The sequence below is a fragment of the Mesorhizobium sp. IMUNJ 23232 genome (assembly GCF_044326205.1).
In the GTDB taxonomy this organism is placed as follows: Bacteria; Pseudomonadota; Alphaproteobacteria; order Rhizobiales; family Rhizobiaceae; genus Kumtagia.
Map to the genome: position 1 here is coordinate 1 of NZ_JBIRCY010000034.1, position 56,811 is coordinate 56,811.

Genomic DNA, 56,811 nt, shown 5'->3' on the forward strand with positions numbered 1-56,811 from the left:
GCCCGGGGGAGAGGATATGCGGCGGCGGCGATTGGCGCTCACCTTGCGGCCGGCTATCCTCTCCCCCGGGCAGGGGGAGAGGTGGCCCGAAGGGCCGGTGAGGGGGTGCTTTGTCGACAAAGAGATCAAGACCGCCGGTCTTCACCATCACGCGACCTCCTCGCCGAGATAGGCGGTGCGCACCTTTGGGTCGGAGCGGATTTTGGCAGGGCTGCCGATCGCCAGCGTGCTGCCGAGCCGCAAGACCTGGATGCGATGGCAGAGTTCGAAGACCAACGACATGCGGTGCTCGATGAACAGTACGCCGCAGGCGAGTTTTGAGGTGGTGCCGTTGATGATGTCGCGCAGGTCCCGGCATTCCGCATCGTTCAATCCGGCCGCCGGCTCGTCCATCAGCAGGAAGCGCGGGCGCATGGCGATGGCGCGTGCGATGCCGACGCGGCGCTCCTCGCCGAACGGCAAGGTGCCGACCTGCCGGTGCATTTTTGCGGTCAACGCCATCTCACCAAGAATCCGTTCCGCCTCGCCGCGAGCCTCGGTGCGGCTGAGGCCGATCGCCACGCCCCCCGCCTCGACATTTTCCAGCGCGGACAGGCCGGCAAAAGGCAGCACACTCTGGAAGGTGCGCACCAGCCCGCGACGGCTGCGGATATGCGGCTTCCAGCCCTGCATGTCCTCGCCGTTCAGGTGGACGCTGCCCCGCGTCGGTTCCTGGAAGCCGGTCAGAACGTTGATCAGCGTGGTCTTGCCGGCGCCGTTCGGGCCGATCAGGCCGAGAATCTCGCCGGGCTTCAGCACCAAGCTTACGTCGTCGATCGCCCGCAGACCCTGGAAGTCGACGGTGACGTTGCGGACTTCGAGCGTCGGGCCGGCCCGATCGGGGCCGGCCGGCGGAACCACCGACATGGCGATGCCTGCCGAAGTTACTTCGGCATCTGCTCGGCGCGGATGACGCCGATGACATTGCCCGGCTTGCCGCCCTTCACCTCCAGCAGGATCAGGTCGCGCTGCATGTTGATGTGGGTTTCTTTGGTAAAACTCGTCGGGCCGGTGATCAGCGGCTCGTTGACGAAGGTCTCCAGCGTCTCGCGCACCTTGTCGGTGTCGAAGGTGCCGGCCTTGTCGACGGCCTTCGACCAGCCCTGGATGACGCTGTAGCCGGTCAGCGCATGCGAGGTGACGGGTGCTGCGCCGTATTTGGCCTTGAACTTGTCCATGAAGGCGGCGACTTCCGGGCGCGGGTCATTGCCGAAGACCGAGCCGTAGGTCACGAGATAGGCGTCGCTGAGGTTGGGCACGGCCTCCAGCCAGTAGTCGCCGTCCCAGGATTCCGAGAGCAGCAGCGGCTGGTTGACGCCGGCGGCGCGCAACTGGCGCATGGCGCTGGAGCCGCCGGGCGGGAAGGAGGCAAGCACCATGACGTCGGGCTGCTTCGGCAGCGCCTTGATGCGGGTGATCTGGCTGGCGATCTGCGGGTCCTCGCCGCCGAACGTGTCCTTGCCGAGCAGCCCATCGGCGCCGGCCAGTTCCTTCCACCGCCGCTCGAAGGCGTCGGCGAACGAGGCGTCGAAGGCGATGGTGGTGTCGAGCAGGATGTAGGCCGTCTTCCAGCCCTGCTTGTTGTAGGCCCACTCGGCGAGCGCCACGGCCTGGCCCGGCGAGCCGGTCGCCATGGTGAAGGCGTTGGGGCCGATGCCGGAAGGACCGAATTTGGGGTCGCCGGCGCAGGTGGAGAACGCGATCAGGTTGGCGCCGTCGGCGACCGAGGCGGCCGCGCCGCCGTAGTCGTAGTCGCAGGTCACCACAACCATGCCGGCGCCCTGGTCGATGACGTTCTGCGCGGCGGTGGCGCCGTAGGCGATGTCCGACTTCGTGTCCGAATAGATGATCTTCAGCGGCCGGCCGAGCAGGCCGCCCTTGGCGTTGATTTCCTCGATGGCGATCTCCATCGCCTTCGCCGGGCCTTCGTCATAGGGCGCGATCGCGCCGCTCTGGGCGATCGCCGCGCCGATCACGAAAGGCTCCTCGGCCTGCGCAGACGTTGCCATGCCGGCGGCAAGAAGCAGGCCACTCAATCCCAAAGTCCGATAGTTGATCATGCCGTTCCCCTTTGTCGCTTTTTATGATCCTGGCAGTGATTGCGTCTGGCCGCGCAGGTTTTGGGTGGCGGCCAGATCCACTTCGTAGTCGACGCCATTGTCCTTGAGCCGGACCGCCACGCCGAACATTTCGGAGGCGGCGGCGATGCTCAGCCACTTGCGGTTGATGTCCTCGACAACACGTTCGAGATCGCGGCGCCGCGGATCGCCGTAACCGCCGCCAGCTGCCGAACGGTATCCGACCGACTCGCCGTCGGCGATCGAGCCGCTGAAGAAATCGGCCAGCCGCTCGACTGAGCCGTCGGCCTTGTGCCTCCATGTGCCGCAATGCGCGCCGGGCTGGCCGCCGAGCACGCCCTTGGCCGGAAAAGTGCCGCCGTCGCCGCAGACGTAAAGCGTCATGCCGCCGGTGAGCGAGCGGTAGCTGCCCTGGACGGCGGGAGCGCCGTTCCATTGGCCGAAGCCCATCGAATCCTCGCGGATGCGGCGTTCCTCGACGAGGATCGGGTAGGTCGCCTCGTCGACCTCGACGGAATCGGTGACCATGATGCCGTTGCCGACCGAGCATTCGTAGGTCAGCCAGCCGTCATGGCCGTGATTGGCCGGCCCGCCGGACAGCGCCATCATCAATTGCGTGATGTATTCGACCGGCTGTTCGCGCCTTTTGTCGATGCCCGACACGACGCCGAGCGCCGCCGAAAAATTGCCGCCTCCCTCCGCCATGCCATAAGGCGCGCCCATCTCGGAGAAGGCGCACTGCACGGCGTTCGCCAGCCGCTCGTTGACGTTGCTTGTGGCGCAGGACGTGCCGATCGGATGGCTCGGCCGCCCGACCACGCAATTGTTGCGCAGCAGCGGCACGATACGGCTGGAACTGCCCTCATTGTGTGGCACGCCGGCGTCCAGATTGTAATAGACGCCGATGCGGCAGGAGGCGACCGCGCAGGCCTCGGTCAGATTAAGGCCGCCCGGTACGCAGTCCGGGTTGTCGCGCACGTCGACGGTTATCAGGCCCTTCTTCGGATCGACGGTCACCTTGGCCTTGATCGGAATGCCCTCGTCGGCGACGCCCGCTACTGGGTCATGCCGGACCTCGTAGGTGTAGGTGCCGGCCGGCAGCATTTTTATCGCGGCGATGGCGCGGCGCTCGCCATAGTCCATCCACGCTTCGACGAAGGCGCGGATGGTTTCGATGCCGTATTGCCCGACTAGTTCTTTCAGGCGCCGCTCGCCGGTGCGGCAGGCGCCGACCTGGGCGCGGTAGTCGCCGTACCAGATGTTGCTGACCCGGATCTTTTGCAGGCCGATGCGGATGATATCCGGCTTGTCCCGAAAATTCTCCTGGATGCGCACACAGGGAAAATGCACGCCTTCCTGGTAGATCGTCGCGGCGAAGGGAAGGTAGGTCGACGGCTCCGGCGCGCCGATGTCGGCATGGTGGGAGCGGGAGAGGGTCCAGAACAGCGGCACGCCGTCGAAGAAGACGGGCACGCTCAGCGTCAGGTCGGCATGGTGAGTGACGCCGTAGAACGGGCTGTTGTTCAGGAAGGCGTCGCCCTCCTTCACGTCGTCGAACAGTTCGGTGATCGGTTTTGTGGTCAGTTCAAGCGCGTTGACGTGGATCGGCAGCGCCTCCTCGACCGAGACCAACCGGTGGTCGTAGGTGAGGATGCCGCAGGACATGTCGCGCGCGTTCTTGATGACCGACGAACGGCTGGCCTTCATGACCGTGTTGGTCATCTCGCGGATGATGGATTCGAAGCGGCTCGACAGGACCGCGAGCAGGACCGGATCGAAGCCCGCGACGTCCTTGCCTTTGCCCGACCGCTTCATCGCCCCATCCGAAAAAGGAGTTTTGGCGACCGCCGCTTTCGGCCTTCGCCTATTCGGTCAGCACACCGTAAAATGAATATGAAGTCAATATCATTTTTCTGAGCAACTGAGGCGACAGTTGACGTCACCGAGCCAATCATCCACGGAGGACCTCGACGCCCGCCATAGGCGGACGCAGAACATTTCGGGGAGATGCTTGTGAAAGCACTTGTTGTGATTTCTCATCCGGCTGCCGACAGTTTCAATCACGCTCTGGCGGAGGCGGTGCGAACGGCGTGGGTGTCCGCCGGGTGCGACGTCGTCTTTCGTGACCTTTATGCGGAAGGCTTTGATCCACTCCTGTCGGAGTCCGAGGCCCGCGGCATGCAGACTTCGGACGAAACGATTGCGGCGCATATCGCCGATCTTCGCGCTTGCGATTTGCTTGCCGTCATTCATCCAAATTGCTGGGGAGCGCCACCGGCGATGATGAAGGGCTGGATCGATCGCGTATTCGCCGAGGAGGCCGCCTTCACATTCGCAAAGGGCGCGGACCAGGGAGACCAGCCAATCGGTCTGTTGAGAACGCGTGCAGCCTTGATTCTGAACACGGGCAACACGCCCCTTGAGCGGGAGAAAAATCACTTCGGCGATCCGCTGGATCAAATGTGGCGACGGTGCATTCTCGAGTTTTGCGGCGTGAAGCATGTGAGCCGTGCGCTCTTTGGCGTCGTCGCTACAAGTTCCCACGACGAACGACGAGCCTGGCTAGAGGAGGCCGGAAGGATGGCGCGGGATACAGCGAGATTGGCCTCGTAGCGGCAAGGCTCACCGAAGCAAGCAATGTCCGCAATCCGGTCGACACCGGAAACTCAAACCTCGATACGAGCAAGAATCGGGTTGAATTCCCGTCCCCGTTCTATGACATCCATGACAGAGCGAAACTGGAGGCCATGTCATGGGCCACACGACACACAGGTACACCGTGTTCGAAACCGCCAACGGTTTCTGCGGCATCGCATGGACGGGCGAGGGCATCACCCGGTTCCAGTTGCCGACCCGGACGCCCGACGCAGCCGAGCGCATGATGCTGCGCCGCCTGCCGGACGCCGAGAAGGCCGTGCCGACTCCGGAAATCGCCGAGGCAATCGATGCGGCCAAACGCTACTTCGCCGGCGAGGCGGTCGATTTCTCCGGTATAAGGCTCGATCTCGGCGATCAGGAAGCGTTCTTCAAAAAAATCTACGATGCGCTCCGGCAGGTGGGCTGGGGGCATACGACGACCTACGGCACGCTGGCCAAGCAACTCGGCGCCGGGCCGGAAGCGGCGCGCGACGTCGGGCAGGCGATGGCGAAGAACCCGATACCCCTGATCATCCCCTGCCATAGGGTGCTCGCAGCCGGTGGCAAGGTGGGTGGTTTTTCCGCCCCGGGTGGCGCGACATCCAAGGTGCGGATGCTGGAACTGGAAGGTGTCCACATCGAGCAGGCGCAGCCGGCCAAATCCACGCCGAAGGCGCAGCAGTCGTTCGGGTTTTGATATCGCGAGTCCCTGACAGCGGTGCCGTCGCGTGACGGGTTATGCGGCGGCGTATCGCGCCTCGTGGTCGAGCAGCCAGCGCTTGCGCTCGATGCCGCCGGCATAGCCGGTGAGGTCGCCATTGGCGCCGACAAGGCGATGGCAAGGAACGATGATGCTGAAGGGATTGGCGCCGTTGGCGTGGCCGACAGCGCGTGGCGCGGATGGCCTGCCAATAGTCATGGCAAGGCCGGAATAGGCGAGCGCCCGGCCTGGCGCGATCTTGCGCAGGGCCGTCCAGACCGATTGCTGGAACGGCGTGCCGCCGTAGTCGACTGGAATACCGTCGATCGCGCCGACGTCGCCGACAAAATAGGCCTTCAGGGCAGCTACCGTGGCGCCAGATATCCGGCCGTTCTCCAGTTGGTAGCTGCCTGCTCCCAGCCGCCGGTCGAGCAGGCGGCTCAGCCGTTCCTCGCAGTCGGCGAATTCCGCTGCCCGCAACGCGCCGTCGGGATCGGCTACGAGCAGCATGTCGCCGAGGGGCGTTGCCATGCGTTCGACGGTCAATTGCAGTGTCATCGCGGTCACCTCGCGTCATGAAAGATGATGCCCAGCGTGTGGCGTCGGCCGGAACGCAGCCGGCTTACTCCATGCCGCAGATTGACGCGATAGTTGCCCTTGGTGCCCTGGACGGGCCGGTTATGGACGGCAAACGCCACCGCATCACCCTGCCTCAGCGGAACGACTTCCGCCCGGCTCTGCATGCGCGGCCGCTGCTCGGTCAGCACGAACTCGCCGCCGGTGAAGTCGCGGCCGGGTTCCGACAGCAGGATCGCAACCTGGATCGGGAAGGCCAGGTCGCCATAAAGGTCCTGATGCAAGGCGTTGAAGTCGCCGGGACCATATTGCAGCAGCAGCGGCGTCGGCCGCGTCTGGCCGGCAGCGTGGCAGATGCCCAGATAGTCCTGGTGTTCGGCGGGATAGCGGGTCTTGTCGCCCATGCGTTCGTTCCATTCATTGGCGGCGGGAGCGAGCCGCTGATAAAGCGCCGTCCTCAGCCCGTCCAGTAGGCCAGGGAGGGGATAGCGGAAGTAGCGGTACTCGCCCTTGCCGAAGCCGTGCCGGGCCATGACGACATGGCTGCGGAAATGCTCCTCATCCGGATAGAGCGCTGCGAATGTCTCGCATTCCTGGGGGCTCAGCAGTTTTTCGATCACGGCGCAGCCATGGGCGTCGAGGTCGCTTGCGAGCGCCTGCCAGTCATAGCGGGCGACGCGTTGCATGGTATCCGCGGGGGTGGGATTCGACATTCTTGTTTCGGCATTCATGAGAAATCTCCGTCCAGCGCAACCGTTCCCGGACATTGCCGCAGTGGGTGCTTCCGCCCAGAGGTAGTCACGACAGGCGGCACAGCGCCACCCGATTCCGGAATTCCGAAACGCAAGCACCGGTGGCGCTGCCGGCCGGTCTTTGCCGACCTATATGATGCTCGAAATGGAAGGCCGACGCGCCTGACGGCGTTGATTTGCTGCTACGACCAAACGGAGATCGTCATGATCCGGTGCATGTTCGTTGCCATCGCCGTCCTCCTGACCACGGAGGCGCAAGCGATCTCCCGGTTCTCGTCCGACCGTATGAGTTGTGCGCAGGTGCAGCAGAGGATCGTCAGCAACGGTGCGGCCATCGTGAGCTACACCTCGGCGCGGGGCAATCCGCTCTACGACCGCTTCGTTCGCAATGCCCAGTTCTGCCAGGGCGGCGAAGTCACGGAAAGCGTTTCCATCAGGGCCGCCGATACGAAATCCTGTCCGGTCCTCCGCTGTCAGGAATATGAGTCGCAGTTCGATTTCCGGTAGGCGGCATCGCCGTCAGGTCCGTCGACTTCAATCCTCCGGGATATTCTCCCGGAAGATGATCTGGAGGCGGAACGGATGCGTCTGGCAGGCTGAGCCGGTGACTGCGCTGTACAATATGTTGAGCGCCTCGCGCGCCTGGACGCGTGGGTTCTGGTCGATCACCGCGTCGATCGTGCCGTCCAGCAGCAGCGCCTTGTTGCCCTCGGTGGCGTCGTGGCCGATGAAGGTGACTTTTCCCGCCTTGCCGTGCTCGCGCAGCGCGCGGGCGATGCCCTGGTTGCCGGCGCCGATGTTGTAGATGCCCGCCAGATCTTCATACTGATCGAGCAGCATGGTCGCCTCGCGATAGGCGCGCTCCCGGTCGTCGCCCATTTCGCGCAGCTCGACGATCTTGAGGTTGGGGAAATCCTCGGCCAGCACGTGGCGGAAACCCATCTCGCGCTCCTCGTGACCGCGATAGGAGAGCGAGCCGGCGAACAGCGCGACCTTCCTGTTGCCGCCCGTCCCCATGAACCGGCCCATCACGTAGCCGGCAAGCCGTCCGGCCGCCCGGTTGTCGATGCCGACATAGGCGGTGCGGGCAACGACGTGGATGTCGGAGGCCAGCGTGACGATCTTCACGCCCCGCGCCTCAATCGATTGAATCGCGGCGCGAACGGAAGGGTGGTCGAGCGCGATGATGCCGACCCCGCGGATACTCGGGTCGAGGTCGCGCAAGGTCTTGGCGAGCGTGTCGGGGTTAAAACCCTCGATCGCCTGGATGGCGACGTCGAGTTCCGGGCGATGCGACGCCTGCAGTTCGATCTGGTTCTGCAGATTGGCGATGTAGGCGTTGGTTCCCTTGGGAAGCACGAAGAGCAGGCGGACACGTTCGATTATTGCGGACGGCTCCGGCTTGTGGTCCTCGATGTAGCCGAGCCGCTGCGCGGTCTCCAGTACGACCTCGCGCGTCCTGCCCTTCACGCCGGGGCGGTTGTTGAGCACGCGGTCCACCGTGGCGTTTGAAACGCCGGCTTCCCGGGCGATATCGGCGAGGGTCGAACGCATTGGCGAGATTCCGAAGGCCACGAATCGATACAGATAGCTACATAGTGTTCAGACACCCCGCAACGATGTCCTCGATCAGCTGGTCCGCGGGGCGCGCCCAGTGTCTTTCCGAAAATATCTCGACCTCCACCCAGCCGCCAAATCCGGCCTTTGACATGGCCTCGCCAATGGCCTTCAGGTCGATCACGCCCTCGCCCGGTATGCCGCGATCCATCAAAAGGCTTTCGGTCTGCATCTTCCAGTCCGAAATGTGGAATGCCGCCAGCCTGTTCCGCTTTCCCGCCTCTTCTATCCCTTGCCACAGGTCGCTATCCCACCAGACGTGATAGGCGTCCACGGCGACGCCGATGCCGTCGCCCAGCCTGTCGCACCAGGCATTGGCGTCGGAAAGCCGGCTGATCACCGACCAGTCGGGCGCATACATCGGATGCAATGGCTCCAGCGCCATGACGACGCCGGCTTTGCGCGCATGCTCCAGCGTCTCGGCGAGGCAATCGAAGGCGAAGGATCGCGCCTCCGCGAGCGACTTCGAGCCGGGCAGCAGACCGCCGACCACGGTGACGATCGACGGCGAGCCCAACTCGGCGGCGATATCGATGGCGCGCCGGGCATCGTCGATGCGCCCGGCACGGGCACCCTTGCCGTCTCGGCTGAACAGGCCGGCCAAGCAGAAGCCAGTGACGGATAGCCCGTTGTCGGCGATGACCTGCCGGGCGGCGGCGACGCCAACCGCCTCCACCTTGTCGCGCCATGGCGTGATGCCCTTGATGCCTGCGGCGGCATAGGCTTCGGCGGCTTGCGGCAAGGTAAGGGCATTCGTAGTGATCTGGTTGATCGTTATGCGGTAGCGATCGAGCATGTGGCGGCACTCCCTCCGGCGGTCACGGCATGGCAACGGACCCGGCCCGACGGGTCGGTCCCTTGTTCGCAATCCTGGCAGTGAAACCTATTTCGACAGGCGACCGAGATTGGACGCGTCGAGATAGTCGGCGATGATCTTGGGTTCGCCATGCAGGGCGGAATCGCGGAGCGCGAAGGTCAGCGCGATGCTCTTCAGATTGTCGTCGCCGCTGCTCGGCGGCTCACGGCCCTCGATCAGGCAGCGGCCGAACTCTTCCAGCGCGTAGGTGCGGTCTTCCGGCGTGTCCATCGGGATCTCGGCTTCCATCCAGCCGTTGCGTTCGAGAAAACCGTCCATCTGGATGGTCAGCCAGGTCTCTTCCGGATGCACCATGACGCGGTTGGAGCGGAAATCGATCTGGCCGCGCTCGCATTCGACATACCAGTCGCCGTCGAAGGTGGTCTGGTGGCCGCGCGCCGCCCAGCTGCCGAAATATTCGACCACGCCGCCGCCTTCGAGTTCGATGATGGCGTTGAGCATCGGCGGTTCCTTGAACCAGCTCCAGTTCGGGTTGTAGGCGTGGCCGTAGACCTTCTTCGGCTCGCAATGCAGCAGGCCGCGGATCTGGTCGAGATGATGGATGGCGCAGTCGCGGATGAAACCGTAGACCGCGAACTCATGCGTCTGCGGCGGCTTGGTAAAATACATCTCCTTGCGGAAGGTGATGTTGGCGAAGCCCATCGGGCCGAGCCAGCCGTCCTTCATGATCTTGGTCACCACCTGCGCGGCGCGGCGGTAGCGGTAGTTCTGGCTGACCATCAGCGTCTTGCCGGCGGCGTGGCCGGCTTGCACGAGCTTGTGGGCGTTTTCCATCGTGTCGGCGATCGGTTTTTCTACCAGCACATGCAGCCCGGCCTCGAACGCCTCGGCCGATACCGCCAGATGCGCGGCAGCCGGAACTACCACCAGCGCGGCATCGGCGCCGACGGCCTTTGCGCCTTCCTTGACGGAGGCAAAGGCGATCTTCGGATCGAGATTGTGGGCGGCAATTGCGGCGTCGAGCGCCTTGCGGTCGCGGTCGACGATCGCCGCCAGTTCCCATGTCGGCGACACGACGGCGCGTTGCAGCCATGTCTCGCCCCAGCCGCTCACGCCCACCTGGATCAGGCGCAGTTTCTTCTCCGGCATTCCCTATCTCCCTTATGTGAAACGGTCAGGCGGCGCGCACGCGCTCGCCATTGGATGGATCGAACCAGAAGGTTCCGGCCGGCGCGATGCGCAGCCCAACACGCTGACCGGGCTCAAGGCTGCGGAACCCGCGCGCCGAGGCGCACAGCTTCGTGCCGGCGCCGGTCGTGATGTCGACCAGGGTGTAGCCGCCCAGGACTTCCGACCGCAGCACCTCGGCCGGCATCGCATCGCCGCCGGCAGCCTCGATGCTGATGGCCTCTGGCCTGATGCCGAGATCGAACTCGGCGCTGGCTTGACGGCGCTGCGGCAGAGCGAGTTTCAGCCGGGTGCCGCCGGAAGCGAACTCGGCATCGTCGATCGTACCGCGCAGGATGTTGATCGCCGGGCTGCCCAGCATGTTGGCGACGTAGCGCGAATTGGGATCGGCATAGATCTCGGCCGGCGTGCCGATCTGCCTCGCCCTGCCGTTTTCCAGGATCGCCATGCGGTCGGCAACCGACATGGCTTCTTCCTGATCGTGGGTGACGTAGACCAGCGTATGGCCGACCTCGCGCTGGATGCGCTTCAGCTCGACGCGCATCTCCTCACGCAGCCGGGCGTCGAGTGCCGAGATCGGATCGTCCATCAGGTATGCGGCCGGGTCGCGCACCAAGGCGCGCGCTATCGCAACGCGCTGGCGTTCGCCGCCGGAAAGGTGGCTCGGCAGCTTGTCGAGAAGGCGGGTGATGTGGAGCTTTTCAGCAACCTGCTCGACGCGGCGAGGAATCTCGGCCGCCGGTACTTTTCGCTCCTCCAGCGGGAAGCGGATGTTTCTGCGGGCCGTCAGATGCGGGAACAGGGCCAGGTTCTGGAACACCATGGCGACGTTGCGGTCGCCAGGCGACACGCCTGCCATGGCGCGGCCGCCGATGCGCACCTCGCCGGAATCCGGCGTCTCCAGTCCGAGGATCAGCCTGAGCGCCGTGGTCTTGCCGCTGGTCGGCGGGCCAAAGATGCAGAAGAACTCGTTGTTCTGGATCGACAGCGACAGGTCGTCGAGCGCCTGAACGTCGCCGTAGCGCTTGCTCAGCCCGATGAGGTCAATGGAGGCCATGGCTTGCCCCTCCCCTGATTGCCAGCGTCGTCTGGGGATCGAAGGCGATCAGCCGGGCGGTGTCCGGCTCGAGGCCGAGGATATCGCCCTGCGAGACCGGGAAGCCGGCGCTCTCGACGATCTTGAACGGTTGGCCGCGATCCTGGAAATGGATGATGACGCGCGCGCCGATGCGCTCCACGAAGTCGGCTCTGGCGCGCAATGGTGCGATTGCAGGATCGGTGAGGCGCACATCCTCGGGCCGGAAGCCGGCAATGACGCTGCTGCCCTCCTTCAGCGCCAGTCTGTCATCGGCAAACGGCAGGCTGCCCATCTCGCCGAAGCTCAGAGCTCCGTCGCTGACGCCGGCGGTGAGCAGGTTCATACTCGGGCTGCCCATGAAACGGGCGACGAAGGTGTTGGCAGGAGCGCGGTAGACATCGGCCGGCGTGCCGACCTGCTGCAGCACGCCGCGATCCATGATGGCGATGCGGTCGGCCATGGACATGGCTTCGAGCTGGTCGTGGGTGACGTACACCATGGTCTGGCCGAGGCGGCGCTGGAGTTCGCGCAGCTCGGCCCGCATCACCGCGCGGAACGCCGCGTCGACGTTGGAAAGCGGTTCGTCCAGCAGGAAGATGGCTGGATTGACCGCCGCCGAGCGGCCGATCGCCAAGCGCTGCAGGATGTTCACCGACAGGCCCGAGGCGCGCCGGTCGAGGAAGGCGACGAGGTCGAGAAGGCCGGCGATCTCGCGAACCCTCGCATCGACCTTTGCCGCCGGCTCGCCCCTGGCGCGCAGGCCGTAGGCGAGGTTCTCGTACACGGTCATATGCGTGAAGATGGCGTAGTTCTGGAAGACGAAGCCGACGCCGCGCTTGCCGATCGGCACGTGCGTAACGTCGCGCTCGCCGAACAGCACGCGGCCATGCGTCGGCTCGACGAGGCCGGCGATCATGTTCATCGTCGTGGTCTTGCCGCAGCCGGACGGACCCAGCAGTGCTACGAATTCGCCATTGCCGATGTCGAGGTCCATGTCGGCCACGGCGACGGAGCCTGCGAACGACTTTCCCAATCTGTCGAGACGGATGGAAGACATGTCAGCGTTTCCGCATGCGGCTGAGCGCGAAGATCGCGACGGCCGACAGGATGATGAGGATGAAGAGCGCGATCGAGGCGACGTAGGACCATTCCAGCCGGAACAGCGCCACCTTGGAAATGTAGACCGACAGCGTCTCGGTCGAGGTTCCCGGCCCGCCCGCCGTCATGATGTACAGCGTGTCGAATATCTTGATGATCTCGACCACCCTGATCGCCAGCGCGATGACCATCACGGTGACCATGCGCGGCAGCACGATGGTGCGGAAGCGGTAGAACCAGCTCGCGCCGAGGATCGTCGCCGCCTTGACCTGGTCCTCCGGCACGCCGACCAGGCCGGCGAGCAGGATGAGGAACATCAGCGGCGTCCATTGCCAGATGTCGGCGATCATGACGCTGACCAGCGCCAACGTCGGGTCACCCAGCCAGGCGATACGTACGTCCGTGCCGATGAGCGTGCCCAGCAGGCCGTTGATCGGCCCGGCGCTCTGGAAGAGCATGAAGAACATGTAGCCTGCGATGGCGGGCACCACCATCATCGGGGTGATCAGGATCGGGTAGAACACCCGCTTGCCCGGGAATTCGTCGACGAACAGCAGCGCCAGGCCGAGGCCGAGCAGGAATTCCACCGGCACGCAGACGGCCGTCACCAGCAGGGTGCGCCAGATCGATTGCCACAGATTTCGGTCCGACCAGAGGTCGATGAAATTCGCGAAATCGTTCCATGAACGGTAGGCGAAAACCCAGTTCTCGCCGTCCAGCGGCGACCAGTCGGTCATGCTGATGTAGAGCTGCATCAGCAGCGGGAAGACCGTGATGAAGAGCAGCAGCAACTGGGTGGGCATGGCCATCCAGACGCCGAGGCGCTTGCCTTCGGTCTCGGGCTTCTCGGCCTGCGCGGTAACGCCGAGCGACGCTGCGTTGCTGGCGGTGAGGTCGGTCATTGCTTCAGCGCTCCGAAGGTGAGGCCGCGCACCAGGTATTTTTGGATGGCGATGCCGAAGACGATCGGGGGAATGATGGCGAGCAGGCCGAGCGCGGCCTTTGCGCCGTAGAGCTGGCCGGTGACGCTGGCGGCGAGGCTCGACATGTAGACTGGCAGCGTCTGCCATTCCTTGGTGGTCAACAGCAGGGCGACCAGGAAGTCGCTCCAGTTGAGGATGAAGACGAACAGCGCGGAGCTGGCGAGCGGCGCCTTCATCATCGGCAGTGTCACGCGCATGAACACACGGAAGCGCGTGCTGCCTTCCACGAGTGCGGCCTCCTCGATCTCGCGCGGCATCTCGTCGAAGAACGTCTTCATCAGCCAGAACGCGAAGGGCAGGGTGACGATGCCATAGATCAGCGACAGGCCCCACCAGGTGTCGACGAGGCCGAGGAAGGCCCACATGACCATGACCGGGATCATCACCGCGATCGGCGGAAAAAGGCGCAACTGGATCAGCGCCAGTGGCAGGTTCGAGGCGACCTTGAAGCGCGACACGGCATAGGCGGCGAGCGTGCCGCAGGTCATGGCGATGATCGTGCCGAAGGTCGATGCGATCAGCGACGACAGGATCGGATGGACGGCAGTGCGCTCCGGCGTGCCGAGGATGCCGGAGGTCGGCTGGCCGAAGATATAGCGGAAATTGTCGAGTGTCGGCTGCTGCGGCAGCCAGGTGATGTCCTTGCCGCTCAGCGTCCATTCGCCGAGAGGCTTGAACGCCATTGTCGCCATCCAGAAGATCGGCAGCAGCGTCACGAACAGCGCGACGAGGATGCCGAGATAGCGAAGCGCGAGCAGAGGGGTGCTGTTCTTCATCGATATGAACCCTATGCCCGGCAGCCGAGGGCTGCCGGGCGCGCCTATGCTTGGGGAGGATGCTCAGGCGATCGGATCGGAGAGCGTCGGCCACGCCGCCTTGTTGGCCTTCACGGCCTCGACGAACCGGTCCTCGCCGAGCTTGCGGATGATGCGTTTCCATTCGCGCTCGGTATCGGCCATGGCCTCTTCGGGCGTCTTGGACTTGGTGAGCGCACCAAGCAGGTTCTCGTCCAGCGCGTTGTGCAAGGCTGTGGCGCCGGCGAAGTTGATGGTCGGCACCGAGCGCTTGATCGTCTCGCGGATCGTCTTCAGGTGGTAGTCGTGATACATCTCGGCGACCAGCGGATCGGTCATATTGGCAAGCTGGAACGGATCGAAGCCGTAGCCAGCCGGATTGGCGATCATCCAGGTGAAGATACGGCTCGATCCCAGCCATTGCAGGAAGAGATAGGCGAGTTCGGTGTTCTTCGACTGGTTGGAGACCGTCGCGGTGATCGAGAACCACAGCACCGAGCGGCGGATCAGCGAGCCGTCGATCTCGCGGCCGGGCGAGAACGAGGTGTTCATCTTGCCCTGCACCACGGAGTCCGTGTTGGCGGGGTTGTCGATGAATTTCGGCATGTTGGAGAAGGCGCAGGTCATCGCCGCGCCGCCCTTGGTCATGTTGCCGTACTGCTCCGGCCAGCCCCAGCTTATGGCGTCGGGCGAGTGATAGGCCAGCGTGTCGACATATTCCTTGGCGGCGTTGATGCCCTGCTCGGAATTGATCAGCGGCGTGCCATCGTCATCGAACAGGAACTGGTTGGGCGCGGCGCTTGAAACGTAGCGCTGATACCAGTTTGGATAGCCCCAGGCCTGGTTGCGCAGGTCGGTGCAGCCGAGCAGGCCCTGGTCAGGGCGGTGAAAGAACGCGGCCGCCTCGTCCAACTGCTTCCACGTCTTCGGGTAGTCGAGATCGTAGCCGTATTTGGCCTTGAACGCCTGGCGTTCCTTGTCGTCCTCGAACAGGTCCTTGCGGTAGACCCAGCACTGGAAGTCGCCGTCGAGCGAAACGCCGAAGGCCGATCCGCGATACTCGTTGAGCAGCGACACGCCCTGCGCGCCGCCGACATAACCGCGCTCCGGGTCGTCCCATTCGGGTTTGTACTTGCTGCGGAACTCGTCGAGATTCTGGATGCCCTGGGACTCGGCGAGGTCGCCGAGGCGGTTCCATTCGGTGACGTAGATGTCGAAGGCAGCGCCCTTGGTGGCGATGTCCTGCATGGCCTTAGTGAATTCGGTATTCGGCGGTACGCTGACCAGTTCGAGCGTGATGCCGGTTTCCTTCTCCCACAGGTCCTTGACCGTGGGTGCGCCGGCCGGGAAGGGTTTTGTGAGCTGGCCGATCGCCACGTCCGACATCATGGCGATGATCTTGGTGGCCTTGCCGGCGGCCCTCATGACCTTGACCGCCTCGATGGCGCGGCCCTCAGGCGTGTCGGCGGTGTACTGGTAGCGCTCGGCTCCGTCGAAGCCAGTGGGGCCGCCGATCATGCCCGGCGCCAGCGCGTCGGCGGCAAGAGCGGTGCGGATGTTGAGAAACCGCGGCCCGATTCCAATCGGCGCGGTCAAGGCAAAAGCAGCGGTCCCGCCACGCAGAACGGCGCGGCGCGAGAAGCGCGTATCCAATTTCATCAATCCCTCCCAATCAACTCCTCACGTTGATGAGGGCATGTGAACCCCAAAATCAATCATTTATCAATCAGAATTTTTGATGCAGTGCAGCAAAACCGATCAAACTTTGAAGCTTATCTATTGGAATCAGTGCTTTGAAAGCTTCAAAAAAATCTGACGCCATCCTCATAAATGCTCATCGGTGGGTCTTTGCGTTGGCGCAATCGGCCTGGCATCAGAAATAATTCTGATGCCATCGCCTCATATGCATCAAAAATGTGATTGCAAATGATGCTTTCCGGTTGACAAGTCCGATCCGGCGTCGGTTATATCGGCGGCCTGCTCACGGAGTGCGCGGGTGGGAGAGAGACGCCGCGGCCGCCATGGCCGCGCCGGGAGGAAGCATGACAAACGAGTTCGAGCCGGACGTCGCCGTCCGGGTGCGGGAATTCAGGATCGGCTGCATCGGCGCCGGCATGATCATGGCCGAATGCCATCTCGCCGCCTATAAGGAAGCCGATTTCCCGGTGGTCGCCATAGCGTCGCGAACGCAGGCGAACGCCGCCAAAGTAGCGAAACGGTGGGGTATCCCGACCGTCCACGACACGCCCGAGGCGCTGATCGAGGACAAGAATGTCGAGATCATCGATCTCGCCTTCCCGCCTGACCAGCAGCCGGGGCTGATCCGGCATGCTTTGAAGCAGGATCACATCAAGGCGATCCTGGCGCAGAAGCCGCTGGCCTTGTCGCTGGAAGAGGCGATCAAGCTGCGCGACGAAGCCAAGGCCGCCGGCAAGATCCTCTCCGTCAACCAGAACATGCGCTACGACCAGTCGATGCGGGTACTCAAGCAGATCATCGACGGCGGCGCGCTGGGCGACATCGTGTTCGCGCAGATCGACATGCACGCCATTCCGCACTGGCAGACGTTCCTCGAGGATTACGACCGGCTGACGTTGTCCAATATGAGCGTCCACCACCTCGACGTGCTGCGTTTCCTGTTCGGTGACCCGGACGAGATCACGACGCTGACGCGAAAGGACCCGCGCACCAAGTTCGACCACAAGGACGGCATCACGGTTTCGACGCTGCGATTCCCGTCCGGCGTTCTCGCCTTGTCGCTGGAGGATGTCTGGTCCGGTCCGCGCCAGGACGGCTACAAGGACGACCAACACATTGACTGGCGGGTCGAGGGCACCGAAGGCGTCGCCAAGGGCACGATCGGCTGGCCGACCGGTGCGGCTTCGACGCTCTCCTACGCCTCAGCCAAGACCACGGGTGGCGAATGGGTGTCGCCGAGCTGGGAGACGATGTGGTTTCCGCACGCCTTCATCGGCGTCATGGAACAGCTCCAGCACGCGCTGAAGTCAGGCACACCGCCTGCGCTATCCGTCGCCGACAATGTCAGGACCATGGCGCTCGTCGAGGCGGGCTACCGCTCCATTGACGAGGGCCGCACGATCCGCCTGTCCGAAATCTCCGTCCAGTAACATCAATCGAAATCGCATCCCAGGAGGACCCACATCATGATGCAATCCGGCATTTTCACCGCTTACTTCCCCTATGGTCTCGAGGAGACCGCGAAAAAGATACGGTCGCACGGCTTCAACACCGTGCAGCTCGACCTGCATTTCAAGGATATCGACCTCTCCGCCGGCAAGCTCGACAAGCAGAACACCAAGAAGGTGCGCGACACGTTCCGGGCGCATGACCTGCCGATCTGCGCGGTGTCTGGCTATACCAACATCATCCATCCCGACCTTGCGCATCGCAAGGCCAATGTCGAGCGGCTCAAGGAGATCATCCGCAACGCCCGCAATTTCGGCACCGCCTACGTGATCTCGGAAACCGGCACCTACAACACCGAATCCGAATGGATGAGCGATCCGAAGAACAAGTCCGAGGAAGGTTTCGAGACGTGCCGCAAGGTGATTTCGGAACTGGCGCAGGAAGCCTATGACCATGGCGCGATGTTCCTGCTGGAAACCTACGTCAACAACGTCGTCGGTTCGGTCGAGGAGACGGTGCGGATGTTCGCGCAGGTCGACCATCCCGGCCTTGGGCTGCTGATGGACCCGACGAACTATTTCGAGACGCACAACATCGACGCGATGGACAAGGTGGTGAACCAGGTGTTCGACACGCTGGCCGACAAGATCAAGATCGCCCACGCCAAGGATGTGGCGCGCGCCGGCGACGACAAGAGCGAGAAGCACGCCGATATCGGTGACGACGATGCGCTCGCCTCGCACACGTTCCGCGGCGTCGGTGAGATCGTGCTCAACGCGCCGGGCACCGGTTCGCTGAACTACGACCTCTACCTGAAGCGGCTAGCCGAGAAGCACCCGAACATCCCGATCATCATCGAGCACCTCGACGAGGCCGACGTGCCGCGCGCCAAAAAATTCCTGGACGACAAGTTTATTGCCCACGGCCTCTGATCGGACCGGGCGCCGCCTTGCGCGGCGCCGGCTCAAACCGCAGACCGCGTGACCTTCCGATGGTAGAACTTTACGGCCAGACCCTTTCCCGCCGCCAGGTTTCGGAGCGTGCCGGGATGCTCTCGCAGTTCGCGGGCGTGCGGCTGATGACGCTCGGCGACGGCGTCGAGCGCGGCATCCGCATGCTGGAGTTCCGCACCGGCAGCGGCCTGCGCTTCACCGCGCTGGTCGATCGGGCGCTGGACATCGCCGACTGCGAGTTCAAGGGACAGGCGATTGGCTGGCACTCGCCGAGCGGTTTCCGGCATCCCGGCCTGCATGAATATGAGGGCGAGGGCGGGCTGGCCTGGGCGCGGTCCTTCTCCGGGCTGCTGCTCACCTGCGGGCTGGACCATATCCTCGGTGGCGAGGAGGTTCCGGCGGAGACCTATTGCTATCCGGGCAAGAAGACGGTCCGCCATTCGCTGCATGGCCGCGTCGGCACGATCCCGGCGCGGCTGACCGGCTATGGCGAGACCTGGGACGGCGACCGCTGCGTGCTGTGGGCGGAAGGCCTTGTGCAGCAGTCGGCGGTGTTCGGCGAGGATCTGCATCTCATCCGCCGTATCGAGGCCGATGTCGGCGGCAACGAGATCCGGTTGTCAGACCGCGTCGTCAATCACGGCTTTTCGCGCACGCCGCACATGTTCTTCTACCACATCAATGTCGGCCACCCCGTATTGGACGAGGGCTCGCGCTATGTCGCGCCGATCGGGGACGTGGTGTGGGCCGCGCACGAAGGCGAACGCTACGCCGCCCAGCAGGTCGGCTACCGCAGCGTCCCGCCGCCCCGGCAGGGTTTTGTCGAGCAGGTGTGGCAGCACGAGATGCGCGCCGACGCCGCCGGCGAGGTGCCGGTGATGATCGCCAACGACCGCATCGGCCTCGGCCTCGAGGTCGTCACCCGCAAGGACCAGTTGCCCTGCGCTTATCAATGGCAGAATTTCCAGGCAGGCCACTACGCGCTGGGCATCGAGCCTTCGACGCACAATGTGCTCGGCAATCTGGCGGCGCGCGAGCGCGGCGAGATGATCTGGCTGGAGCATGGCGACAGCCGATCCTACGATGCCGTCTTCCGGGTGCTCGACGGCGCCGATGAGATCGATGCGGCGGAGCGCCGGATCGCGGCGATTGCCCGGCAGCCCGGCGAGGATTTTCCGCAGCCTTCGGGCAAGTTCACGCCCCTCTGGCAGGCGAGGTCATGAGGACGGCGGCCGTTACCCGTCCTGGCCGGCGCCGCGAGCGTTCAAATGCTCTCCGGCAGATAGATGTCGAATGGCAGAAAAATCTGGGCCGGCGCGCTGCCGCCCGGCTTCAGGGCTTCCGCCATCAGCGGCACCAGGTCGCGGCAGATGCGCTCGATCGGGGTTGCGATCACCATTGTCAGCAGTTTCTCGGCCAGGGCGGCGCGCCGGTCGGCGGTGAGCTCATTGCAAACGGCTACCGGGCGTCGGTCAGGCTCCATTTCGCGCAACGCCGTCACGAGGCCGCCCGAGCCGCCGCCGGCGACATAGACGCCGGTGAGATCGTCATGCCGGTGGTAAAGGTCAAGCATGGCCTCGTGGGTCAGCTCGTGCGCTTCCAGGTTGACGATCGTGTCGAGCACGGTGAAGTCCGGCGCCTCCTCGCGGAAGAAGGCGCGGAAGCCGATCTCGCGCAGTTCCTGGCCGTGGAAACGGTGACTGCCGACGAACAGCGCCACCTTTCCCGGACGCGCGCTCTGAGCGATCATCCAGGCGGCCGTGCGTCCGACCTTGCCGTTGTGGACGCCGACATAGGCTTGCCGTGCCGCCGGCGCGAAATCCGACAGAAGCGCGAAGACCGGCACGCCGCGCTCCTTGAGCCACTCCACCGCCGCCGCCAGCGTCGGGTGCTCGGGCGCAACCATTGCGACCGCGTCGCTGTTGGCCGCCATGGCTTCCAGCCTGGCGACGGCTTCAGCCGGATCCTGATGGGAAATGAAATCAATCTTGCAGGATGCCCGAAAGTCCTGCGAGACGGCGACAGCGCCTGCGATTTCGTCTGCGAAACGGCCATAGAACTGCTGGTCAGTTTCCAACAGCAGGAAACCGAGCCGGAAGATGGGCTGCTCCTCGCGCAGCCGCTGTCCGATCAGGCCGGCGGCATGAAAGCCGATACGAATCGCGGCTTCATGGACCCGATGCGCCGTTTCCGCACGCACGGGCAGGCGCTTGTTGAGGACGCGGTCGACGGTGGCGACGCTGACGCCGGATTCCTGCGCGAGCTGCTCGATCGTCGGGCGCTTGGCCATATAGACGGGACTCCCTTGGTCCCAATCCTCTTACTCTCATGCCGTCTGGCAGGCAATGATAGAAATGATAGAAAATATATCATGGCAATTGAGAGGTGTGAGGATGTTCTCTATACTCTTGTCGAAAGTGCGTTGACGTCGCCTTCGAACCAAGCCGACAACCGTTCTCACATTGCGAGGTCATGACAGTGGCTGCAGCCCAAATCGCAAAAAAACGCGACTACAGCCTCGTCGGCGAGAGCACGAAGCGGGCGATCGAGACCGGCCTTGCTTCGGCCGACTGGTATCACACCGACGTTCCCCGCAAGGTCATGAAGGAACTGATGCAGCGCTCCGACGGGCCGGCGATCCGCGACACGATCATCTGGATCGCGGTGATCCTCGGCTCGGCGGCGGGCGCCATCTGGTTCTGGGGTACGTGGTGGTGCGTGCCGTTCTTCCTCGTCTACGGCGTGCTCTACGCCTCGTCGAGCGACTCGCGCTGGCACGAATGCGGCCATGGCACCGCGTTCAAGACCCAGTGGATGAACGACGTGATCTATCAGATCGCGAGCTTCATGCAGATGCGCAACCCCGTGACCTGGCGCTGGAGCCATGCCCGGCACCATACCGACACGATCATCGTTGGCCGCGACGCCGAAATCGCGGTGATGCGGCCGCCGGACCTTCTCAAGGCGGCGCTTGCCTTCACCGGCCTGCTCGACTTCCGCTATTCGCTGCCGATCCTGGTGCGCAATGCCTTCGGCTACCTGTCGCCGGACGAGAAGAGTTTCATCCCCGAGTCGGAGCAGCCCAAGGCGGTTACCGCCGCGCGCTGGCACATGGCGATCTATGTCGTCACCATCGCCCTTGCGCTCTACATGGGGTCATTCCTGCCGCTGATGCTGATCGGCCTGCCGCGTCTCTTCGGCACCTGGCACATGGTGCTGACCGGCCTGCTGCAGCATATCGGGCTGGCCGACAACGTCATCGACCACCGGCTGAACACGCGCACCGTCTACATGAATCCCATCAGCCGCTTCATCTACTGGAACATGAACTATCATGTGGAGCACCACATGTTCCCGATGGTGCCGTACCACGCGCTGCCGCGGCTGCACGAGATCATCAAGCACGATTTGCCTGAGCCCAGCCCTTCCATGTGGCACGCCTACAAGGAGGTCTGGCCGGTGCTGATGAAACAGCTCAGATACGAGGATTATTTCCTCAAGCGCGAACTGCCGCCGACCGCAAAACCCTATCGCGGCGAGTTTCACGATCTGATCATCCCGGCGGCCGCCGAGTAAGCCGCCCCGACGACGGAACGACAGGATCATCGCGCGGCGCGCTGGACGACGGCATTCAAGCGGAAAGACGAAACATGGCTGAATGGATAGAAGCTTGCGCGACTGACGATGTCGACGAGGAGGACGTGATCCGCTTCGACCATGGCGGCCGCACCTTTGCGATCTACCGTTCGCCGGACGATCAGTATTTCGCCACGGACGGGTTGTGCACGCATGAGAAGGTGCATCTGGCCGACGGGCTGGTGATGGACGACGTCATCGAATGCCCGAAACACAATGGCCGTTTCAACTACAAGACCGGCCAGGCGAAACGTGCTCCCGTCTGCGTCGACCTCAAGACCTATCCGGTCAAGGTCGAGGCGGGCAGGGTGATGATCCAGATCGGCTGATTGGCGGCGGGGAGAGGAATCCGTGGTTTCGGAAAATGCTCCGGGCATGGTGATCGTCGGCGCCGGCGAATGCGGCGCGCGCGCCGCGCTGACGCTACGCGAGGAGGGTTATGCCGGCCCGGTGACGCTGTTCGGCGCCGAGCCTCACCTTCCCTATGAGCGTCCGCCGTTGTCGAAGGATACGATGGCCGGCGAGGATGAGCCTGTGCTCAAACACGTGGCAAGCCAGGAGCGCCTGGCCGAGGCTGGCATTGTCCATCTTGCGTCGAAAGAAGTGCGCTTGATCGACCGGCAGGCGAAGAAGATCGTCACGGCCGAAGGAGCGGTGCTCGACTACGACAAGCTACTGCTCGCCGCCGGCTCGTCGCCGCGCCGGCTGGCGCTTGCCGAAGCGAGCCGGCGCTGCGTCACTCTCCGCACCTTCGACGATGCGCTGGCAATCCGCGCCCATCTGCGCGGCGGTGTCCGCGTCCTGATCGTCGGTGGCGGTTTCATCGGTCTGGAACTCGCCGCTTCCGCCCGCAAACTTGGCTGCCCGGTCACCGTCATCGAGGCGCAGCCGCGCATCCTGATGCGCGGCGTTCCGGCCGAGATCGCCGGGATCATCCATGCCGAGCATGCGACCAAGGGCGTCCATTTCTTCTGCGGCAAGGGTATCACGGCAATCGAGGATTTTGCGGCCGGAGTCCGCATCCAGTTGGCCGACGGCCATGCGGTCGAAGGTGATCTGTGTGTGATCGGCATCGGGGCCGTGCCCAATGTAGCGCTGGCCGAAGCCGCCGGGCTCGCCATCGACAATGGCGTGGCCGTCGACGCGCATCTGCGTACCTCCGATCAAAACATCTTTGCCGCCGGCGACTGCTGCTCGTTTCCGCTGTCGCTTTATGGCGGGCGGCGGGTTCGGCTGGAAGCGTGGCGCAATGCCCAGGAACAAGGTGCGCTCGCCGCAAAAAACATGCTCGGGGCCGAAGAGACCCATGACGCAGTTCCGTGGTTCTGGTCGGATCAGTACGATCTAGGCTTACAGATCGCCGGTCTGTCGGACGAGGGCGTTGAGACCGTTCGTCGCGACATGGGTGCGGATGCCTTCATCCTTTTCCACCTCGCCGCCGACGGTCGCCTTGTTGCCGCCAGCGGCATCGGGCAGGGCAATTCGGTCGCGCGCGACATCAGGCTGGCCGAGATGCTGATCGCCAAGCGTGCCTATCCGCCGCGCGAAAAACTTATCGCGCCGGATACCAAGCTCAAGGCCTTGCTGGCCGCCTAACACGCATAAGGGGGGATAAAAAACCGATGACTAGAAAAAGACCGACGATCGCCGACCTTCGCGCCATTAAAGGCAAGCGCCAGCTTACCATGCTGCGCGTCATGAATCTGGACGAGGCGGAGGCCGCCGAGCGGGCAGGGGTGGATATCGTGTCGATCCCACCGACGCTCATCCTCGATCCGCGATACCGCGAGGTGGCGCCGAGCCTGTTTTCGATGCCGGGCGAGAATTTCTTCGAGATCGGCACCGCCGACGATTTCGTGCGCTGGGCGTTCCGCATGTACAAGGCCGGCGCCGACGCGGTCTATTGCAGCGCCAGCTATGCCACGGTGAAGCGCATGGCCGATGAGGCTATCCCGGTCATCGGCCATGTCGGGCTGATCCCGTCGCGCGCCACCTGGACCGGTGGCTTCAAGGCGGTCGGCAAGACCGCCGATACGGCGATGCAGGTTTTCGACGCGGTCAAGCAGCTTGAGGCCGCGGGTGCTTTCGGCGCCGAGATCGAGGTCGTGCCGGTCGAGGTCGCCGAGGCGATCTCGCAGCGCACCTCGCTGTTCCTGCTCTCCATGGGCGCCGGCACGGGCTGCGACGCGCAGTACCTGTTCGCCGAGGACGTGCTTGGCCAGAACCGGGGCCATATGCCGCGTCATTCCAAGGTTTACCGCAATTTTGCCGCCGAATATGACCGGCTGCAGGCCGAGCGCGTCGCCGCTTTCTCCGAGTTCGTGGCCGACGTGAACAGCAAGGCCTATCCCGAGGACAAGCACCTGGTGCACATGGCGCCTGACGAGCTTGCCCGCTTCATGGAACGGATCGACGCATGAGCGCACAAACCCTCGCCGGCCGCGGTCCCGCGGAAACGCTGGCGCAGCCGGTGCATGTGCTCAACCTGTCCTGCGAGGACCGGCCGGGCATAGTCGCGGCCGTCAGCGCTGAACTGGCGGCAATCGGCGCCAACATTGCCGAGAGCAGCCAGTTCTGGGATCGTCAGAGCAACCGCTTCTTCATGCGCCTCGCCTTCGCCGGCCCGCCGGCTGCGACGGTCGGCACATTGGGGCGGGTGCTCCAGCCGACGATCGAACGGTTCGGCATGACCACCTCGCTCTTCGATCAGGGGCGGCGGCCGAAGATCGTCATCATGGTCTCGAAATTCGACCATGCCCTGCTGCATCTCATCTACCAGATCCGCGTCGGCTGGCTGAACGCCGAAGTCGCGGCCATCGTCTCCAACCACGAGGACGCCCGGCGCATCGCCGAACTGGAAGGCATACCTTTTCACCACTGGCCGGTCAGCCGCGACAGCAAGGCAGCGCAGGAAGAACGGCTCGAAGCGCTCGTCGCTGACAGCGGCGCGGAACTGGTCATCCTCGCCCGCTACATGCAGGTGTTCTCCGAAGGTCTGTCGGATCGGCTCTATGGCCGCGCCATCAACATCCACCACTCCTTCCTGCCGAGCTTCAAGGGCGCAAAACCCTATCACCAGGCCTTCGACCGCGGCGTGAAGCTGATCGGCGCGACCGCCCACTACGTCACCTCCGATCTCGACGAGGGTCCGATCATCGAGCAGGAGACCGAACGTGTCACCCACGCGATGAGCGCCGAGGATTTCGTCGCCGTCGGCCGCGACATCGAAAGCCGGGTGCTGGCGCGGGCGGTCAAGCTGCATCTTGAGGGCCGCGTCATGATCAACGGCCACAAGACGGTGGCTTTCTGAGGCACAGGTCCGGAGGCAGTCGCCGCTGGTGGGGCCTCCGCCGATGGCGTTTTGGGGCCGGGTCGGTGTACTGTTCCGTTCGGCCGTCAAACCGCCCGTTGCACCGAACCTCGGAATTTGTTTCCAGCTATAAGCCGAGCGAGGCGTCAAATTGCCTCCACTTGGCTGCACTTTGAATGCCGCTTCCTTTGATTGGCGCGCTCGCCGTGTCACCGTCGCGCATCGCTTTCGCGACAGGCGACGGCACATGATTTTCCGTCAAGCCGCCGGCCTGCCGCAGCCCGGAGCTAACCGATGACCAGAATTGTTCCCGTGCTCGACCTTTCGCGGCTTGAACCGGGCGCGTCCGAGCGGCGGACCTTCCTCGCCGATCTGCGTTCGGCGGCGCGCGACGTCGGCTTCTTCTACCTCTCCGGCCACGGCATCCCGAACGACCAGATCGACGTCCTGCTGGCCGCTGCGCGGCGCTTCTTCGCGCTTGCGGAGGCCGAAAAGCTGTCGATCGGCATGGTCAATTCCTCGCAATTCCGGGGCTACACGCGCGCCGGCGGCGAGTTCACCAAGGGCAAGGCCGACTGGCGCGAGCAGCTCGACATCGGCGTCGAGCGCGAGGCGATACCGCAGGGACCAGGGCTGCCACCTTGGACGCGCCTGCAAGGGCCGAACCAGTGGCCCGCAAGCCAGCCGGAGCTAAAACCACTTCTGCTGGACTGGCAGGGCAGGGCGACCGCCGTCGCCATCCGCCTGCTGAAGGCTTTCGCCTTGGCGCTGGAGCAGCCGGAGGATGCGTTCGACCCGATCTATGCCGACCAGCCGAACCACCGCATGAAGATCGTCCGTTATCCCGGCCGCGACCTGACCGGCGACACGCAGGGCGTCGGCGCCCACAAGGACGGCGGGTTCCTCACCCTCCTGCTTCAGGACCAGAACAAAGGACTCCAGGTCGAATATGGCGGCGGCTGGGTCGATGTCGATCCGATCCCCGGCACGCTGGTGGTCAATATCGGCGAACTGCTCGAACTCGCCTCCAACGGCTATCTCAGGGCGACCGTGCATCGTGTCGTCACCCCGCCGGCAGGCGTCGAACGCATCTCTGTGCCGTTCTTCTTCAGCGCGCGGCTCGACGCGACCATCCCGCTGCTCACCCTTCCGGACGAGTTGGCCGCCGAGGCGCGAGGGCCGGCCAGCGATCCCGACAATCCGCTTTTCCGCGATGTCGGCACCAATGTCCTGAAGAGCCGGCTGCGGTCGCATCCCGACGTGGCGCGACGGCATTATGCCGACCTCGTCGGTCCGGCTTCCACCTCCGCGGCGGCTTAAGAGGCATGTCATCCTGGAACGGCAATCCGGACGGAATTCGCCGGACCGGCCGGAGAATTGGAATGGCGCTTCTTGGCATACCCGATGTCTGCCATGGATAATGCGGGCCTGTCTCTACATGCTCCCTTGAATGCCGGTTTCCCATGCTCATCTAGCATGGGCGGCTGATCCCAAGCAGACATCAGAAGAAAGGGCCTTTCCGATGGCTCAAGACCGAAAGCTCCGGCTCGGCGCCTTCATGAGGCCCGTCAGCCTGCACACCGGCGCCTGGCGCTATCCCGGCGCCTATGCAGACGCCAATTTCAATTTCGGCCATCTCAAGCATTTCGCGCAGAGGCTGGAAGCCGCCAAATTCGACGCCTTCTTCATGGCCGACCATCTGGCGGTGCTGAATATGCCGATCGAAGCGCTGCGGCGCAGCCATACGGTGACGTCGTTCGAGCCGTTCACGCTGTTGTCGGCTCTGGCGGCGGTCACCGAGCGCATCGGCCTGGTGGCGACCGCCTCGACCACCTTCGACGAGCCCTATCACATCGCCCGGCGCTTCGCCTCGCTCGACCATATCAGCAACGGGCGCGCCGGCTGGAACATCGTGACGACCTCGAACCCCGACGCGGCCCTGAATTTCGGGCTGGAGGATCATGTCGAGCATGACGAACGCTATCATCGCGCCCGCGAATTCTACGACGTGGTCACCGGCCTGTGGGACAGCTTTGCCGACGACGCCTTCATCCGTGACAAGGAGAGTGGGCTGTATTTCGACCCCGCCAAACTGCATGTTTTGAACCACAAGGGGCCTCAGCTATCGGTGCGCGGACCTCTCAACATCGCCCGGCCTGTGCAGGGCTGGCCGGTGATCGTCCAGGCCGGCGCGTCCGAAGCCGGGCGCCAACTCGCGGCGGAAACGGCCGAAATGATCTTCGCCGCGCATGGCGATCTCGCCGCCGGCCAGCGCTTCTTCGCAGACGTCAAGGGGCGGGCGGAAAAACTCGGCCGCTCCCGCGATTCCATCAAAATCCTACCCGGCGCTTTCGTCATTGTCGGCGACACAGTGGAGGAGGCCCGTGCCAAGCGGGCGAAGCTCGACAGCCTGGTCTATTACGAAAGCGGTATCGCCTCGCTGTCGATCGCGCTCGGGCATGATGCGTCGGGCTTTGATCCCGACGGGCCGCTACCGGAAATTCCGGAAACAAACCAGAGCAAGAGCGGCCGCGAGCGCGTGATCGACCTGGCGCGGCGGGAAAACCTGACCGTCCGGCAACTCGCGCAGCGGCTCGGCGGCTATTCCGGGCTCGCCTTCGTCGGAACGCCGCAAACGATCGCCGACGAGATGGAAGCCTGGCTGCACGGCGACGGCTCCGACGGCTTCAACGTGATGTTTCCATATCTGCCAGCCGGCCTCGACGATTTCGTCGATCTGGTCGTCCCCGAACTACAGCGCCGCAAGCTATTCCGCACTGAATACGAGGGCACGACGCTGCGGGAGAATCTCGGCCTCGCCCGGCCGGAGAATCGCTTCTTCGCCGGGGGCGAAGCGGGCGCGCGATAAGCATCTCCATGGTGCGCGTTGCATGCGACGACGCCATGAAAGCCGCGGGCCGCCGCAGTGAGCAAGCGGACGTGCAAACTGGTTACGATGCCGACTGTCCGGCGGCCGGCTGACGGCGAAAAAAGCCCGGCCGCCGGTCCCTCGATGTTGAGGCGCCGTTCGACGAAAGGCGCTCCCCAGCGATGCGGCGGTCTATACAGCCGTCTCTCGTCGACGCTACATTCGATGCGAAAAACCGAGGGGCTTGGGAATGAGAAACTTTCGTGCAATCGGTGCGCTTGTGATCCTGTTGACCGGAGGCGGGGCCGCCATAGCGCAGGAGGTGCCGGACTTGAAAGGGACGTGGACCCCGGCGCAGGGCGCTCATATCGTGGACGGACCGAGCCGGCATGCCAAGAGCGGAACCGTGCCGGTGCGTGGTGACGACACGCTTCAAAAGCACGCGTCGGAGTTCGTTTTCCGTTTCGAAGGGCAGGAAGGACGGACCTTCTGGGGCGTCCTGTCGTCGGCCAAGGTGTCCGAAAAGCTGATCGGGGCCTTGTCCGTGGATGGCAAGCGCTTTGTCATCGCAGACGAGGACGGGACGTTCGACGGCACCGTGGTGGATGCCGACACACTGGATTATTGCTATACCCATGTCACCCCGACAGACAGGGCCGTCGCGTGCGGGCTGCTGGTTCGGAAAAAATGACAAGCGGCGGTGCTGCCGGACGGGCGTTTCTACGCAAGCCGGCGGATATTGGGGAATGGAGGATGGGCCGGCGAAGGCTTCCCCACTACTCGAGAGCTTCGACGTACCAACCTGACGGCGTGTCATGAGTAACCATCCCGCAGGCCGCGGAAGGTATTCTTAACCGCGTCCGAAGCAATTGCTTTTGGCGGTCGCTCGACCCGGTACGGTGCTCGCCTCAAACATCATTTGCGGATGGGGCATCATGAATCCGATCGTCGATTCCAACAGTCTCCCTCGCACCAAGGTCTGGGGCGAGAGCGACGCGGCTGTGCGTTGGCAGGGCGCCTTCGCCCGTTATGGTGGAAACGGGTCGACCGCTTCGTCGACCATAGTCTACGAGATCGAGCCGGGCGGCCGTCTCGGCTGGCATACCGATGCCACCGAGGAAACCCAATACATCATCGCCGGGACCGGCCTGCTGTACCTGGAAGACGGCACGACGCACCCGGTCGCGCCAGGCAGCGTGTTCGTGCTGCCGACGCCGTTGCGTCATGATCTCGAGAACACGGGGACGGAAACGCTTCGCGCGGTTGCGTTCTTCGCGGCGGCGATGTTCACGCAGACCTTCGACCAGGTGATGATGCCGCCGAAGACCCATGTCCTCGGCACGCCGAACCGCGAAGGGCAGGTTGCCTACTGAGGCTGCGACGGTTCAGGCGAACGCAAAAAAGCGCTGGCCGGCTTATTCCGGCTGGTTGTTCTTGCGCCACTCCTCATATTCGCCCCGCGCATCGTCATGCAGCGGGTAGTAGCGCTGTAGCGGCGCGCCCTGCATCAGCTTCATGCGGGAGAAATCCTCCCAGTCGTGGTGCTTCCTCGATTCCTCGATGACTTGCGAAGCCATCACGACCGGAACGACCACCACCCCGTCATCATCGGCAACGATGATATCACCGGGCACCACCGTAACGCCGCCGCAGGCAATCGGCACATTAACGGCGTTGGGATAGATGCTGGTCTGAACATGGTAATTTGGCGTCCAGCCACGAAGCCAGAGCGGCAGGTCGAGCTTCTCGACGTTCGGCCGGTCGCGCATGCAGCCGTCGATCACGATGCCCGCGCCGCCCCTTCCCTTAAAATAGGTTGACATCATATCCCCGAACACGCCCGAACTCATATCGCCCCGGGCATCGACGACGACCACATCGCCTTCCTGCGTGTGGTAGAGCACGTGCCGGTGCAGTTGCGTCTCTGGGTCGGCATATTCGCCCTCGTTGAACAGGTCGGGCCGCTGCGGCATGAACTGCAGCGTCAGCGCCGGCCCGACGATCGACTTTCCGCGGTTCTGCGCCACCGGACCCACCATGTGCGGATTGCGGAAGCCCATGTGGCCGAGCGTACCGGCGACCGTCGCCGCGCCGATGTCCCTCAGCGCATCGATGATCTCGCGTGGCGGCCGGTTGATGCCGGGCGTATGGGTCATGGCAAATCTCCTTCGGCCCGCAGGCCTTACCAGTTGGTGACGGAGCCGTCGGTGCGGCGCAGATGCGGGGCTTCCCAGAACTTGAAGCTTTGCTTTTTCACCAGCGCTTCATCAACCTCGACGCCCAGGCCGGGCGCGTCGCCGACCGCGTAGACGGCGCCGGCGAGTTTCGGCTGGACGGGGAAAATGCCGGCATCATCAAAACCGTGGTAAAGCTCGCCGGGCGAGGCGCGGGTCTCCAGCCAGGCAAAGTTGGCGACTGCCGCCGCCAAGTGGATCGTCGCCGCGGTGCAGATTGGCCCAAGCGGGTTGTGCGGCATCATGTCGACGTAATGCGCCTCGCTCCAGCCCGCGACTTTCATGGCCTCGGTCAGCCCACCGACATTGCACACGTCGATGCGGTTGAACTGATGGATGTCGCGCTCGATGTAGGGCAGGAACTGCCATTTCGAGGAAAACTCCTCGCCGATGGCAAACGGCACGTCGGTCAGTTTTCTCAGCGCCTCGTAAGCTTCCGGCGTCTCGTCGCGGATCGGTTCCTCCAGGAAATCCAGCGTGCCCGACGGCATCTTCTGGCAGTAGCTGGCAGCTTCGGCGACGGACAGCCGGTGGTGATAGTCGACGCCCAGAACCACCGTCTCGCCGAGTTCTTCACGCGCCTTGACGCACCATCTGGCGGTTTCGGCGATGCTCTGGCGGGGCTCGTAAAGGTCGGCACTCTCATGTCCCGACGGGAAGAGGCGGATGGCATTCCAGCCCATCGCCATGAGTTCCCGCGCCTGCTCGATCATTTGGGAGCCGCAAGGTCCCCGCGTCGTGACGAAGGTCGGGACGTGATTGCGCTGTTTGCCGCCGAGCAGTTGATAAACCGGGACACCCAGCGCCTTGCCCTTGATGTCGTGCAGCGCGATGTCGATGGCCGAGATGGCGGCGGTGAGCACGCGCCCGCCCTCGAAATACTGGCTGCGGTACATCTCCTGCCACAGCGCCCCGATGGCCATGGGATCCCGGCCGATCAGGAACTCGCGAAAATGCTCGATCGCCCCGACGACCGCTTTCTCGCGCCCGGACAGACCGCTCTCACCCCAACCGTAGATGCCTTCGTTGGTCTCGACCTTGACGATGAGCTGATTCCGGATGCCGACCCAGGTCGGGTAGGGGATGATGGCGGTGATTTTCATAAATTCCCCTCGATCGTGTCGGGGTAGTCGCAGACAGAATTACCCCCACCCCTAACCCCTCCCCACAAGGGGGAGGGGGACTTTGCGGCAGTGCCGACTTGCGCCAACCTTGATTGATCGGCTTTGATACAACACCGACCTAGTCCCCCTCCCCCTTGTGGGGAGGGGTTAGGGGTGGGGGTAAGAGACCCGATGGCCTCTCCAGTCATGGGCCTTACGCCGCCTTCAGCGCCATTGTCGTCTGGGCGTCGAACAGGTGCATCCGGTCCTGGTCGAACTCGATCCACACCGGCTCGTCGGGCTGGATCGCGACGCTCGGATCGAGGCTGATGTTGACCATTTCGCCATCGATCAGGATCTGGGCGAAGGTGACGTCGCCGGTGGGTTCGACGCTGTAGATCTTGCCGGGGATGGCTCCGGGCAATGCCGATTTGTGCAGTTTGAGCGTGGAATGACGCGCGCCGAGCACCGCTTTTCGATCGCTCGATCCTTGCACCTTGCGTGCGTTCATGGCGGAAAGCGGCAACTCCCAGCCTGTGGCGCCCTTGAGCGCGGTGCCGCCGCCCGTGTTGACGATATCGACGGGGATCAGGCTCATGGCCGGGCTGCCGACGAAGCTTGCAACGAAGGTGTTGACCGGATTGGCAAAGACGTTGGCCGGCGCGTCATATTGCTGGAGCAGGCCGCCATGCATCACCGCCATCTTGTCGGCCATGGTGACCGCCTCGAGCTGGTCGTGGGTCACGTAGACGATGGTGGCGCCGAGGTTGTGATGGAAGCGCTTGATCTCGCTGCGCATCTGCACCCGCAGCTTGGCGTCGAGGTTGGAGAGCGGCTCGTCCATCAGGAACACCGCCGGGTCGCGCACCAGCGCGCGGCCGAGCGCGACGCGCTGCTGCTGGCCGCCGGAGAGTTCACGCGGACGGCGTTCGAGCAGATGGGTGATGTCCAGGACCTTCGCGGCGTCGCGCACCTTCCTGTCGATCATGTCGCGGGACTGTTTGCGCATCTGCAGCGGAAAGGCGAGATTGTTGAAGACGGTCTTGTTCGGGTAGAGCGCATAGTTTTGGAACACCATGGCGATGTCCCGGTCCTTGGGATCGAGATCGGTCACCATCCGGTCGCCGATAAAAATGTCGCCGCCCGATATCGGCAAGAGCCCCGCCACCAGGTTGAGTGTCGTCGTCTTGCCGCAGCCGGAAGGGCCGACCAGCGCCACGAACTCGCCGTCCGCGACGGTCAGCGATACATGATTGACGGCGTAGAGATTGCCGTAGGTCTTGACGACGTCCCGCAAAACGACCTGGGCCATCCATTCTCCTCAGTGCTTGACGGCGCCTTCGGTCAGCGCGCGGACGAAATATTTCTGAAGGACGAGAAACAGAACCACGACCGGCACGCTCATCATGAAGCTCGCGGCCATCAGCCCCGGAAAATCGGTCGTGTTTTCCGAAAAGAATCGCTGGACGCCTACCGGCAGGGTCAGTTGGTCGTTCCTCGAGATAAACGTGTAGGCGTAGATGTATTCGTTCCACGCGCCGATGAACGAATAGATCGCCGTGGCAATGATCCCCGGCACGGAAAGTGGCATCACGATCAAGTAAAAGGCCTGGAAGCGCGTGGCGCCGTCGATGCGCGCGGCCTGCTCGAGTTGTACCGGAATGTTGTCGTAGAATCCCTTGAGCAGCCAGATCGCGAGCGGCAGGCCGAAGGTCATGTAGGTAAGGACCAGCGAACCGTGCGTGTTCACGAGGCCTAGAAAGCGCATCAGGATAAAGAGCGGGACAAGGAAGATCACCGCCGGGAACATGTTTCTCAGCAGCACCGCGAAGAACAGGAACTTTCGTCCCGGAAAGCTGAAGCGCGAAAAGGCGTACGCTGCCGGCACCGCAACCAGTACTGAAAGGATCGTCGTCAGCGTGGAAACGACCAGACTGTTCCAGAAGAACTGCAGGAAGTCCTTGCCGACACTGTTCTGGGGATCGAGCAGGTTCCTGTAGCTCGCCAGCGTTGGTTCGCTCGGCCACCACTCTGGCGGGTACGTCATGGCCGCGAACTGCGACTTGATGGACGTCAGCATCATCCATGCCATCGGCACCGCGGTGTAGAGCAGCATGAACAGTAGGAAGAATCGGCCGATCCAGCGCCAGCCGTCAATCCGCCTGCGACGGTGCGTCGAGCCTTCAGCCGGCGAATTCATGCCCCCGGCTCCTTTCGCTCGCCCTGGCTGAGCGCGCGCACGTAGAAATAGCCCAGCGTCATCAGGATGATGAACAGCAGCACGGAGTAGGCGGACGCCACCCCCCAGCGCTGACGCCCGAAGGCGAGCTCATAGATGTGCGTGATCCAGATGTGGGAGGCATTCGAGGGTCCGCCACCCGTCATGATCCAGGGAATGACGAAGGAGTTGAAGTTCGCTACCGCGAGCAGCAGGATCGTGACGGTGGAGACCCCGCGCAGGTGCGGAAAGGTCACGTGCCAGAAGCGCTGCCATGCCGAGGCGCCGTCGACTTGCGCGGCACGCAGAAGCTGTTCGGGAACGGTTTGCAGTCCCGCCATCATCATGATCAGGGCGAAGGGAAACTCGCGCCAGATGTTGACGACGATCAGCGAAGGCAGGACCGTATTGACGCTGTCGATGAAGTTCGGTGGCCGGTCTACGATCCCTAGTTGCATGAGCACCACCCCGATAATGCCGAAATCGGAGTGGTATATCCACTTCCAGATGTAGGAGGCGGCTACCGCGCTGATCACCCAAGGGACGATGAAGATGGCGCGCAGCATGGCGCGCCCGAAGAATTCGCGATGCAGCGCGAGCGCCAGGGCAAAACCCAGAACGAAGGCGATCAAGGTGGAGCTGAGCGTCCAGATCACCGTGTTAAGCGTAACGCGCCAGAACACCGCGCTGGTGAGAATGGTCGTGTAGTTTTCCAGTCCGATGAAACTCTTGTCCTTCAGTTGCAGCCCTGGCGGCGTTTTGAAGAAGGACAGGTCGATCGTGTAGTAGATCGGGTAAGCGATGACGACGAGCATCACCACGATGGCCGGCAGCACATAAAGATAGTCGGCCCGACTGATCCATATCTGATGGAGCAAGTCGGAACGTATTGCGCGCAGTTCGCGAACCGGGTCCGCCCCGCCAGTCACCGTGGTCATCGTTGGCAAGCCCTTGTCTTGATGCGAAATGTTGGCCGGCAGCGCGAGAGCTGCCGGCCCGGTTCGCGACAGGTGAGGCCTAGAGCCCGCCCATCAGTTCCTTTACCTTGGCAGCCGCGTCGTCGGCCGCCTGGTCGACGGTCATGGCGCCGGTCAAGGCGTTCTGCAGCATGTCCGGGACGATGATGTTCATGATCTCGGGAGCTTGCGGCAGGGCCGGGAACGGGATGCCGTATGGCAGCATCGACGTGGTGACATCGAGGAACTTGATGTTGTCCAGGCGTTCCTTCATCCACTTGGTCTTGAAGCCGTTGAGATTGCCCGGGTTGGAGCCGGCATAGGCCATCTTCAGCGACCATTCAGGGCTCGTCCAGAAGCAGATGATGGCCTTTGCGGCCGGCTCGTCCACCTTGCCGCCCTCGACATATTCGGGCTTGAGGATGTGGATGTTGGAGCCGCCGAAGACGACCGCACGCTTGCCGTCCGGACCTGTCGGAATAAGACCGTAGCGCATGTTGTCGATGACGGTCTGCGCCTTTTCCTTGTCGGCGCCCGTGGCTTTCTTCTGGAGGTCGAGCATGACGTTGTAGTCGGACGGGTGCGAGATCATCATGCCCAACTGGCCGGCGACGAACAGAGGCTGGTTGTCCGCCTGCTGGTTGGTGAGGGCCGAAACGGGGACCGACTTGTCGCGAACATACATGTCATACGACGCCTGCAGGGCGCGTTTGCTTGCTTCGCTGTTCAGCCTGATCTCGCCATAGTTCGGGCTCGGATCGGCTTCATCGAAGACTCCGCCGCCGTAACCCCATAGCTGGGGCATGAAGCGGTAGGGCGTGTTGCCGGCGTTCTTGCGGGCAACGAGGCCGTAGCCGGCGATGCCGAGCTTATCGTGGATCTGCTTGGAATAAGCGACGACATCGTCCCAGGTTGCCGGCGCCTTGTCCGGATCGAGGCCTGCACGCTTGAAGATATCGGCGTTCCAGATCAGAGCCATCGTCTCATTGTTGGTAGGAATACCGTAGCCCACTCCATCCCAGGTCACGGCTTTCATGGCGCCGGGCCAGAAGTCCTCGGTCGACCAGCCGACGTCCTCGGGCTTGAGCGGCTCGAGATAGCCCTTGGAGGCGAACTCGGTTCCTCCCAGGATTTGCAGCCGGACCGCCATCGGCGCGGCATTGCCAAGGAGCGCGGTGCGGAACTTGTCGAGCAGATCGTTGTAGGTGAGAGCCTGATCCTCAAGCTGGATGTTCGGATAAGTCTTGCGGAAGGTCTCGAAAAAATCCTTGTAGTACTGGCGCAGCAGGTCGGGATCACCCTCGAACACGCCCTGATACCAGAACGTCAGGCGCCCCTTGTAGTCGAGCGGGGTAACCTTGCCGCACTCCGCGGCAGTATCGAATTCCTCTGTGCCAGCAATGGAGCGCACGTATTCCGGCGACCATTTGCTCAGGTCCACCGGCGGTTCAGCCAGTGCCGATGTGCACATCAGCGATGCAGTTAAAGCAGTGACAACGGTGCCGCGCAGGACGGCACCGCCGAGCGTAATCCTCGTCATAGGTATCCTCCAGGTTCTCCCTTGCCGCTCTGCGCCGATGCAAGCGGTCCTTATTCGTTCGACCGTGGGCCAATGTCTTGTGCTGTATGTATGCCTTCGATCACCTGATACGTTTTCAGATCACGGATTGCATGTCAACGCGCTTAGATCGTACATTGTTTGTGCAAATCGTGCGTGATATGGGTCGATGCGTGTATTGATGGTGGGGCCCGGCCTTGGCCGAAATAAGCACATTCAAAGCCGAGCCACCTGTGGAGACCGATCTCATCGGGGCATCCAGCGAGGGCGCATCGCTTTATGAACTGATCAGGGAAGACATCATCGAAGGACGGCTCGCCGCCAACGAACGGCTTGTGGTCGCCGATCTCGCCCGGCGTCACGGCACCTCGACCAACCCCGTGCGCGAGGCCCTGCAACTGTTGCGTGGGGAAGGCTTTGTCATCTTTGTTCCCAACCGAGGCGCGCGCGTCCGACCCATAGATCAGGATTTTGTCCGGGATATCTACGAGATCGGTGTCCTGATCGAGCCCGCCCTGACGCGATGGTTTGTGAATATGGCTACCGTCGAGGACATCGCCGAACTCGAACGCCTCCAGGGCCTGATCGAAGAGAACAACTTCGCCGACACATTCAGGCACAGTGAGCTGGACACCGCCTTCCACACCGTGATGTACCAACGCCACTATAACCGCCATGCCGCCGAGCTTTGGTGGAAGCATCGCGAAGTGCTGCGAGCCGTGAGCCGGCGCTTCAATTTCACGCTCGCGCGCCGTGCCGCAATCATGCGCGAGCACCGCGAACTCATCGCGCTGGTAAAGGCGGGAAAAGCCGACGAGGCGGCCGAACTCGTTTCCCGCCATGTCGAGGGTTCCGGTCGGCATATTCTCGAACAGATGCGGGCGCGCAACGCCGCTCGAGCCGGATAGGGCGTCGGTCCAGTCTAGAACATCGTCAGCTGACAATTTCAGAGAAGGTAATTGAGATGAAAATCACGAGCATCAGGCCGTGGCTGATCAAGTCCGCTGCCTCCTATTGGGGCGAGTTCCTGTTCGTCGAGGTGACGACCGACGAGGGGGTCAGCGGCTGGGGAGAGATCACCACCACGACGAAGCTCGCCAATCGCGCCCTCTGCATGATCTTGCGGCAGATCGGCGTCGCCGTGACAGGCGAGGATCCAGCGCGTATCGAGCATCTCTGGCACAAGATTTTCCGCAGCTTCACCTACATGGGCAGCCGCGGCGCCGCCGTCGAATGCGTGAGCGCCATCGATATAGCCCTCTGGGATATCCGGGGGAAAGTCCTGGGCAAGCCGATCTACGAACTGCTGGGCGGGGCGGTTCGCGATGAAATCGCGCTTTACACCCATCCTGATCAGCGCAAGTTCACCAGCAAGGAAGGGGTCATCCGGGAAATCCGGGACATCGTCGAGTCCGGTCACACGGCGCTGAAGTTCGATCCATTTCCCTATCAGGGCCGCATCACCGACGGCTTGGCCCGCGAACAGCGGGACGGCTATCTTGACGGCAGCATGACCCGCAAGGACGAGCGCGAAGCCGCCGAACTCACGGCTTTGATCCGCGAAACCGCAGGTTCGGAAATCGAAATCCTCATCGACGCACACGGCCGCTTCGATGTTCCTACCGCTATTCGCCTCTGCCGCAGCCTCGAGGAGGCCGGTCAGATCGATTGGTTCGAGGAGCCGTGTCCGCCCGAGAGCCTCAACGCTCTCCGGCAGGTGCGTGAAAAGGTGAGTGCAGCGATATCCTGGGGCGAGCGCGGCCATACGAAGTGGGATTTTGTGCCGGTGCTGGAAAACAAGCTCGCCGACTACATCATGCCGGATGTCACGTGGACCGGCGGTATCACCGAATTGAAGAAGATCTCCGCGCTTTGCGAGGCCTACTACATACCGGTCTCACCCCACGATGCGGCCGGGCCGATCAACGTGGTGGCCGGAGCGCAGGTGATGATGACCGTTCCCAACTTCTACAAGCTTGAAACGTCTGAGTGGAATCTGAGCAAATACGATCACCTCATCGACAAGCCGCTCGACAACTCGAATGGCAGCCTCAAACTGACGTCAAAGCCTGGTCTTGGCGTGGAGATGAATCGCGATTACCTCGCGGCCCACGAAATTGAGCTCGGCTAGGGTGTGTTGAGATTCAGGTGAGACCGAGCCGAAAATGGTGGATTTCGAGAACCGGAACGCAGCGTAAATTCTGGTACGTGAGTACCGGAAGCGCAGAAAGCCGCCATTTGCAGGCCGGAGTCACCTGAATATCAACACACCCTGGAACGAGAGGACAAGTCATGCCAAAGATGGGTGAAGCCGACGCGGCTCTTGATCGCGTAAACACGAACTCGAAGCCATCCGAATTGCGGATCACCGACCTGCGCGTCGCCGAGATCGTCGGCGCGCCGTTCACTTCGGCGCTCGTCAAGATCTACACAAACCAGGGCATTGTCGGCCTGGGCGAGGTGCGCGACGGCGCCAGCGCCACCTATGCGCTGATGCTGAAGAGCCGGTTGCTGGGCGAGAACCCCTGCGACGTCGACCGGCTGTTCCGCCGCATCAAGCAATTTGGCGGCCATGGACGGCAGGGCGGCGGCGTATCGGCTGTGGAGATCGCCCTCTGGGACCTCGCCGGCAAGGCCTATGGCGTGCCGATCTACCAGATGCTGGGGGGACGGTTCCGCGACAAGGTGCGTGTCTATTGCGATACTGACGCCGAAAAGCCGAGCGGCACCGAGACCGGCAAGCGGCTGAAGGCGCGAATGGATCTCGGCTTCACCTTCCTGAAGATGGATCTGGGCCTGATGCAGATCGCCCATATCCCGGGCGCGGTAGCTGGCCCCGCCGGCGTGCTCGACGGGCTTCGCGGCAATCCGCGCGGCCGCGGCGGCTCGCTTGAGGAGCGCAAGGCCCGCAATCTCGTCTATGACGCGCAGAACGTGATGCATCCCTTCACCGGTCTGCGTTTCACGGAGAAGGGCATCGACCTGCTGGAACAGTACATACACGAAGTCCGCGAGGTTATCGGCTACGAGGTTCCGCTGGCCATCGACCATGTCGGCCACATCTCGCTGCAGGACGGCATCCGCCTTGCCCGGCGGATCGAGAAATACGCGCCGGCCTGGTTAGAGGACGTGATCCCCTGGCAGTACACCGAGCAATACCGGCTGCTTCAGCAGGCGACATCGGTGCCGATCTGCACCGGCGAGGACATCTACCTGAAGGAAGCCTTCGAGCCGCTGCTCAACGCCGGCATCTCGGTCATCCATCCGGACTTGCTCACCACTGGCGGCATCCTTGAAACCAAGAAGATCGGCGACGCGGCCCAGGACCGTGGCGTCGCCATGGCGATTCACATGGCGGAGAGCCCGATCGCGGCCATGGCCGCCGCGCATGTCGCGGTGGCGACGGAAAACTTCATGGCGCTGGAATATCACAGCGTCGAGGTGGACTGGTGGGACGATATCGTCACGGGTCTGCCCAAGCCGCTGGTCAAGGACGGGTTCATCACCGTGCCGGACAAGCCTGGCCTCGGCATCGACGATGTGGTTGATGACGTCATCGTCAAGCACCTGCAGGAAGGCGTCAAAGGCATCTGGCAGCCGACCGATCACTGGGACGACGAATTTTCCTGGGACCGGACCTGGAGCTGACCAGGTCGCGGGCGGAATGATTGGTGAGCAACAATTTCGGAAAGAACCATGATCTACGAGCTTAGAATCTACGAGTGCCTGCCCGGTCGGCTGCCAGCGCTGCTCAGGCGGTTCAGCGACCATACGCTGGCGCTGTGGGACAAGCATGGCATCCGCCAGGCTGGGTTCTTCACGACTTTGGTGGGCGAAAGCAACCAGCACCTCACATACCTCCTCGCCTGGGAATCCCTGGCCGAGCGCCAGACGAAATGGACGGCTTTCGCCACCGACCCGGTTTGGCTCAAGGTGCGCGATGAATCCGAGCGCGACGGACAGATCGTCGCCAACATCAGCAATCAATTGCTGGCGCCCGTCGCCTTCTCGTCGGTGAAGTAGGGGCGACCATGAAAATCACCGACCTGCGCTGCGCTGTCATCGGCAAACATCCGATCGTCCGCATCGTCACCGACGAAGGCATATATGGCCTGGGCGAGGCGGAATGGACGAAGCCTTATCTGAAACCCTTCGTCCTGCATTTCCGCGATGCGCTGATCCGCGAGGACCCGACCGACGTCGAGCGCGTCATGCTGAAAATCCGGCAGCGCGGCTCGTTCAAGCCCTATGGCGCGGCGGTCAGCGTCATCGAACATGCACTCTGGGACATAGCCGGAAAGGCGGCCGGCGTGCCGGTCTATAAGCTGCTCGGTGGCAAGGTGCGCGACAAGGTGCGGGTCTATAACGGCTCGATCCGCAGGAAGCGCACCGGCGACCGGCCCGAAGACTACGCCGCAGACGTCAAATGGATGATGGAGCTGCCCGAGAAATTCTTCATGGTGAAGCAGGGCATCAGCTTCCATTCGAACATGAAGGACACGATCGACGATTTCCATTACGGCGTGCGCCAGAAGGCCGCCGGCTATCACGGCGCCATGGACCAGGGGCAGATCAGCGAGCGCGGCATGGCGCACATGATCGACTGCGTCATCGCCATGAAGGAAGTGCTGGGCGACAAGGTTTCGCTGGCGCTGGACTGCGGCCCCGGCTGGTTCCTGCCCGACGCCATCCGCTTCGCCAAAGCCGTCGAGAAATACAATCTCATGTGGCTCGAGGACATGCTGACGGGCGATTACGTGCCGTGGGTCAATCCCCAAGCCTATCGCGAACTGACGATTTCGACCTCGACGCCGATCCACACGGGCGAACAGATCTATCTGCGGCATAACTTCAAGGAGCTGATCGAGACGCAGGCTGTTCGCGTCGTCGGCCCGGACCCGGCGGATATTGGCGGCATCGCTGAGCTGAAATGGGTGGCCGAGCATGCCTACATGCACTCGATCATGATGGCCCCGCACGGCACGGCCAACGGCCTGCTCGGTCTTGGCGCGCTGATCAATGTCTGCGCCACCCTGCCGGCCAACTACATTGCCTTCGAATATCCAAGCGCCTCCGATCCGTGGTGGCACGACATCGTCATCGGTTTGCCGAAGGGACAGATCGTCAAGGACAGCATGATCGACCTGCTCGAAGCGCCGGGTCTCGGTCTCGATATCGACGCCGAGGGCGCGCGCAAATATCTGGCGGAAGAGGACAAGGACTTCTTCGCGTAGATCGGCCAGGACATGCTATAGGACAGTGCCATGACGCGCGGCGCCACAGCCCCGCGCCTCAAAGCGGAGCCGACATGGCAAAACCGGTCATCTTCACCATTTCCGCCGCCTGGGATGACGAGGCCTCCGTGTGGAGCGGGCATTGCGACGATATTCCAGCCGCCGCCGATGCGGTCACGCTTGACGAATTGCTGGCGAAAATATCGTCGATGGCGCTTGACCTCCTGCCGGACAATCACCCCGGCGTCGACCCGACGTCGCTGTTCCTGCAGATCACAGCGCTGCGCGAGGCCGAACCGGCCGCCGCCTGAAATGGCGCCCAGGCACCGGCTCCGGGGGAACCGGTTGTCGATCGTCCCTCAATCCCCGATCTGACTGCTCGAACGCTCGTAGACCGTGGCGCCCGTTTCGGCGTCGGTCCCCACCAGGCTGACCTCATAACCCCAAAGCTTGTGGATATGGCGCAACGTGGCGTCGCGGCTGCCTTCCTCCAGCACGATGCCGTCATTGACCTTGTGCTGCAGACGCAGGCACCGGTCGCCGAGAAGGTCCACATCGACCACCTGGATGTCCGACCGGTTCGCGCCGATGTCGTAGCTGCGGGCGAGTGCGGCGCGTATCTTCTCGTAGCCGCGCTCATTGTGAATCGCGCCGACTTCGTATTGCGGTTCCTTCGCGGCGTCGCCCAGAACGAAGAAGCGCCATTTCCTGATCAGGGTCGGGCTCAGATATTGGCGGATGAAGGACTCGTCGCGGTGATTGGCCCAGGCGTCGAGCAGGGTTTCGCGCCAATTGCCTTTGCCGGCGATGTCGGGAAACCAGTCTCGATCCTCGGCGGTCGGCTGCGTCGAGATGCGTTGTATGTCCTGCATCAGGTCCAGGCCCAGCGCATAAGGATTGATGCCCGAAAAGCGGGGATCGTCAAACGACGGCTGGAAGATCACATTCGAATGGTTGCGCAGGATTTCCAGCATGGCGCCTTCGCTGATCCGGCCACGGTCGAACAGCGTGTTCATGATAGTGTAGTGGACGAAGGTGGCGCAACCTTCGTTCACAACCTGTGTTTGCCGCTGCGGGTAGAAATATTGCGCGATGACCCGGACGATTCTCAGGATCTCACGCTGCCAGGGTTCCAGGATCAGGCTGTTCTTTTCCAGGAAATAGAGCAGGTTTTCTTCAGGCAGTTTGAGCGATTTCTTCCGCTCCGACATGATGGAAGCCGTCTCGCTGGCCTGATCCCCGCTCTTCGAGGCGGGGAGGGTTCGCCATAGATCGTTATAGGAGCGCTCTTCATATTCCAGCCGCTCGCGAAGGCCTTCGCGCTGCTTTTCCGACGACAGTTTCGGCGGGCGGCGATACCTGAACACGCCCTGTTCCATCAGGGCATGGGCCGCATCGAGGATGGCTTCGACGGCGGCCAGACCGTGCCGGTCCTCGCAGTGCGCGATATAGCCCTTGGCGAAATCCAGGTAGCTCAGGATCGCGCCGGCGTCGGTCCATTCCCTGAACAGGTAATTGTTCTTGAAGAAGTGGTTGTGGCCAAGGGCTGCGTGAGCAGTCACGAGGGCCTGCAGCGCCGCGGTATTCTCCTCCATCAGATAAACGATGCACGGATTGGAATTGATGACGAGTTCGTAGGCCAGGCCGCGCCCGGCCTTCCGATAAAGCAGATCCTGATAGAGGAAATGCTTGCCGAAGGACCAGTGACGATACATCAGCGGCATGCCGACGGAGGAGTAGGCATCGAGCATCTGTTCGGACGAGATGATTTCCATCTGAACCGGGTAGATGTCGAGATGAAGCTCGTCGAGCCCGATGGCTTCGATGGTTTCGTAGGCGCGCGACAGCGTCTGGAAATCCCAATCGGACGTTGAAAACAGCAAATTGCCTGCCCGCATGGACGCGCCCCTTCGTCACTTCTTTTGCACGGCCGATTGCTTGGTGAAGAGTTGCCGGAACACGGGGTAGATGTCGGCGGGCCTGGCGATGCGGCTCATCTGGAAGTTCGGCCACTTCTGATTGATCGCGCTGTAGGCGCGCCAGAGCGATGTCCCGTTCTCGGTGGCGCCGAAAATGTGGCTCTCGCGTTCGTCGATGATCTCGACATAGGCGAAATACTGGCACAGGCGCATGATTTCACCGTTGAGAAGCGCGATGCAGCGTTCGGAATCGGTGGCGAAATTGTCGCCGTCCGATGCTTGCGCGGCATAGATGTTCCATTCGCGGCTGGGATATCGCTCGTCGATGACGCGGCGCATCTCCTCCAGCGCCGTGGAGACGACCGTGCCGCCGCTTTGCGTGCTGTAGAAGAATGTGTCTTCGTCCACTTCCTGCGCTTCGTGCGTATGGCGGATGAAGACGATTTCGGTGCGCTCATAGCGCCGCTTCAGGAAGAGGTGGAGCACCACGAAAAAGCGCTTGGCAAGATCCTTCTCGCGTTCGCCCATCGACCCCGACACGTCCATGAGACAGAACATGACAGCGTTGGCGTTCGGGATCGGCCGGGGGTCGAAGCGGTTGAAGCGAATGTCCATCGGGTCGATATAAGCGATCCGCCGGCGCCGGCGCTCAAGCCGCTCCAGTTCCGCTCGCAGTTCGGCGATCCGCTGGCGCGCCGCCATGTCAGGTGAGTCAGCCTCGATCGCTGCGATCTCCTGCGAGATCAAGTCCACCTCATCCTGCTTCGGACGCTTTAGCGCGATCCGGCGGCCATGGCTGTGGCGCATGGTGCGGCCGACATTGATGTTGGTGGGAGAGCCGGTCGTGGCAAATCCGGCACGCCGTTGCTTGTAAGCAAGGATTTCTTTCAGATTGAGCTTCACCAGGTCCGGCAGTTCGAGATCCTCGAAGAAGAGATCGAGCACCTCCTCGCGCGACAGTATGAAGCGAAAGTCGTCTTCCGATTCCTTTCGTGACGGACCCGACCCGGCGGCGCCGCCCTGGCCGGACTTGGGGATACGGTCGCCCGGAACGAACTGCTTGTTCCCCGGCAGGACGTGCTGACGGCGCCCGCTGTTCGTCGCTTCCTGAAATCTCGGTTCGTCCGTCCCCCGCTTCGGCATCGAGACGGCGTGTTCGGCATCGACGTCGGCAATCTTGCCCGTGCGGATCTGATCGCGGATGCTGCGCTTCAACTCCTCGCGCACACGCCGCAGAAAGCGCTGGCGGTTGCCGAGGCTTTTGTCCTTAGGGTTCAGTCGGCGATCGATGAAGATCGGCATGGAGCGTCTTCCCCGACCGGTCTCAGCCCGCCTTGTTGACCCGCATATACCAATCCACCAGCCGACGGACCTGCCGCTCGGTATAGCCGCGCTGGACCATGCGCTGCACGAACTCCGTATGCCGCTTTTCCGTCACGCTGTCCTGTTTGGAACCGAAGCTGATCACCGGCAGCAGGTCCTCGACCTGCCCGAACATCCGCTTTTCGATAACCTCCCGCAGTTTCTCGTAGCTGGTCCAGGACGGGTTTCGCCCCTGGTTGCGGGCCCGCGCCCGCAGGGTGAATTTCACCACCTCGTTGCGAAAATCCTTGGGATTGGCGATGCCGGCCGGCTTCTCGATCTGCGACAACTCCTTGTCCAGCACCTCGCGATTGAGGATCTGTCCGGTATCGGGGTCCTTGTAGTCCTGATCCTCGATCCAGGCATCGGCATAGGCGATATAGCGGTCGAACAGGTTCTGGCCGTATTCGCTGTAGGATTCGAGATAGGCCTTCTGGATTTCGTGGCCGATGAATTCGGCATAGCGCGCGGCGAGTTCTGACTTGATGAAATCCAGATAGGCCGCCTCGGCCTCCTTCGGGAACTGCTCACGCCGGATCGCCTGTTCCAATATGTACATCAAATGCACCGGATCGGCGGCCACTTCCCGGGTGTCGTAGTTGAACGTCTGCGACAGTATCTTGAAGGCGAAGCGCGTGCTCACGCCGGTCATCCCTTCGTCGACGCCGGCCGCGTCGCGGTATTCCTGGACCGACTTGGCCTTCGGATCGGTCTCCTTGAGATTCTCGCCGTCATAGACGCGCATCTTGGTGTAAAGCGGTGAATTGTCGTGCTCGGCCAGCCGGGTCGAAACCGTGAAGCGGCTCAGTATGTCCAGCACTTCCGGAGCGCATGGCGCATTGGCCAGTTCGCTTTCGCGCAGCAGCTTTTCGTAGATCTGGCGTTCTTCGGTGATGCGCAGGCAATACGGCACCTTGACCACCAGGATCCGGTCCAGAAACGCCTCATTGTTCTTGTTGCTCTTGAATTGCAGCCACTCCGACTCGTTGGAGTGGGCGACGACTATGCCCTGATAGGGAAATGCGCCAAAATTCTCGGTGCCGTTGTAGCTGCCTTCCTGGGTTGCGGTCAGCAGGGGATGCAGGACCTTGATCGGGGCCTTGAACATCTCGACGAACTCCAGCAATCCCTGCGTCGTCCGGTTCAATCCGCCGCTGTAGGAATAGGCGTCCGGGTCGGACTGGCTGAAGTTCTCGAGCTGCCGAATGTCGACCTTGCCGACCAGGGCGGAAACGTCCTGGTTGTTTTCGTCGCCCGGCTCGGTCTTGGCGATGCAGATCTGGCGAAGCCGCGACGGCATCAGCCTCACGACGCTGAACTTGGAAATGTCGCCGGCCAGTTCATCGAGCCGCTTGGCTGCCCATGGGGAAACGAGGCCGTTCAGCCGCCGCCGCGCAATTCCGTATTTTTCCTCCAGCAGATCGGCCATGCGCTCGGCATGGAACAGCCCGAGAGGCGATTCGAAAATCGGGCTGATCTGGTTGCCGACCTTCAGCGTGTAGATCGGACGCTCTTCCATGAGGCTCTTCAGCCGCTCCGCCAGGGAGGATTTGCCGCCGCCGACAGGGCCGAGCAGATAAAGGATCTGCTTGCGCTCCTCGAGCCCCTGGGAGGCGTAGCGGAAATAGCCGGCTATACGCTCGATCGTGTCTTCCATGCCGTAGAAATCGGCAAAGGAGGGATAGATCTTGATCGTCCTGTTCGCGAAAATGCGGCCGAGCCGCTCATCCCCGCTGGTATCGACAAGTTTCGGCTCACCGATGGCTTCGACCATCCGCTCGGGCGCGGAGGCATACATCGATTTATCCTCGCGGCAGCCGAGCAGATATTGCTGGAGGCTCATCTCCTCCTGGGCCGCGCTCCCATAAATCTCCGAGAAAAGATCGAAGACGTCGGATTCTTTTCCGCGCATGGCTGCCTCACACAGCGGCGGGGTTCATAGTGAGTCGCCGCCTCTTCATACAACTGCCGGAAAGCCCTCGTGTTCCAATCACTTCGCCGAGAGGCGCCGGATATCCACCGCCCATCATGAGCGGCAAAACAGTTGCGATATCAGCTATTCAGGATAGAACCTTTGGCTTCACGGCGCCATGATTTTTGTCGAGGCCGGCGCTTCTTTTTGCCGGGGGAAGCAACCCTGGAGCGAGTTCATTCTCCGCCGGGCCTGGCACAATCCGTGAATTCACGCCACGCATTGCGTCTGGCGAAAGCATACACCAAGATGGCGGTGACTGGGAGCTTGCATGGCCGCGACGACGGGGTGGAGCATCAACGACCGTCGGCTGGCGTGGGCGCTCGCCGCTCCGACCGTCATCCTGCTCGTCCTGCTGATGCTCCTGCCGATCGCGGTGATGGCGGCCTACACCTTCTTCACCTTCGTCACCGCGGGCATCGAAGAGGCGACGCTGACATTCGCGAACTGGCAGGAATTCCTCTCCGACAGCTACTATCACGGCTTCCTTCTGAAGACGGTGCGCGTCGGCATCGTCACCGCGATCATCTGCGCGCTGCTCGGCTACTTCCCGGCCTATTTCATCTGGGCCACGAATTTCCGCTACAAATGGCTGCTGCTCCTGCTGCTGATCGTGCCGTTCTGGATCAGCTTCACCATCAGAACCTTTTCCTGGATCCATATCCTCGGCGAACAGGGGCTGATCAACGCGACGCTGCTGCATCTCGGCCTTATCAGCGAACCCTTGCGCCTGCTCTACACGGAAGCCGCCGTCATCATGGGACTGGTGCATTTCCTGCTGCCCTACATGATCCTCAACGTCTATGTCAGCCTGGAAGGCATCGACCGCAGCCTGATCCTGGCGGCCCGCTCCATGGGCTGCACAAGCGCCCAGGCGTTTCGCGAAGTGACGCTGCCGCTGTCTTTGCCCGGTCTCGCCGCGGGGTTGCTGCTCTGCTTCGTGCTGGCGGCCGGCAGCTATGTCACGCCGCAACTGCTCGGGGGCCCGCGCGACGCGCTGTTCGGCAACCTGATCTATGACACGATCATGGGACAGTTGAACTGGCCGCTCGGCGCGACGCTCTCCATCGTGCTGTTCATTCTTCTCGGCCTCGTGGCGGTCGCCTACAGCCGCTACATGGGCCTGTCGCAGATCATGAAGGGCATGGGCGCTTGAACGCGCCGAGCGACGGTTCGGGCCGTTGGGGCTGGCGGCTCACCTGCGTGATGACGCTTCTGGTCTACATCTTCATGTTCGCGCCGATCGTCGCCACGGTGGTGCTGTCGTTCAATGCCTCGATGTTCGGTGGCTTTCCGATCACCGGCTTCAGCCTGCATTGGTACGAAGTGCTGATGCAGAACGAGAACGTGCTGACGGCCTTCCGGACGTCGCTGTGGATCGCGCTTGCCACCGCCGCGGTTACGACGCTGGTCGGCATCGGGGCGTCGCTGGCGCTGGTGCGCTTCGAATTCCCCGGAAAGTCGGCTGTCAATACGCTGGCGATCCTGCCGGCGCTGGTGCCGGAAACCATCCTCGGCGTCGGCCTGCTGGTGATGATCAAGGCGATCGACCAGCCGCGCAGCTATCTCATCCTGCTTCTCGGCCACATCCTGCTCGCCCTGCCTTTCGTCGTGCTGGTCATCCAGGCGCGGCTGATCGGCATAAGGCGCGTCTATGAGGAAGCGGCGTTGTCGCTCGGCGCGCCGCGCGGCTCGACTTTTCGCGAGATCACGCTGCCGCTGCTGATGCCGGCGGTGTTCGCCAGCGTGCTGCTCGCCTTCACCATCTCGTTCGACAACACCACCGCCAGCCTGTTCTGGCGGCCCGCCGGCGTCGAGACGATGCCGACGCAGATATTGTCGATGCTGAAAGTCTCGATCAGCCCGGAAGTCAACGCTCTGGGCACGTTGATGATCGTGATCACGGTCGGCATACCGCTGCTGGGCGGCCTGGCCGCCAAGCTGCTTTCCGGGTTGAAAACACAAAAGCAACAAATGGGAGACTGACATGAAACTGACGCAGACCAGAAGACTCGAGAGGTTGACGGAGCGATACGGCAATGGCGACCTGTCGCGCCGCCATTTCCTCGGCCTGACGGCCGCTGCGGCCGCCGCCGTCGGCATACAGATGCCTTGGATCACGCGGGCCATCGCCGCCGCCACCGAGGTGCGTTTCGACGGCTGGGGCGGTGTTGTCCAGGAGGCGATCGACAAGTTCGCCTTCCAGCCCTACACGGCCAAATCCGGCGTCAAGGTGGTGCAGGGAACGTTCGGCGACGAGAACGAGATCATCACCAAGATGAAGACCTCGAAGGAGGGCGACTACCAGATCATCCACTCGTCCGGCGTCAACTACTACATCAAATACGTCCAGGCCGGCTGGAACTCGGAGATCAACGAAGCCAACATACCGAACATGGCCAATGTGCTGACGGCGATGATCGAGCCTTTCCGCAAGATCACGCCGAAACTTTCGGCCGTTCCCTACGACTACGGAACCACTGGCCTTGCCTACAACACGACGGTGATCTCGCCCGAGGAGGCCAAGGAAAAGGGCGCAAAACTGCTCGCCGATCCCAAATATGCCGGCAAGGTCGGCGGCTATGCCGACATGACGACGCGCGTCTGGTACGCCGCGCTGGCGACGGGTCAGGACCCCAACAAGATCGCCGACATGGACGCCGTCTGGGCGAAGGTTCGTGAGACCCGCGACCTCGCCAAGAAATTCTGGAGTTCCGGCGCCGAACTGATGGACCTGCTGACCAAGGGCGAGATCGTGGTGACGGAGGCCTGGTCGGGCCGCGTCGCCGCCCTGCAGCAGCAGGGCCAGCCGATCGGCTACCTCGATCCGGCGGGCTCCTATGCCTGGATGGAGGACATGCTGGTGCTGAAGGGCTCGCCGATGGCGGAGTGCGAGGAGCTGATCAATTTCATGCTCGATCCCGCGACCTCCATCGCGGTGGCGGAGGGCCAGAACTACCCGCCGTCGCTCGACCCGACCAAGGTGAAACTCACCGACAAGATCGCCGCCCTGCCGGCCTTCGATCCCACCGGCCAGATGAAGGCGCTGACCTTCGCCGACCCGGTCTACTGGGCCGAGAACGAGGATGCCTGGACCAAGCAGTGGGACAGGATTTCCAAGGGCGCGTAAGGACGCAACCACATGGATCGGCGGGAACCGGGTCGTGAAGGCCCGGTTCCCTTCCTCGCGGACTTTGAGGGCATTGGATGGACAGTCCGGCGGTCGAATTCCAGGACGTCGACATCGACTACGGCAAATTCAGCGCGGTGAAGAACTTCTCGCTTTCGATCGGCAAGGGGCGCTTCGTCACGCTGCTCGGACCGTCAGGGTGCGGCAAGACGACGGTGCTGCGCGCCATCGCCGGCCTGGTCGCGATCTCCGGCGGAAAGATTGCGATCGGCGGCAAGCGCGTCGACCAGGTGCCGATCTACAAGCGCAACATCGGCCTGGTGTTCCAGAATTATGCGCTCTTCCCGCACAAGACGGTGTTCGACAATGTCGCGTTCGGCCTCAAATACCGCAACGTGCCAAAGGCCGATATTGTCCGCAGGGTTGGTGCCGCGCTGGAGATGATCCGGCTTCCCGGCAGCGAGAAGAAACTTCCGCATCAGCTTTCCGGCGGACAGCAGCAGCGCATCGCGCTCGCCCGCGCCATCGTCTTCGAGCCCGAGGTGCTGCTGATGGACGAGCCGCTTTCGGCGCTCGACGCCAATATGCGCGAGGAGATGCGCGGCGAGATCAAGAAAATCCAGCGCGAGACCGGCATCACGGCGATCTTCGTGACGCACGACCAGGAAGAGGCGCTGGCGATGTCGGACCAGATCGTCGTCATGAACGCCGGCCGCATCGAGCAGATTGGAACTCCGAGCGAGGTCTACGAGCAACCCGAAACCAGTTTTGTCGCGAGCTTTCTCGGCAAGGCAAACATCGTCACGGGCACCGTTGCGTCCGTTGTCCAAGGTGTTGCTGCTATCTCCATTGCCGGCGACAGGACGCTCGAGGTCGAGGCGCCCGATCGTCTCAAACCTGGCGAAACGGTCCAACTCGTCATCCGGCCGCAACGCCTGAAAATCGCTGCCGCGAATAACACGGCGGCCGCCAACTCTTTTCCGGCACGCGCCATCTCGGCCGCTTATCTCGGCGGCAACGCCGCCTACGAGGTCGACGTGGGCGGATCGCTGGTTCTTCGGGCCGTCAATCCGATCGCCGGACAGCTCTGGCCTGAGGGAGCAGACATTTCAGTTTGCTTCGATCCGCAGGGCTGCGTCTTGCTCGACCCCGCGAGCGGCAGAAGATTATCATAGAGACAGACTGCCGGCTGACGATCGTCGCAACGTGTCTGCTCCGCCACGAGCGGAGTGACCGGCTTTAACCCTGACCTGAAGCCAAGGCTTCCAAGCGGCGGGGCATTCTCGCCACGGCTATCGCGTTCACACATCTGGCTCGGCGTCATATAGGCGCAGCCGATTCTGCATTGGCTTTATGGTTTCGAGTCCGAGGCCTGGATTCCCGACACTCTCCGCTCGCTTCGCTCGCTCACGAGGTCGAGAATGACGACACCATTGGCAGCCCAGCCAATCACCGACGTTGGAGACTAGCGGAAGCGTCCCATGAGTGTCGTCATTCTCGACCTCGTGAGCGAGCGAAGCGAGCGGAGAGTGTCGGGAATCCATGCCTCGGACTTAATGACGTCAGGGCCGGCACAGAAGATTCCGCACCTGATGTGTGGCCGAAATCCAACGTCAATATGTGAAACGCCAAAGCCGCTAGCGGAGAGAGATGTCCGGCGGGACAGTCCGAAGGATGCCCAGAGGAGGTGAGACGGGTCTAACTGAAAGCCGCCGGTAGTACCTCCCTGGTCATGCTCGTTACGCCAAAAACTGCCGGGCTTGCCGCCAAGGCTCTGATTCCAATTGCTTTTACAAGCATGGCCTTCTTTCCGGCCGAGCCCTTGCGTTCACCCGGAAAGATATCGGAGCGGGCCGCCATGTCCCGAAAAGTCGCGTTTTTCCAATGCGTTGCGCGGAAGGGCACAGCAATACTAGGATTATTAACCTAGGATTATTTACATCCATGCCGACCAATGCTATGATCCCTGCCGCCTGTGTTCGAAGGAGGCGGCGGTGGACGGGAGTGGACCAATCGAGACTAACCGGGAGGCGCTGAAGCGCATTCTCGCCATGCTCGTCGGCATGGCCGAGATGGCCGGCGGTGCGTCAACCCTTCCCCGTCACCTCTACTGCGTCATCCTGCGGCTGCTGCGCCCGGCCGAATCCGCCGTCCGGCGGCTCATCATCGCGGCGGCGCGCGGCATAGTGGTGACGCTCCCGCCGTTGCGTCCGCGAAAGCCGAAGCCGAAGATTTCCGACACGGTGGCCGCCATGCGCCGCCTCGGCCTCGCCGTCACCCTGTCGAAGCAAGACTTTGCCCGCTATGAAGCCGAGTGCAAAGCCGCCGAACGGCGCACTGCCAGGCCCCGCACAATCAGCCTGCCGCTGTTCGATCCCCAAAAGTATCCGTTCCGCGTCCGCCGCCGCTATGTGCCGGCGCGCGGCGTGCCGCGCATCTGGGTTCCCGGCTTCAGCGAGCCGGCTCCGCTGCCGCCGCCGCCATCGCCCGACGATCCGATCGATGCGGCGCGGCTCGGCCTGCGGCTTCAGGCGCTTGGCGCGGCCCTCGACGACCTGCCAAAACAGGCCAAACGCTTCGCCCGCTGGAAGGCGCGCTGCGACGCGGCGGTTGCGGAGATGAGGCAAATCGGCAGCGCTGTGATCGTGCGCGGCAGGACGGCGCGCGGCACGGTCCGGTTCCAGCGGACACGGCCGCTGTGGTCCGGCCGGCCGCCGGGCGGCCGGCTCTCGCCCTACGACCCGGACGCCCGGCGCCGCAGCAACATCCGCGAGATCGACGAGATTCTGGCGCATGCCCACGCGCTGGCCTTGGACGCGCTGGATCAGTCGCGCCCGGACACGTCCTGATGCGCAGCCCCGGACGCCACAAAGCGGAAGATCGAGGCCAGCGCGGATTTTTTCGCCGCTCGGTAGCGATTTGTGCTGTCGGAAAATGCCGTGGCTCATCGTTGGCGAGATCGGCCAAACCTGCTCGGATTTCGACGTAATGACTGAAACTAAACGCGTTTACCGGCTCGGAATCCTCCGTAAAAACACTGACATCCCGTGGAAAATCGTTTAACACGTCGATACGGTTTTCTGGTTCCTCGCTCATGGCAACGATCAAGGATGTCGCCGCAAAGGCCGGCGTGTCGACGGCGACGGTCTCGCATGTCGTCAACAGCTCGCGCGCCGTCAGCCCCGAGACCAAAAAGAAGGTCACGGCTGCCATCAAGGCGCTGAAATACCGGCCTGATGGCGTCGCGCGCAGCCTGCGCGTCAACCAGACGGGCACCATCGCCGTGCTCATCTCCGACGTCACCAATCCCTTCTTCGCTGATTTCGTGCGCGGGGTGGAGGACACGGCCCACCAGCGCGGCGAGCGCTACAACCTTCTGCTTTGCAACACCGAGGAGAACACGGCGCGCGAGCAGCGGGCGATCGACCTGGTGCTGGAGCGGCGCATCGACGGCATCGTCATGGCGCCGGCGGGCGGCAACGCGGCAATGCTTGCGGAGCTCGCCGAAAATGGCCTGCCTCTGGTTTTCGGCGACCGCAAGCTGAAGGGCGTTTCGGTCGACACGGTGGTCGTCGACAACGTCGCCGCTGCCGGCGAACTGACGCGCCATCTCATCGCGCTCGGTCACAAGAGGATCGGGTTGCTGGAAGCCGATCTTGCATCCTCGGCGATCCACGAGCGCGCGGCCGGCTTTCGCGAGGCGCTGGCGGAGGCCGGACTGGAACTCGATCCGCGCCATGTCGCGAAGAGTTTTTCGAGCATCGCGGCGGCGGAGGAGGCCGGCAAGGCGCTGCTCGATGCCTCGCCTCGGCCCGACGCCATCTTCTGCACCAACAATTTCATGACGCTGGGCATGATGCAGGCGGTCATCGACCGCGGCCTCGCCTGTCCCGAGGACATTGCGGTTACGGGCTTTGACGATTTTCCCTGGGCGGCGGCCTTCCGGCCGCGCCTCACGGTGGTGGCGCAGCCGGCCTACGAGATCGGGCGCGAGACGGCGACGCTGCTCTTCGACCGCATTTCCGGCCGCCGCACGGGCGCGCCCGTCCAGATCGTGCTCGGCGCGAAGCTGATCGTGCGTGATTCCTGCGGGGCGGGACGAGGGATTTTTCGTAAAGGCTGTGCTTCAAGCATGGAATGATCTCGCCTCGATCTCTGCTTACCTGCATCATAATATATCGACGGAGGAGACTTTGCTCTTGGCTTCGCACAAGCAATCGGCAGCGCGGACTCTTCTTCCGATCGTGTGCCTGGCTTGCGCTCTCGGGTTTCGCGTCGGCGGCGGCTCGACCGAAGGCTGGCCTCTCCCCCTCACCATTTTGGTCTCTGGGCTCGTAATTGCCCTGGTGGTCGCGACTGTGTTCGCAGTCCTGCACCACGCCGAAGCTTTGGCGAGTGTTGTCGGCGAACCGTTCGGCACCTTGATATTGACGCTTTCGGTTACCGCAATCGAGGCATCGGTCATCGTCTCGATGATGCTTCATGGCGAGAACAATCCGACGCTTGCAAAAGAGTCTGTTTTCTCGACCGTGATGATCGTCACGACCGGGATTGTGGGCGTGTGTCTGACGCTGGGCGGCTTGCGCCATCGCAGCCAGGATTTGCGGCGACAGGGGACCAGTGCCTTCCTCGAGGTGCTGATGGCGCTGTCCGTTCTAACTCTGATCCTGCCGAACTATACGCTTGCGTCCAGTCCTGGCAGTTTCTCGTCACTGCAGCTCGGCTTCGTCTGCGCCCTGTCCATACTGCTATATGGCGCCTTCCTCTTCTCCCAGACGGTTCGTCATCGTGACGATTTCCATGAAGAGAATCCCAGGGATGAGGCTGGGAACAGGCATCGGCCCGATCGGAAAGGCACGGTCACCAGCGCGATGCTGTTGGCAATCGGGTTGATCGGCATCGTCCTCTTGGCCGAACAACTCGCTGCGGCCACCGAGGATGGGCTGGCCGCAATTGGGATTACCCATACCGATGCAATCATCGGCGCTTGCATCGCCACCCTGGTCCTGTTGCCGGAGGCACTGTCGGCAGTGCGCGCGGCACTTGGCAATGAACTCCAGCGCAGCCTCAACGTCGCGCTGGGTTCGGCGTGTGCCACGATCGGCCTCACGATCCCGGCGGTGGCGGTGGCCAGCCTCTTCAGCGGCCGCGGGCTGACCCTGGGCCTCGGTTCGGGCGACACCGTGCTTCTAATCCTGGCGCTGTCGATAAGCGTGGTGAGTTTCAGCACCGGTCGTACGACCGTCCTGACCGGCCTCGTGCACCTCGTTGTGTTCGTCGCTTATCTGCTGTTGATCGCAGCGCCTTAGAGCATATGGACTTCGGCTTTTTCGTGTACGCGGGAAAGAAACTCAGCTCGCCTTCTTGAGAACGTCAGGCACTTCTTCGCCCGGCGTGCCCAGCCACACGCCGAGCTCGCGCAGGCGCGCCTGGACGTCGCCCGCCGAAACAGCCGAGACCAACACACCGCGCGCGGCTGCCAGCGACGCCGCGATTGCGGCGGCCTCGCCGGTCATGGTGCAGGCCGGCACATTGCGGGTGGAGCCGAAGGCGATCTCGTCGACCGAGATGCAGCGGCCGGCCATGACCAAATTGTCCACCTTGAGCGGGATCATGGTGCGATAGGGGATGCCGTAGCCGACGCCGACATGGTCCATGATGGCGCGGCTGCCGCCCGGCTCATGCACGTCAACCGGCGAGTTGCACAGGCCGATTGCGTCGTCGAAGCGCTTGTTGCCGCGCACGTCGGCCTCGGTCAGCACATAGCGGCCGGTGACGCGGCGCGTCTCGCGGATACCGAGTTTCGGCGCGACTTCGAGGAAGATGGCGGTCTCGAAACCCTTGACGTAGCGCTGCAGGAAGTCGAAGGCGCAATAGGCCTGCTTGCGGATCTCGATCTCGGCCCGGCTCAAGTCGCGGTCGTCGAGGCCGTTTCCCTGGAAGCGCGTGACGTTCACTGACATCTCGCCAGGGATCAGCCCGGTCTTCATGGTGATGTGGTCCTTCGGGATGATCCAGTCGAAGCCTTCCGCCACCTTGTCCTTGATGCGCTGCTGGAAGCCGGTGAGCAGCACCGCCATGACATAGTCTTCGTTCCGGTCGCCGGCCTCCTTCGGATAGACGACCTCCCACATATCGCCGCGGTTCGCCTCGCAATCGGCGATCAGCGCCGGCACGTTGACGTTGAGGAGGCGGAAATAGGAGGTAATCGGCTGCGTCAGGCCGTCGCCCTCGCGGCCGAGCATGAAGTCGGCCCCGGCAAGTGCCGCCACATCGCCGTCGCCCGACGCATCGACGAAGGCTTTTGCTAGCACCAGGCTCTCGCCGGACTTGGTGCGGATGACGAGGCCGTGCATGGCGCCGCCCTTCATCACCGTTTCGGTGACGGTGGCCCGCAGCAGCACCTCGACGCCCGCTTCCTCGACCATCTCGATGATGACGCGCTGCATCGTCTCGGCGTCGAAGGTGCCGGTGTATTTGCCCCAATAGGATTCGCGCACGCGGCCGTCGGCGCCGTGATAACCGACGCAGCGGTCGAGCATCTCGTGGAAGATCGCCGAGTTGATCAGCCCGGTCGGTTTCGTCAGCCTGCCGCCGGTGATCAGCCCGCCGAGAAAGCCGGTGCCTTCGAGCAGCAGCGTCCTGGCGCCCTCGCGTGCGGCGCGCACCGCCGCCACGATGCCGGACGAGCCGGCGCCGGTGATGACCACGTCGTAGGAGCCGAAGAGGTTCATGGTGTTTCCTTTCGATATTCGTTGACTGCCCGCCCTCGGCTATGGCCTCGGGCGTTCGTCGCTCGAAAAGCCCATTCGGGGGCTTTTCGTCCGCTTTGCGGACCGCTCCTCACCCGTTG

General features: G+C 62.9%; 53 protein-coding genes (1 of these 53 only partly in view). 28 read left to right on the top strand and 25 right to left on the bottom strand.

Features of this window, described 5'->3' with window-relative positions; genetic code table 11:
• Positions 1-147: 147 nt before the first annotated feature.
• Genes ACH196_RS22725 through ACH196_RS22735 form a run of 3 tightly spaced genes read right to left on the bottom strand, consistent with a single transcriptional unit; the run spans position 148 to position 3,932 of the window.
• Entirely contained in the window at positions 148-906 is a 759-nt protein-coding gene (locus tag ACH196_RS22725; RefSeq protein WP_396649215.1) for an ABC transporter ATP-binding protein, read from the bottom strand.
• Positions 907-923: 17 nt separating this feature from the next.
• The gene (locus tag ACH196_RS22730) at positions 924-2,099 is read right to left on the bottom strand and encodes an ABC transporter substrate-binding protein (RefSeq protein ID WP_396649216.1); all 1,176 of its coding nucleotides are present in this window, start codon (positions 2,097-2,099) and stop codon (positions 924-926) included.
• Between the two features lie 21 nt (positions 2,100-2,120).
• Entirely contained in the window at positions 2,121-3,932 is a 1,812-nt protein-coding gene (locus tag ACH196_RS22735; RefSeq protein WP_396649217.1) for a hydantoinase B/oxoprolinase family protein, read from the bottom strand.
• A gap of 198 nt (positions 3,933-4,130) precedes the next feature.
• Here ACH196_RS22735 and ACH196_RS22740 point away from each other — a divergent pair, with 198 nt between their 5' ends.
• A complete protein-coding gene (locus ACH196_RS22740; RefSeq protein WP_396649218.1) occupies positions 4,131-4,730 on the top strand; it encodes an NAD(P)H-dependent oxidoreductase in 600 nt (199 codons plus the stop codon).
• Between the two features lie 139 nt (positions 4,731-4,869).
• On the top strand, positions 4,870-5,451 hold the full coding sequence (locus ACH196_RS22745) for a methylated-DNA--[protein]-cysteine S-methyltransferase (protein WP_396649219.1): 582 nt from the start codon (positions 4,870-4,872) through the stop codon (positions 5,449-5,451).
• 39 nt (positions 5,452-5,490) lie between these two features.
• On the opposite strand, the gene ACH196_RS22750 is transcribed toward ACH196_RS22745, so the two are convergent.
• Together ACH196_RS22750 and ACH196_RS22755 are read right to left on the bottom strand one after the other, a co-directional pair.
• Complete coding sequence (locus ACH196_RS22750; protein ID WP_396649220.1) at positions 5,491-6,012, bottom strand: methylated-DNA--[protein]-cysteine S-methyltransferase; 522 nt, start codon at positions 6,010-6,012, stop codon at positions 5,491-5,493.
• Between the two features lie 5 nt (positions 6,013-6,017).
• Positions 6,018-6,743, bottom strand: coding sequence for a 2OG-Fe(II) oxygenase (locus ACH196_RS22755; protein WP_396649221.1), 726 nt, complete (start codon positions 6,741-6,743; stop codon positions 6,018-6,020).
• 255 nt (positions 6,744-6,998) lie between these two features.
• Here ACH196_RS22755 and ACH196_RS22760 point away from each other — a divergent pair, with 255 nt between their 5' ends.
• Positions 6,999-7,289, top strand: a complete 291-nt coding sequence (locus ACH196_RS22760) for a hypothetical protein (protein ID WP_396649222.1) — start codon at positions 6,999-7,001, stop codon at positions 7,287-7,289.
• A 27-nt stretch (positions 7,290-7,316) separates the two neighbouring features.
• Here ACH196_RS22760 and ACH196_RS22765 read toward each other — a convergent pair whose 3' ends face one another.
• The 8 genes from ACH196_RS22765 to ACH196_RS22800 all read right to left on the bottom strand — a co-directional run bounded on the left by ACH196_RS22765 (position 7,317) and on the right by ACH196_RS22800 (position 16,016).
• Positions 7,317-8,336, bottom strand: a complete 1,020-nt coding sequence (locus tag ACH196_RS22765; RefSeq protein ID WP_396649223.1) for a LacI family DNA-binding transcriptional regulator — start codon at positions 8,334-8,336, stop codon at positions 7,317-7,319.
• A 37-nt stretch (positions 8,337-8,373) separates the two neighbouring features.
• On the bottom strand, positions 8,374-9,195 hold the full coding sequence (locus ACH196_RS22770) for a sugar phosphate isomerase/epimerase family protein (RefSeq protein WP_396649224.1): 822 nt from the start codon (positions 9,193-9,195) through the stop codon (positions 8,374-8,376).
• 87 nt (positions 9,196-9,282) lie between these two features.
• Positions 9,283-10,365: a Gfo/Idh/MocA family protein gene (locus ACH196_RS22775; RefSeq protein WP_396649225.1), complete on the bottom strand. Its 1,083-nt coding sequence runs from the start codon at positions 10,363-10,365 to the stop codon at positions 9,283-9,285.
• A gap of 25 nt (positions 10,366-10,390) precedes the next feature.
• Positions 10,391-11,461 (bottom strand): ABC transporter ATP-binding protein, encoded by a 1,071-nt coding sequence (locus tag ACH196_RS22780; RefSeq protein ID WP_396649226.1) that lies wholly within the window; start codon positions 11,459-11,461, stop codon positions 10,391-10,393.
• Entirely contained in the window at positions 11,448-12,539 is a 1,092-nt protein-coding gene (locus ACH196_RS22785) for an ABC transporter ATP-binding protein (RefSeq protein ID WP_396649227.1), read from the bottom strand. Before ACH196_RS22785 ends, ACH196_RS22780 begins: the two co-directional genes overlap by 14 nt.
• A 1-nt stretch (position 12,540) precedes the next feature.
• The gene (locus ACH196_RS22790; RefSeq protein ID WP_396649228.1) at positions 12,541-13,482 is read right to left on the bottom strand and encodes a carbohydrate ABC transporter permease; all 942 of its coding nucleotides are present in this window, start codon (positions 13,480-13,482) and stop codon (positions 12,541-12,543) included.
• Complete coding sequence (locus tag ACH196_RS22795) at positions 13,479-14,339, bottom strand: carbohydrate ABC transporter permease (RefSeq protein ID WP_396649229.1); 861 nt, start codon at positions 14,337-14,339, stop codon at positions 13,479-13,481. Before ACH196_RS22795 ends, ACH196_RS22790 begins: the two co-directional genes overlap by 4 nt.
• A gap of 63 nt (positions 14,340-14,402) precedes the next feature.
• Entirely contained in the window at positions 14,403-16,016 is a 1,614-nt protein-coding gene (locus ACH196_RS22800; RefSeq protein ID WP_396649230.1) for an extracellular solute-binding protein, read from the bottom strand.
• Positions 16,017-16,399: 383 nt separating this feature from the next.
• Here ACH196_RS22800 and ACH196_RS22805 point away from each other — a divergent pair, with 383 nt between their 5' ends.
• Genes ACH196_RS22805 through ACH196_RS22815 form a run of 3 tightly spaced genes read left to right on the top strand, consistent with a single transcriptional unit; the run spans position 16,400 to position 19,680 of the window.
• Positions 16,400-17,485, top strand: coding sequence for a Gfo/Idh/MocA family protein (locus ACH196_RS22805; protein WP_396649231.1), 1,086 nt, complete (start codon positions 16,400-16,402; stop codon positions 17,483-17,485).
• Positions 17,486-17,521: 36 nt separating this feature from the next.
• Positions 17,522-18,436 (top strand): sugar phosphate isomerase/epimerase family protein, encoded by a 915-nt coding sequence (locus tag ACH196_RS22810; protein ID WP_396649232.1) that lies wholly within the window; start codon positions 17,522-17,524, stop codon positions 18,434-18,436.
• A 59-nt stretch (positions 18,437-18,495) separates the two neighbouring features.
• Complete coding sequence (locus ACH196_RS22815) at positions 18,496-19,680, top strand: aldose 1-epimerase family protein (RefSeq protein ID WP_396649233.1); 1,185 nt, start codon at positions 18,496-18,498, stop codon at positions 19,678-19,680.
• Between the two features lie 41 nt (positions 19,681-19,721).
• On the opposite strand, the gene ACH196_RS22820 is transcribed toward ACH196_RS22815, so the two are convergent.
• On the bottom strand, positions 19,722-20,747 hold the full coding sequence (locus ACH196_RS22820) for a LacI family DNA-binding transcriptional regulator (RefSeq protein ID WP_396649234.1): 1,026 nt from the start codon (positions 20,745-20,747) through the stop codon (positions 19,722-19,724).
• 182 nt (positions 20,748-20,929) lie between these two features.
• On the opposite strand from ACH196_RS22820, the gene ACH196_RS22825 reads away from it, so the two are divergent.
• The 9 genes from ACH196_RS22825 (at position 20,930) to ACH196_RS22865 (ending at position 29,645) form a co-directional block, all read left to right on the top strand.
• Positions 20,930-22,033, top strand: a complete 1,104-nt coding sequence (locus ACH196_RS22825; RefSeq protein WP_396649235.1) for a fatty acid desaturase family protein — start codon at positions 20,930-20,932, stop codon at positions 22,031-22,033.
• Positions 22,034-22,107: 74 nt separating this feature from the next.
• The gene (locus ACH196_RS22830; protein WP_396649236.1) at positions 22,108-22,422 is read left to right on the top strand and encodes a MocE family 2Fe-2S type ferredoxin; all 315 of its coding nucleotides are present in this window, start codon (positions 22,108-22,110) and stop codon (positions 22,420-22,422) included.
• Between the two features lie 46 nt (positions 22,423-22,468).
• Positions 22,469-23,689: an NAD(P)/FAD-dependent oxidoreductase gene (locus ACH196_RS22835; RefSeq protein ID WP_396649286.1), complete on the top strand. Its 1,221-nt coding sequence runs from the start codon at positions 22,469-22,471 to the stop codon at positions 23,687-23,689.
• Between the two features lie 26 nt (positions 23,690-23,715).
• A complete protein-coding gene (locus ACH196_RS22840) occupies positions 23,716-24,513 on the top strand; it encodes a 3-methyl-2-oxobutanoate hydroxymethyltransferase (protein WP_396649237.1) in 798 nt (265 codons plus the stop codon).
• Positions 24,510-25,403: a formyltetrahydrofolate deformylase gene (purU, locus tag ACH196_RS22845; protein WP_396649238.1), complete on the top strand. Its 894-nt coding sequence runs from the start codon at positions 24,510-24,512 to the stop codon at positions 25,401-25,403. Before ACH196_RS22840 ends, purU begins: the two co-directional genes overlap by 4 nt.
• 294 nt (positions 25,404-25,697) lie before the next feature.
• Positions 25,698-26,723 (top strand): isopenicillin N synthase family dioxygenase, encoded by a 1,026-nt coding sequence (locus tag ACH196_RS22850; RefSeq protein ID WP_396649239.1) that lies wholly within the window; start codon positions 25,698-25,700, stop codon positions 26,721-26,723.
• A gap of 202 nt (positions 26,724-26,925) precedes the next feature.
• Complete coding sequence (locus tag ACH196_RS22855; protein WP_396649240.1) at positions 26,926-28,272, top strand: LLM class flavin-dependent oxidoreductase; 1,347 nt, start codon at positions 26,926-26,928, stop codon at positions 28,270-28,272.
• 280 nt (positions 28,273-28,552) lie between these two features.
• Positions 28,553-28,963 (top strand): hypothetical protein, encoded by a 411-nt coding sequence (locus ACH196_RS22860; protein ID WP_396649241.1) that lies wholly within the window; start codon positions 28,553-28,555, stop codon positions 28,961-28,963.
• Between the two features lie 244 nt (positions 28,964-29,207).
• Positions 29,208-29,645 carry a cupin domain-containing protein gene (locus ACH196_RS22865; protein WP_396649242.1) on the top strand — a complete coding sequence of 146 codons (438 nt, stop codon included), beginning with the start codon at positions 29,208-29,210 and terminating at the stop codon, positions 29,643-29,645.
• Between the two features lie 42 nt (positions 29,646-29,687).
• Here ACH196_RS22865 and ACH196_RS22870 read toward each other — a convergent pair whose 3' ends face one another.
• The 6 genes from ACH196_RS22870 to ACH196_RS22895 all read right to left on the bottom strand — a co-directional run bounded on the left by ACH196_RS22870 (position 29,688) and on the right by ACH196_RS22895 (position 36,323).
• Entirely contained in the window at positions 29,688-30,428 is a 741-nt protein-coding gene (locus tag ACH196_RS22870; protein ID WP_396649243.1) for a ribonuclease activity regulator RraA, read from the bottom strand.
• A gap of 26 nt (positions 30,429-30,454) precedes the next feature.
• Positions 30,455-31,609: a mandelate racemase/muconate lactonizing enzyme family protein gene (locus ACH196_RS22875; RefSeq protein ID WP_396649244.1), complete on the bottom strand. Its 1,155-nt coding sequence runs from the start codon at positions 31,607-31,609 to the stop codon at positions 30,455-30,457.
• A 214-nt stretch (positions 31,610-31,823) separates the two neighbouring features.
• Positions 31,824-32,921 carry an ABC transporter ATP-binding protein gene (locus ACH196_RS22880; protein ID WP_396649245.1) on the bottom strand — a complete coding sequence of 366 codons (1,098 nt, stop codon included), beginning with the start codon at positions 32,919-32,921 and terminating at the stop codon, positions 31,824-31,826.
• A gap of 9 nt (positions 32,922-32,930) precedes the next feature.
• Complete coding sequence (locus ACH196_RS22885) at positions 32,931-33,809, bottom strand: carbohydrate ABC transporter permease (RefSeq protein ID WP_396649246.1); 879 nt, start codon at positions 33,807-33,809, stop codon at positions 32,931-32,933.
• Positions 33,806-34,765: a carbohydrate ABC transporter permease gene (locus ACH196_RS22890; RefSeq protein WP_396649247.1), complete on the bottom strand. Its 960-nt coding sequence runs from the start codon at positions 34,763-34,765 to the stop codon at positions 33,806-33,808. The genes ACH196_RS22885 and ACH196_RS22890 overlap by 4 nt, the downstream gene beginning before the upstream one ends.
• A gap of 79 nt (positions 34,766-34,844) precedes the next feature.
• Complete coding sequence (locus ACH196_RS22895) at positions 34,845-36,323, bottom strand: ABC transporter substrate-binding protein (protein WP_396649248.1); 1,479 nt, start codon at positions 36,321-36,323, stop codon at positions 34,845-34,847.
• A gap of 215 nt (positions 36,324-36,538) precedes the next feature.
• Between ACH196_RS22895 and ACH196_RS22900 the strand changes: the two genes are divergently transcribed.
• The 6 genes from ACH196_RS22900 to ACH196_RS22925 all read left to right on the top strand — a co-directional run bounded on the left by ACH196_RS22900 (position 36,539) and on the right by ACH196_RS22925 (position 41,886).
• The gene (locus ACH196_RS22900) at positions 36,539-37,249 is read left to right on the top strand and encodes a GntR family transcriptional regulator (RefSeq protein ID WP_396649249.1); all 711 of its coding nucleotides are present in this window, start codon (positions 36,539-36,541) and stop codon (positions 37,247-37,249) included.
• A gap of 56 nt (positions 37,250-37,305) precedes the next feature.
• A complete protein-coding gene (locus ACH196_RS22905; protein ID WP_396649250.1) occupies positions 37,306-38,472 on the top strand; it encodes a mandelate racemase/muconate lactonizing enzyme family protein in 1,167 nt (388 codons plus the stop codon).
• Between the two features lie 161 nt (positions 38,473-38,633).
• The gene (locus ACH196_RS22910; RefSeq protein ID WP_396649251.1) at positions 38,634-39,989 is read left to right on the top strand and encodes a mandelate racemase/muconate lactonizing enzyme family protein; all 1,356 of its coding nucleotides are present in this window, start codon (positions 38,634-38,636) and stop codon (positions 39,987-39,989) included.
• Positions 39,990-40,037: 48 nt separating this feature from the next.
• Positions 40,038-40,364 carry an NIPSNAP family protein gene (locus ACH196_RS22915; RefSeq protein ID WP_396649252.1) on the top strand — a complete coding sequence of 109 codons (327 nt, stop codon included), beginning with the start codon at positions 40,038-40,040 and terminating at the stop codon, positions 40,362-40,364.
• An 8-nt stretch (positions 40,365-40,372) separates the two neighbouring features.
• Positions 40,373-41,575, top strand: a complete 1,203-nt coding sequence (locus tag ACH196_RS22920) for a mandelate racemase/muconate lactonizing enzyme family protein (protein ID WP_396649253.1) — start codon at positions 40,373-40,375, stop codon at positions 41,573-41,575.
• Positions 41,576-41,649: 74 nt separating this feature from the next.
• Positions 41,650-41,886 carry a DUF1902 domain-containing protein gene (locus tag ACH196_RS22925; RefSeq protein ID WP_396649254.1) on the top strand — a complete coding sequence of 79 codons (237 nt, stop codon included), beginning with the start codon at positions 41,650-41,652 and terminating at the stop codon, positions 41,884-41,886.
• Between the two features lie 48 nt (positions 41,887-41,934).
• Here the strand turns inward: ACH196_RS22925 and ACH196_RS22930 are convergent, their stop codons facing one another.
• The 3 genes from ACH196_RS22930 to ACH196_RS22940 are packed head-to-tail and all read right to left on the bottom strand — an operon-like array spanning position 41,935 to position 46,768.
• A complete protein-coding gene (locus tag ACH196_RS22930) occupies positions 41,935-43,473 on the bottom strand; it encodes a SpoVR family protein (RefSeq protein WP_396649255.1) in 1,539 nt (512 codons plus the stop codon).
• 15 nt (positions 43,474-43,488) lie between these two features.
• Positions 43,489-44,796, bottom strand: coding sequence for a YeaH/YhbH family protein (locus ACH196_RS22935; protein ID WP_396649256.1), 1,308 nt, complete (start codon positions 44,794-44,796; stop codon positions 43,489-43,491).
• Between the two features lie 22 nt (positions 44,797-44,818).
• Positions 44,819-46,768: a PrkA family serine protein kinase gene (locus tag ACH196_RS22940; RefSeq protein ID WP_396649257.1), complete on the bottom strand. Its 1,950-nt coding sequence runs from the start codon at positions 46,766-46,768 to the stop codon at positions 44,819-44,821.
• Between the two features lie 331 nt (positions 46,769-47,099).
• Between ACH196_RS22940 and ACH196_RS22945 the strand changes: the two genes are divergently transcribed.
• The 7 genes from ACH196_RS22945 (at position 47,100) to ACH196_RS22975 (ending at position 55,267) form a co-directional block, all read left to right on the top strand.
• Positions 47,100-47,984 (top strand): ABC transporter permease, encoded by an 885-nt coding sequence (locus ACH196_RS22945; protein ID WP_396649258.1) that lies wholly within the window; start codon positions 47,100-47,102, stop codon positions 47,982-47,984.
• Complete coding sequence (locus tag ACH196_RS22950) at positions 47,981-48,814, top strand: ABC transporter permease (RefSeq protein WP_396649259.1); 834 nt, start codon at positions 47,981-47,983, stop codon at positions 48,812-48,814. The genes ACH196_RS22945 and ACH196_RS22950 overlap by 4 nt, the downstream gene beginning before the upstream one ends.
• A 1-nt stretch (position 48,815) precedes the next feature.
• Positions 48,816-49,958 (top strand): extracellular solute-binding protein, encoded by a 1,143-nt coding sequence (locus ACH196_RS22955; RefSeq protein WP_396649260.1) that lies wholly within the window; start codon positions 48,816-48,818, stop codon positions 49,956-49,958.
• Between the two features lie 77 nt (positions 49,959-50,035).
• Complete coding sequence (locus ACH196_RS22960) at positions 50,036-51,133, top strand: ABC transporter ATP-binding protein (RefSeq protein ID WP_396649261.1); 1,098 nt, start codon at positions 50,036-50,038, stop codon at positions 51,131-51,133.
• Positions 51,134-51,952: 819 nt separating this feature from the next.
• The gene (locus ACH196_RS22965; RefSeq protein WP_396649262.1) at positions 51,953-52,807 is read left to right on the top strand and encodes a hypothetical protein; all 855 of its coding nucleotides are present in this window, start codon (positions 51,953-51,955) and stop codon (positions 52,805-52,807) included.
• 245 nt (positions 52,808-53,052) lie between these two features.
• Positions 53,053-54,099, top strand: coding sequence for a LacI family DNA-binding transcriptional regulator (locus ACH196_RS22970; RefSeq protein WP_396649263.1), 1,047 nt, complete (start codon positions 53,053-53,055; stop codon positions 54,097-54,099).
• Positions 54,100-54,157: 58 nt separating this feature from the next.
• The gene (locus ACH196_RS22975) at positions 54,158-55,267 is read left to right on the top strand and encodes a calcium:proton antiporter (protein WP_396649264.1); all 1,110 of its coding nucleotides are present in this window, start codon (positions 54,158-54,160) and stop codon (positions 55,265-55,267) included.
• Positions 55,268-55,309: 42 nt separating this feature from the next.
• Here ACH196_RS22975 and ACH196_RS22980 read toward each other — a convergent pair whose 3' ends face one another.
• On the bottom strand, positions 55,310-56,692 hold the full coding sequence (locus tag ACH196_RS22980) for an FAD-dependent oxidoreductase (protein ID WP_396649265.1): 1,383 nt from the start codon (positions 56,690-56,692) through the stop codon (positions 55,310-55,312).
• Between the two features lie 109 nt (positions 56,693-56,801).
• On the bottom strand, positions 56,802-56,811 hold the 3' portion of the coding sequence (locus ACH196_RS22985) for an LVIVD repeat-containing protein (RefSeq protein ID WP_396649287.1). Its footprint extends 1,226 nt past the window's final position; only the last 10 of its 1,236 coding nucleotides appear in the window; its start codon lies beyond the right edge, outside the window; its stop codon occupies positions 56,802-56,804.

Coding starts and splice junctions, on each gene's coding strand:
- ACH196_RS22785 (WP_396649227.1), bottom strand. CDS start 12,539: ATGTCTTCCATCCGTCTCGACAGATTGGGAAAGTCGTTCGCAGGCTCC.
- ACH196_RS22725 (WP_396649215.1), bottom strand. CDS start 906: ATGTCGGTGGTTCCGCCGGCCGGCCCCGATCGGGCCGGCCCGACGCTC.
- ACH196_RS22910 (WP_396649251.1), top strand. CDS start 38,634: ATGCCAAAGATGGGTGAAGCCGACGCGGCTCTTGATCGCGTAAACACG.
- ACH196_RS22875 (WP_396649244.1), bottom strand. CDS start 31,609: ATGAAAATCACCGCCATCATCCCCTACCCGACCTGGGTCGGCATCCGG.
- ACH196_RS22960 (WP_396649261.1), top strand. CDS start 50,036: ATGGACAGTCCGGCGGTCGAATTCCAGGACGTCGACATCGACTACGGC.
- ACH196_RS22915 (WP_396649252.1), top strand. CDS start 40,038: ATGATCTACGAGCTTAGAATCTACGAGTGCCTGCCCGGTCGGCTGCCA.
- ACH196_RS22730 (WP_396649216.1), bottom strand. CDS start 2,099: ATGATCAACTATCGGACTTTGGGATTGAGTGGCCTGCTTCTTGCCGCC.
- ACH196_RS22795 (WP_396649229.1), bottom strand. CDS start 14,339: ATGAAGAACAGCACCCCTCTGCTCGCGCTTCGCTATCTCGGCATCCTC.
- ACH196_RS22820 (WP_396649234.1), bottom strand. CDS start 20,747: ATGGCCAAGCGCCCGACGATCGAGCAGCTCGCGCAGGAATCCGGCGTC.
- ACH196_RS22945 (WP_396649258.1), top strand. CDS start 47,100: ATGGCCGCGACGACGGGGTGGAGCATCAACGACCGTCGGCTGGCGTGG.
- ACH196_RS22925 (WP_396649254.1), top strand. CDS start 41,650: ATGGCAAAACCGGTCATCTTCACCATTTCCGCCGCCTGGGATGACGAG.
- ACH196_RS22905 (WP_396649250.1), top strand. CDS start 37,306: ATGAAAATCACGAGCATCAGGCCGTGGCTGATCAAGTCCGCTGCCTCC.
- ACH196_RS22815 (WP_396649233.1), top strand. CDS start 18,496: ATGGTAGAACTTTACGGCCAGACCCTTTCCCGCCGCCAGGTTTCGGAG.
- ACH196_RS22830 (WP_396649236.1), top strand. CDS start 22,108: ATGGCTGAATGGATAGAAGCTTGCGCGACTGACGATGTCGACGAGGAG.
- ACH196_RS22835 (WP_396649286.1), top strand. CDS start 22,469: ATGGTGATCGTCGGCGCCGGCGAATGCGGCGCGCGCGCCGCGCTGACG.
- ACH196_RS22855 (WP_396649240.1), top strand. CDS start 26,926: ATGGCTCAAGACCGAAAGCTCCGGCTCGGCGCCTTCATGAGGCCCGTC.
- ACH196_RS22770 (WP_396649224.1), bottom strand. CDS start 9,195: ATGCTCGATCGCTACCGCATAACGATCAACCAGATCACTACGAATGCC.
- ACH196_RS22840 (WP_396649237.1), top strand. CDS start 23,716: ATGACTAGAAAAAGACCGACGATCGCCGACCTTCGCGCCATTAAAGGC.
- ACH196_RS22970 (WP_396649263.1), top strand. CDS start 53,053: ATGGCAACGATCAAGGATGTCGCCGCAAAGGCCGGCGTGTCGACGGCG.
- ACH196_RS22920 (WP_396649253.1), top strand. CDS start 40,373: ATGAAAATCACCGACCTGCGCTGCGCTGTCATCGGCAAACATCCGATC.
- ACH196_RS22885 (WP_396649246.1), bottom strand. CDS start 33,809: ATGAATTCGCCGGCTGAAGGCTCGACGCACCGTCGCAGGCGGATTGAC.
- ACH196_RS22940 (WP_396649257.1), bottom strand. CDS start 46,768: ATGCGCGGAAAAGAATCCGACGTCTTCGATCTTTTCTCGGAGATTTAT.
- ACH196_RS22895 (WP_396649248.1), bottom strand. CDS start 36,323: ATGACGAGGATTACGCTCGGCGGTGCCGTCCTGCGCGGCACCGTTGTC.
- ACH196_RS22735 (WP_396649217.1), bottom strand. CDS start 3,932: ATGAAGCGGTCGGGCAAAGGCAAGGACGTCGCGGGCTTCGATCCGGTC.
- ACH196_RS22890 (WP_396649247.1), bottom strand. CDS start 34,765: ATGACCACGGTGACTGGCGGGGCGGACCCGGTTCGCGAACTGCGCGCA.
- ACH196_RS22790 (WP_396649228.1), bottom strand. CDS start 13,482: ATGACCGACCTCACCGCCAGCAACGCAGCGTCGCTCGGCGTTACCGCG.
- ACH196_RS22755 (WP_396649221.1), bottom strand. CDS start 6,743: ATGTCGAATCCCACCCCCGCGGATACCATGCAACGCGTCGCCCGCTAT.
- ACH196_RS22935 (WP_396649256.1), bottom strand. CDS start 44,796: ATGCCGATCTTCATCGATCGCCGACTGAACCCTAAGGACAAAAGCCTC.
- ACH196_RS22775 (WP_396649225.1), bottom strand. CDS start 10,365: ATGCCGGAGAAGAAACTGCGCCTGATCCAGGTGGGCGTGAGCGGCTGG.
- ACH196_RS22865 (WP_396649242.1), top strand. CDS start 29,208: ATGAATCCGATCGTCGATTCCAACAGTCTCCCTCGCACCAAGGTCTGG.
- purU (WP_396649238.1), top strand. CDS start 24,510: ATGAGCGCACAAACCCTCGCCGGCCGCGGTCCCGCGGAAACGCTGGCG.
- ACH196_RS22760 (WP_396649222.1), top strand. CDS start 6,999: ATGTTCGTTGCCATCGCCGTCCTCCTGACCACGGAGGCGCAAGCGATC.
- ACH196_RS22980 (WP_396649265.1), bottom strand. CDS start 56,692: ATGAACCTCTTCGGCTCCTACGACGTGGTCATCACCGGCGCCGGCTCG.
- ACH196_RS22765 (WP_396649223.1), bottom strand. CDS start 8,336: ATGCGTTCGACCCTCGCCGATATCGCCCGGGAAGCCGGCGTTTCAAAC.
- ACH196_RS22880 (WP_396649245.1), bottom strand. CDS start 32,921: ATGGCCCAGGTCGTTTTGCGGGACGTCGTCAAGACCTACGGCAATCTC.
- ACH196_RS22780 (WP_396649226.1), bottom strand. CDS start 11,461: ATGGCCTCCATTGACCTCATCGGGCTGAGCAAGCGCTACGGCGACGTT.
- ACH196_RS22805 (WP_396649231.1), top strand. CDS start 16,400: ATGACAAACGAGTTCGAGCCGGACGTCGCCGTCCGGGTGCGGGAATTC.
- ACH196_RS22850 (WP_396649239.1), top strand. CDS start 25,698: ATGACCAGAATTGTTCCCGTGCTCGACCTTTCGCGGCTTGAACCGGGC.
- ACH196_RS22825 (WP_396649235.1), top strand. CDS start 20,930: ATGACAGTGGCTGCAGCCCAAATCGCAAAAAAACGCGACTACAGCCTC.
- ACH196_RS22745 (WP_396649219.1), top strand. CDS start 4,870: ATGGGCCACACGACACACAGGTACACCGTGTTCGAAACCGCCAACGGT.
- ACH196_RS22870 (WP_396649243.1), bottom strand. CDS start 30,428: ATGACCCATACGCCCGGCATCAACCGGCCGCCACGCGAGATCATCGAT.
- ACH196_RS22800 (WP_396649230.1), bottom strand. CDS start 16,016: ATGAAATTGGATACGCGCTTCTCGCGCCGCGCCGTTCTGCGTGGCGGG.
- ACH196_RS22955 (WP_396649260.1), top strand. CDS start 48,816: ATGAAACTGACGCAGACCAGAAGACTCGAGAGGTTGACGGAGCGATAC.
- ACH196_RS22930 (WP_396649255.1), bottom strand. CDS start 43,473: ATGCGGGCAGGCAATTTGCTGTTTTCAACGTCCGATTGGGATTTCCAG.
- ACH196_RS22810 (WP_396649232.1), top strand. CDS start 17,522: ATGATGCAATCCGGCATTTTCACCGCTTACTTCCCCTATGGTCTCGAG.
- ACH196_RS22750 (WP_396649220.1), bottom strand. CDS start 6,012: ATGACACTGCAATTGACCGTCGAACGCATGGCAACGCCCCTCGGCGAC.